Annotated in this window: 49 protein-coding genes and 5 pseudogenes (1 of these 54 cut by a window edge); 48 read left to right on the top strand and 6 right to left on the bottom strand. The window is 66.7% G+C overall.

The window, feature by feature from the left end; all coding sequences use genetic code 11:
• Positions 1-304: 304 nt before the first annotated feature.
• The 20 genes and pseudogenes from HHL28_RS06250 to HHL28_RS06345 all read left to right on the top strand — a co-directional run bounded on the left by HHL28_RS06250 (position 305) and on the right by HHL28_RS06345 (position 19,451).
• Positions 305-685: an NADH-quinone oxidoreductase subunit A gene (locus HHL28_RS06250; protein WP_075769383.1), complete on the top strand. Its 381-nt coding sequence runs from the start codon at positions 305-307 to the stop codon at positions 683-685.
• A 31-nt stretch (positions 686-716) separates the two neighbouring features.
• The gene (locus tag HHL28_RS06255; protein WP_075769384.1) at positions 717-1,265 is read left to right on the top strand and encodes a NuoB/complex I 20 kDa subunit family protein; all 549 of its coding nucleotides are present in this window, start codon (positions 717-719) and stop codon (positions 1,263-1,265) included.
• 34 nt (positions 1,266-1,299) lie between these two features.
• On the top strand, positions 1,300-2,004 hold the full coding sequence (locus HHL28_RS06260; RefSeq protein WP_075769385.1) for an NADH-quinone oxidoreductase subunit C: 705 nt from the start codon (positions 1,300-1,302) through the stop codon (positions 2,002-2,004).
• A gap of 103 nt (positions 2,005-2,107) precedes the next feature.
• The gene (locus HHL28_RS06265) at positions 2,108-3,262 is read left to right on the top strand and encodes an NADH-quinone oxidoreductase subunit D (protein WP_404326882.1); all 1,155 of its coding nucleotides are present in this window, start codon (positions 2,108-2,110) and stop codon (positions 3,260-3,262) included.
• Positions 3,259-3,894 carry an NADH-quinone oxidoreductase subunit NuoE gene (gene nuoE, locus HHL28_RS06270; RefSeq protein WP_075769387.1) on the top strand — a complete coding sequence of 212 codons (636 nt, stop codon included), beginning with the start codon at positions 3,259-3,261 and terminating at the stop codon, positions 3,892-3,894. The genes HHL28_RS06265 and nuoE overlap by 4 nt, the downstream gene beginning before the upstream one ends.
• Positions 3,895-3,906: 12 nt before the next feature.
• Entirely contained in the window at positions 3,907-5,211 is a 1,305-nt protein-coding gene (gene nuoF, locus HHL28_RS06275; RefSeq protein ID WP_075769388.1) for an NADH-quinone oxidoreductase subunit NuoF, read from the top strand.
• Positions 5,212-5,232: 21 nt separating this feature from the next.
• Positions 5,233-7,299: an NADH-quinone oxidoreductase subunit NuoG gene (gene nuoG / locus HHL28_RS06280; RefSeq protein WP_075769389.1), complete on the top strand. Its 2,067-nt coding sequence runs from the start codon at positions 5,233-5,235 to the stop codon at positions 7,297-7,299.
• A gap of 6 nt (positions 7,300-7,305) precedes the next feature.
• Positions 7,306-8,313 carry an NADH-quinone oxidoreductase subunit NuoH gene (gene nuoH, locus HHL28_RS06285; protein ID WP_075769390.1) on the top strand — a complete coding sequence of 336 codons (1,008 nt, stop codon included), beginning with the start codon at positions 7,306-7,308 and terminating at the stop codon, positions 8,311-8,313.
• Positions 8,314-8,373: 60 nt separating this feature from the next.
• Positions 8,374-8,861 (top strand): annotated as a pseudogene (nuoI, locus tag HHL28_RS06290) (NADH-quinone oxidoreductase subunit NuoI).
• Between the two features lie 122 nt (positions 8,862-8,983).
• Positions 8,984-9,592, top strand: coding sequence for an NADH-quinone oxidoreductase subunit J (locus HHL28_RS06295; protein ID WP_075769392.1), 609 nt, complete (start codon positions 8,984-8,986; stop codon positions 9,590-9,592).
• A gap of 1 nt (position 9,593) precedes the next feature.
• The gene (gene nuoK, locus HHL28_RS06300) at positions 9,594-9,902 is read left to right on the top strand and encodes an NADH-quinone oxidoreductase subunit NuoK (RefSeq protein ID WP_075769393.1); all 309 of its coding nucleotides are present in this window, start codon (positions 9,594-9,596) and stop codon (positions 9,900-9,902) included.
• A 10-nt stretch (positions 9,903-9,912) separates the two neighbouring features.
• Positions 9,913-11,847 carry an NADH-quinone oxidoreductase subunit L gene (gene nuoL / locus HHL28_RS06305; protein WP_075769394.1) on the top strand — a complete coding sequence of 645 codons (1,935 nt, stop codon included), beginning with the start codon at positions 9,913-9,915 and terminating at the stop codon, positions 11,845-11,847.
• A 20-nt stretch (positions 11,848-11,867) separates the two neighbouring features.
• Positions 11,868-13,442 (top strand): NADH-quinone oxidoreductase subunit M, encoded by a 1,575-nt coding sequence (locus HHL28_RS06310; protein WP_075769480.1) that lies wholly within the window; start codon positions 11,868-11,870, stop codon positions 13,440-13,442.
• Positions 13,443-13,445: 3 nt separating this feature from the next.
• Entirely contained in the window at positions 13,446-14,891 is a 1,446-nt protein-coding gene (gene nuoN, locus HHL28_RS06315; RefSeq protein ID WP_075769395.1) for an NADH-quinone oxidoreductase subunit NuoN, read from the top strand.
• A gap of 9 nt (positions 14,892-14,900) precedes the next feature.
• Entirely contained in the window at positions 14,901-15,683 is a 783-nt protein-coding gene (locus HHL28_RS06320) for a biotin--[acetyl-CoA-carboxylase] ligase (RefSeq protein ID WP_075769396.1), read from the top strand.
• Positions 15,684-15,701: 18 nt separating this feature from the next.
• Positions 15,702-16,505, top strand: coding sequence for a type III pantothenate kinase (locus HHL28_RS06325; protein WP_075769397.1), 804 nt, complete (start codon positions 15,702-15,704; stop codon positions 16,503-16,505).
• A pseudogene (locus HHL28_RS06330) lies at positions 16,502-18,177 on the top strand (ribonuclease J). Before HHL28_RS06325 ends, HHL28_RS06330 begins: the two are co-directional and overlap by 4 nt.
• A 35-nt stretch (positions 18,178-18,212) precedes the next feature.
• The gene (mce, locus tag HHL28_RS06335) at positions 18,213-18,617 is read left to right on the top strand and encodes a methylmalonyl-CoA epimerase (RefSeq protein WP_075769399.1); all 405 of its coding nucleotides are present in this window, start codon (positions 18,213-18,215) and stop codon (positions 18,615-18,617) included.
• A gap of 19 nt (positions 18,618-18,636) precedes the next feature.
• On the top strand, positions 18,637-18,885 hold the full coding sequence (locus HHL28_RS06340) for a DUF1467 family protein (RefSeq protein WP_075769400.1): 249 nt from the start codon (positions 18,637-18,639) through the stop codon (positions 18,883-18,885).
• Positions 18,882-19,451 carry a DNA-3-methyladenine glycosylase I gene (locus HHL28_RS06345; protein WP_075769401.1) on the top strand — a complete coding sequence of 190 codons (570 nt, stop codon included), beginning with the start codon at positions 18,882-18,884 and terminating at the stop codon, positions 19,449-19,451. Before HHL28_RS06340 ends, HHL28_RS06345 begins: the two co-directional genes overlap by 4 nt.
• A 416-nt stretch (positions 19,452-19,867) precedes the next feature.
• Here HHL28_RS06345 and HHL28_RS06350 read toward each other — a convergent pair whose 3' ends face one another.
• Complete coding sequence (locus tag HHL28_RS06350; RefSeq protein ID WP_075769402.1) at positions 19,868-21,166, bottom strand: NCS2 family permease; 1,299 nt, start codon at positions 21,164-21,166, stop codon at positions 19,868-19,870.
• Positions 21,167-21,241: 75 nt separating this feature from the next.
• Here HHL28_RS06350 and HHL28_RS06355 point away from each other — a divergent pair, with 75 nt between their 5' ends.
• The 9 genes from HHL28_RS06355 to HHL28_RS06390 all read left to right on the top strand — a co-directional run bounded on the left by HHL28_RS06355 (position 21,242) and on the right by HHL28_RS06390 (position 30,468).
• Complete coding sequence (locus tag HHL28_RS06355; RefSeq protein ID WP_083698832.1) at positions 21,242-21,703, top strand: hypothetical protein; 462 nt, start codon at positions 21,242-21,244, stop codon at positions 21,701-21,703.
• Between the two features lie 11 nt (positions 21,704-21,714).
• Entirely contained in the window at positions 21,715-23,430 is a 1,716-nt protein-coding gene (ade, locus tag HHL28_RS06360) for an adenine deaminase (RefSeq protein ID WP_075769404.1), read from the top strand.
• 428 nt (positions 23,431-23,858) lie between these two features.
• Positions 23,859-25,163, top strand: coding sequence for a proline--tRNA ligase (gene proS / locus HHL28_RS06365; RefSeq protein ID WP_075769406.1), 1,305 nt, complete (start codon positions 23,859-23,861; stop codon positions 25,161-25,163).
• A gap of 83 nt (positions 25,164-25,246) precedes the next feature.
• Positions 25,247-26,353, top strand: coding sequence for an MFS transporter (locus tag HHL28_RS06370; RefSeq protein WP_169654872.1), 1,107 nt, complete (start codon positions 25,247-25,249; stop codon positions 26,351-26,353).
• Positions 26,354-26,442: 89 nt separating this feature from the next.
• On the top strand, positions 26,443-27,678 hold the full coding sequence (locus tag HHL28_RS06375; protein ID WP_075769408.1) for a lipoprotein-releasing ABC transporter permease subunit: 1,236 nt from the start codon (positions 26,443-26,445) through the stop codon (positions 27,676-27,678).
• Positions 27,671-27,820: a hypothetical protein gene (locus tag HHL28_RS18400; RefSeq protein ID WP_404326652.1), complete on the top strand. Its 150-nt coding sequence runs from the start codon at positions 27,671-27,673 to the stop codon at positions 27,818-27,820. The genes HHL28_RS06375 and HHL28_RS18400 overlap by 8 nt, the downstream gene beginning before the upstream one ends.
• A complete protein-coding gene (locus HHL28_RS06380) occupies positions 27,808-28,926 on the top strand; it encodes an FtsX-like permease family protein (RefSeq protein ID WP_404326654.1) in 1,119 nt (372 codons plus the stop codon). Before HHL28_RS18400 ends, HHL28_RS06380 begins: the two co-directional genes overlap by 13 nt.
• The gene (locus tag HHL28_RS06385) at positions 28,919-29,599 is read left to right on the top strand and encodes an ABC transporter ATP-binding protein (protein ID WP_075769410.1); all 681 of its coding nucleotides are present in this window, start codon (positions 28,919-28,921) and stop codon (positions 29,597-29,599) included. The genes HHL28_RS06380 and HHL28_RS06385 overlap by 8 nt, the downstream gene beginning before the upstream one ends.
• Positions 29,596-30,468: a DNA-3-methyladenine glycosylase family protein gene (locus HHL28_RS06390; protein WP_075769411.1), complete on the top strand. Its 873-nt coding sequence runs from the start codon at positions 29,596-29,598 to the stop codon at positions 30,466-30,468. The genes HHL28_RS06385 and HHL28_RS06390 overlap by 4 nt, the downstream gene beginning before the upstream one ends.
• Positions 30,469-31,541: 1,073 nt before the next feature.
• On the opposite strand, the gene HHL28_RS06395 is transcribed toward HHL28_RS06390, so the two are convergent.
• Positions 31,542-32,954, bottom strand: coding sequence for a metallophosphoesterase (locus HHL28_RS06395; RefSeq protein ID WP_075769413.1), 1,413 nt, complete (start codon positions 32,952-32,954; stop codon positions 31,542-31,544).
• A gap of 191 nt (positions 32,955-33,145) precedes the next feature.
• On the opposite strand from HHL28_RS06395, the pseudogene dnaE reads away from it, so the two are divergent.
• Positions 33,146-36,645: pseudogene (gene dnaE, locus HHL28_RS06400) on the top strand (DNA polymerase III subunit alpha).
• A gap of 123 nt (positions 36,646-36,768) precedes the next feature.
• On the opposite strand, the gene HHL28_RS06405 reads toward dnaE, so the two are convergent.
• Positions 36,769-37,398, bottom strand: coding sequence for a hypothetical protein (locus HHL28_RS06405; RefSeq protein WP_075769415.1), 630 nt, complete (start codon positions 37,396-37,398; stop codon positions 36,769-36,771).
• A 199-nt stretch (positions 37,399-37,597) separates the two neighbouring features.
• Here HHL28_RS06405 and rpsB point away from each other — a divergent pair, with 199 nt between their 5' ends.
• The 16 genes and pseudogenes from rpsB to lpxB all read left to right on the top strand — a co-directional run bounded on the left by rpsB (position 37,598) and on the right by lpxB (position 52,074).
• Entirely contained in the window at positions 37,598-38,389 is a 792-nt protein-coding gene (gene rpsB / locus HHL28_RS06410) for a 30S ribosomal protein S2 (protein ID WP_075769416.1), read from the top strand.
• A 123-nt stretch (positions 38,390-38,512) separates the two neighbouring features.
• A complete protein-coding gene (gene tsf / locus HHL28_RS06415; protein WP_075769417.1) occupies positions 38,513-39,436 on the top strand; it encodes a translation elongation factor Ts in 924 nt (307 codons plus the stop codon).
• 67 nt (positions 39,437-39,503) lie between these two features.
• Entirely contained in the window at positions 39,504-40,223 is a 720-nt protein-coding gene (pyrH, locus tag HHL28_RS06420) for a UMP kinase (protein WP_075769418.1), read from the top strand.
• Position 40,224: 1 nt separating this feature from the next.
• Positions 40,225-40,782 (top strand): ribosome recycling factor, encoded by a 558-nt coding sequence (gene frr / locus HHL28_RS06425; RefSeq protein ID WP_075769419.1) that lies wholly within the window; start codon positions 40,225-40,227, stop codon positions 40,780-40,782.
• Positions 40,783-40,816: 34 nt separating this feature from the next.
• Positions 40,817-41,554: an isoprenyl transferase gene (locus HHL28_RS06430; RefSeq protein WP_075769420.1), complete on the top strand. Its 738-nt coding sequence runs from the start codon at positions 40,817-40,819 to the stop codon at positions 41,552-41,554.
• Positions 41,493-42,200, top strand: coding sequence for a phosphatidate cytidylyltransferase (locus tag HHL28_RS06435; RefSeq protein ID WP_404326659.1), 708 nt, complete (start codon positions 41,493-41,495; stop codon positions 42,198-42,200). The genes HHL28_RS06430 and HHL28_RS06435 overlap by 62 nt, the downstream gene beginning before the upstream one ends.
• Positions 42,104-42,379: a phosphatidate cytidylyltransferase gene (locus tag HHL28_RS18405; protein ID WP_404326662.1), complete on the top strand. Its 276-nt coding sequence runs from the start codon at positions 42,104-42,106 to the stop codon at positions 42,377-42,379. Before HHL28_RS06435 ends, HHL28_RS18405 begins: the two co-directional genes overlap by 97 nt.
• Positions 42,370-43,563 (top strand): 1-deoxy-D-xylulose-5-phosphate reductoisomerase, encoded by a 1,194-nt coding sequence (locus tag HHL28_RS06440; RefSeq protein ID WP_075769421.1) that lies wholly within the window; start codon positions 42,370-42,372, stop codon positions 43,561-43,563. The genes HHL28_RS18405 and HHL28_RS06440 overlap by 10 nt, the downstream gene beginning before the upstream one ends.
• Before the next feature lie 49 nt (positions 43,564-43,612).
• A complete protein-coding gene (gene rseP / locus HHL28_RS06445) occupies positions 43,613-44,746 on the top strand; it encodes an RIP metalloprotease RseP (RefSeq protein ID WP_075769422.1) in 1,134 nt (377 codons plus the stop codon).
• A gap of 16 nt (positions 44,747-44,762) precedes the next feature.
• Positions 44,763-47,111: an outer membrane protein assembly factor BamA gene (bamA, locus tag HHL28_RS06450; protein ID WP_075769423.1), complete on the top strand. Its 2,349-nt coding sequence runs from the start codon at positions 44,763-44,765 to the stop codon at positions 47,109-47,111.
• 134 nt (positions 47,112-47,245) lie between these two features.
• A complete protein-coding gene (locus HHL28_RS06455) occupies positions 47,246-47,707 on the top strand; it encodes an OmpH family outer membrane protein (RefSeq protein WP_169654874.1) in 462 nt (153 codons plus the stop codon).
• A 33-nt stretch (positions 47,708-47,740) separates the two neighbouring features.
• Positions 47,741-48,775, top strand: coding sequence for a UDP-3-O-(3-hydroxymyristoyl)glucosamine N-acyltransferase (gene lpxD, locus HHL28_RS06460; RefSeq protein WP_075769425.1), 1,035 nt, complete (start codon positions 47,741-47,743; stop codon positions 48,773-48,775).
• Positions 48,768-49,238, top strand: coding sequence for a 3-hydroxyacyl-ACP dehydratase FabZ (gene fabZ, locus HHL28_RS06465; protein ID WP_075769426.1), 471 nt, complete (start codon positions 48,768-48,770; stop codon positions 49,236-49,238). Before lpxD ends, fabZ begins: the two co-directional genes overlap by 8 nt.
• Positions 49,239-49,275: 37 nt before the next feature.
• Positions 49,276-50,063: pseudogene (gene lpxA / locus HHL28_RS06470) on the top strand (acyl-ACP--UDP-N-acetylglucosamine O-acyltransferase).
• A 3-nt stretch (positions 50,064-50,066) separates the two neighbouring features.
• On the top strand, positions 50,067-50,906 hold the full coding sequence (locus HHL28_RS06475) for an LpxI family protein (RefSeq protein WP_075769428.1): 840 nt from the start codon (positions 50,067-50,069) through the stop codon (positions 50,904-50,906).
• 65 nt (positions 50,907-50,971) lie between these two features.
• Positions 50,972-52,074: pseudogene (gene lpxB, locus HHL28_RS06480) on the top strand (lipid-A-disaccharide synthase).
• Between the two features lie 236 nt (positions 52,075-52,310).
• Here lpxB and gltA read toward each other — a convergent pair.
• Positions 52,311-53,627, bottom strand: coding sequence for a citrate synthase (gene gltA, locus HHL28_RS06485; protein ID WP_075769430.1), 1,317 nt, complete (start codon positions 53,625-53,627; stop codon positions 52,311-52,313).
• A 109-nt stretch (positions 53,628-53,736) separates the two neighbouring features.
• On the bottom strand, positions 53,737-55,143 hold the full coding sequence (gene gltX / locus HHL28_RS06490) for a glutamate--tRNA ligase (RefSeq protein ID WP_075769431.1): 1,407 nt from the start codon (positions 55,141-55,143) through the stop codon (positions 53,737-53,739).
• Positions 55,144-55,214: 71 nt separating this feature from the next.
• On the opposite strand from gltX, the gene HHL28_RS06495 reads away from it, so the two are divergent.
• Both HHL28_RS06495 and HHL28_RS06500 read left to right on the top strand, forming a co-directional pair.
• On the top strand, positions 55,215-56,120 hold the full coding sequence (locus HHL28_RS06495) for a DUF4131 domain-containing protein (RefSeq protein WP_169654876.1): 906 nt from the start codon (positions 55,215-55,217) through the stop codon (positions 56,118-56,120).
• Positions 56,042-57,349, top strand: coding sequence for a ComEC/Rec2 family competence protein (locus tag HHL28_RS06500; protein ID WP_169654878.1), 1,308 nt, complete (start codon positions 56,042-56,044; stop codon positions 57,347-57,349). The genes HHL28_RS06495 and HHL28_RS06500 overlap by 79 nt, the downstream gene beginning before the upstream one ends.
• Before the next feature lie 19 nt (positions 57,350-57,368).
• On the opposite strand, the gene lexA is transcribed toward HHL28_RS06500, so the two are convergent.
• Positions 57,369-57,671, bottom strand: the final stretch of a protein-coding gene (lexA, locus tag HHL28_RS06505; RefSeq protein ID WP_075769432.1) for a transcriptional repressor LexA. Its footprint extends 423 nt past the window's final position; 303 of the gene's 726 nt are visible here — the last part of the coding sequence; the start codon falls outside the window, past its right edge; its stop codon occupies positions 57,369-57,371.

Below are 57,671 nucleotides of genomic sequence, written 5' to 3' on the forward strand. Positions count from 1 at the left end.
CCTGGTGGCACTCTTCGCGACCGCGTCAAGATGTCCCTCCCGCGCCTGCGTAGGCGGATAAGGGAACGAACCTTCCCACCTTCATTAAACCTCGGAAAGCCCTGCGGAATTCGCCGCGCGGCTATCCTCCTGCACTGCCACGAATAGGGCGTAATTTGCTTTCCTTGGCCGGAGGCTGTGCCTATATTCGCCTCGGCCCCGAGTGGGGCTTTCCGTCCATGACCGCCATGCCGGGACGGGCGCGGGGATGCGGGGTTATACCCCACCCCGGGCGCGATGCCCGGCAGGCTGAAACGGTGTGACGATGTCAAACCCGCTGTCCAACCCGCTGCTGGTCGAATACCTGCCGATCCTGATCTTCCTCGGCATCGCCATCGTCATCGCCGGCGCCATGGTCGCGGCGTCGCTGGTGGTCGCCCGCCAGAAGCCGGACAGCGAGAAGCTGTCAGCCTATGAGTGCGGCTTCGAACCCTTCTCCGACGCGCGCAGCAAGTTCGACGTCCGATTCTACCTGGTCGCCATCCTGTTCATCATCTTCGACCTGGAAGTCGCCTTCCTGTTCCCCTGGGCCATCGCCCTGGGCGACATCGGGATGTTCGGATTCTGGTCCATGATGGTGTTCCTGGGCATCCTGACGATCGGCTTCATTTACGAGTGGAAGAAGGGCGCGCTGGAGTGGGAGTGATCCCCGCCGCCGGCCCTTCGGGAGCATCCCCATGACCGACCTCGTGACCACCAACACCCGCCCGCTGCCGCCCGGCCAGGCCCAGGACGCCTATCTCAAGGCCGTCACGACCGAGCTGAACGACAAGGGCTTCCTGGTCGCCAAGTTCGACGACCTGCTGGACTGGGCCCGCACCGGATCCCTGTGGCCCATGACCTTCGGGCTGGCCTGCTGCGCGGTGGAGATGATCCACGCCTATATGGCGCGCTATGACCTGGACCGCTTCGGCGTGATCCCGCGTCCCAGCCCGCGCCAGTCGGACGTGATGATCGTCGCCGGCACGCTGTGCAACAAGATGGCCCCGGCCCTGCGCAAGGTCTATGACCAGATGGCGGAGCCCCGGTGGGTCATCTCCATGGGCTCCTGCGCCAATGGCGGCGGCTACTACCATTACAGCTACAGTGTCGTCCGTGGCTGCGACCGGATCGTGCCGGTGGACATCTATGTCCCGGGCTGCCCGCCCACGGCCGAGGCGTTGGTGTACGGCATCCTGCAGCTCCAGAAGAAGATCAAGAACGGCAACCGCCTGGTCCGGGCCTGACCGCCCGCCGCCCCGGTGACCGAAGGACGTTGAGATGAGCGACCAAGCCCTCCAGGAACTCGGCGACCACATCGCCGCCGCCCTAGGCGACGCGGTGCTGAAGACGGAGGTCCGCTTCGGCGAGCTGGCCGTCACCGTGCGGCGTGAGTCGGTGGCCCGGGTGCTGCAGTTCCTCCGCGACGACAGCACCACCCACTGCGAGATGTTGGCGGACATCGCCGGCGTGGACTATCCCGGGCGCGCCGAGCGGTTCGAGGTGGTCTATAACCTGCTGTCCGTGAAGCACAATCACCGCGTCCGGGTGAAGTGCAGCACGGATGAGGACACGCCCGTCCCCTCCGTCACCGGCATCTATCCAGTGGCCGGCTGGTTCGAGCGCGAGGCCTGGGACCTGTACGGCATCTTCTTCGCCGACCACCCGGATCTGCGCCGCATCCTGACCGATTACGGCTTCGAGGGGCACCCGCTGCGCAAGGATTTCCCGCTCACGGGCTATGTGGAGATGCGCTACGACGAGGAGCAGAAGCGCGTCGTCTATGAGCCGGTGCGGCTGACGCAGGATTTCCGCACCTTCGAGTTCCTGTCCCCTTGGGAGGGCATGACCGATGTCCAGCTCCCTGGCGACGAGAAGGCGGTGATCCCGCTTGGCGCCGTGAACCCGACCATGCGGGAGATGGCCAACAATCCCGCCGCCAAGCCGCTGGCCACGCCGACCGGCGCCGACCCGGTAAAGGGCTGAGGGGGAGAGCAAGACCATGGCACAGACCCTTGTCCCGACGACGGCCAACGGCCAGCTCACCGGCGTGAACGCCGGCGGCGAGGTCCAGATCAAGCCGTTCACCATGAACTTCGGCCCCCAGCACCCGGCCGCGCACGGCGTGCTGCGCCTGGTGCTGGAGATGGACGGCGAGGTGGTGGAGCGGGCAGATCCGCATATCGGCCTGCTGCACCGCGGCACCGAGAAGTTCATCGAGTACAAGACCTATCTGCAGGCGAACCCGTACTTCGACCGGCTGGACTATGTGTCGCCCATGTGCATGGAGCACACCTTCGTCCTGGCGCAGGAAAAGCTGCTGGGCATCGCCCCGCCGAAGCGCGGCCAGTACATCCGGGTCATGTTCGCCGAGCTGACCCGCATCCTGAACCACCTGCTGAATATCACGACCTTTGCCCTGGACGTTGGCGCCATCACGCCGGCCCTGTGGGGCTTCGAGGAGCGTGAGAAGCTGATGGAGTTCTATGAGCGCGTCTCCGGCGCCCGGCTCCATGCCAACTATTTCCGCGCCGGTGGCGTGCACCTGGACCTGCCGGCGGGCCTCGCCGACGACATCTGGGAGTACACGGAGCGTTTCCCGAAGTTCGTGGAAGACCTGGACAACCTGCTGACCGAGAACCGGGTGTTCAAGCAGCGCACCGTGGACATCGGCGTGGTGAGCCCGGAGGACGCGCTGGCCTGGGGCTTCAGTGGCCCGATGCTGCGCGGCTCCAACGTGGCCTGGGACCTGCGCAAGTCGCAGCCCTATGACAGCTATGAGGAGTTCGACTTCGACGTCCCCGTGGGCCTGACCGGCGACTGCTATGCCCGGTACCTGGTCCGCATGGAGGAGATGCGCGAGTCGAACAAGATCGTCCGGCAAGCTCTGCAGAAGCTGGCCAACACGCCGGGCCCGGTGAAGGTGAACGACCGCAAGGTCGCGCCGCCGCCGCGGGGTGAGATGAAGCGGAACATGGAGTCCCTCATCCACCACTTCAAGCTCTACACCGAGGGCTACCACGTGCCCGCGGGGGAGACCTACACCGCCACCGAGTCGCCCAAGGGCGAGTTCGGCGTGTACCTGGTCTCCGACGGCACCAACAAGCCTTACCGGTGCAAGATCCGCCCCACCGGCTTCTCGCACCTGCAGGCCATGGATTTCATGTCCAAGGGCCACATGCTCGCCGACAGTGTCGCGATCATCGGCTCCATGGACATCGTGTTCGGAGAGATCGACCGATGAGCGCCGCCACCGTCCCGGGCACCGCCCCCGGCAGCTTCCAGTTCACGCCCGAGAACATGGAGCTGGCGCAACGGATCATCGCCAAGTACCCGCCGGGGCGGCAGCAGAGCGCTGTCATGCCCTTGCTCGACCTCGCCCAGCGCCAGAATGACAACTGGCTGCCGGAGGCCGCGATCAACTACGTGGCCGACCTGCTGGAGATGCCGCGCATCCGGGCGAAGGAAGTCGCGACCTTCTACACGATGTACAACCTGAAGCCGGTCGGGAAGCACTTCGTCCAGGTCTGCACCACCACCCCGTGCTGGCTGCGCGGGTCGGACGACGTGCTGCATGCCTGCGAGAAGAAGCTGGGCATCAAGCCGGGGGAGACCACGGCCGACGGCCAGTTCACCGTCATCGAGGTGGAGTGCCTTGGCGCCTGCGTCAACGCGCCCATGATGCAGGTGAACGACGATTTCTACGAGGACCTGACGGCGGAAACGACCGAGGCCATCCTCGACAAGCTTGCCCGCGGCGAGAAGCCCGTGCCGGGCCCGCAGAGCGGCCGCAAGGGGTCCTATCCCATCGGCGGCCCGACCACCCTGGTCGAGCAGGCCATCCGTGCCGGCGTGAAGCCGGCCGGGCAGAAGTGAGGGGAGCCAGCCATGCTGCGCGATGAAGACCGTATCTTCACGAACCTCTACGGCTTCGAGCCCTTCGGCCTGGAGTCCGCCCGCCAACGGGGCGACTGGGACGGGACGAAGGAGATCCTTGACCTCGGCCGCGACAAGATCATCGAGCTGGTGAAGGAGTCCGGCCTGCGCGGCCGCGGCGGTGCCGGCTTCTCCACCGGCATGAAGTGGTCCTTCATGCCGAAGAAGACGGACGGCGGCCCGGTCTACCTGGTCATCAACGCCGACGAGGGCGAGCCCGGGACCTGCAAGGACCGGGAGATCATGCGCCATGACCCGCACAAGCTGCTGGAAGGCTGCCTGATCGCCGGCTTCGCCATCGGCGCCACCGCTTGTTACATCTACATCCGCGGCGAGTTCTACGACGAGGGCAGCCACGTCCAGCAGGCCATCGACGAGGCCTATGCGGCGGGCCTGCTGGGCAAGAACGCCTGCGGCTCCGGCTACGACTACGACATCTACCTGCACCGCGGCGCCGGCGCCTACATCTGCGGCGAGGAGACGGCGCTGATCGAGTCGCTGGAAGGCAAGAAGGGCCAGCCACGCAACAAGCCGCCGTTCCCGGCCATGGCCGGCCTCTACAGCCGCCCCACCACGGTGAACAACGTCGAGTCCATCGCCGTCGTCCCCACCATCCTGCGCCGCGGCCCCTCCTGGTTCGCCAACCTCGGCCGGCCGAAGAACAGCGGCACCAAGCTGTTCAACATCTCCGGCCACGTGAACCAGCCCTGCACGGTCGAGGAGGAGATGGGCATTCCGCTGAAAGAGCTCATCGAGAAGCATGCCGGCGGCGTGCGCGGCGGCTGGGACAACCTGCTGGCCATCATCCCCGGCGGCTCGTCCGTGCCGATGCTGCCGAAGGACATCTGCGACACCGTGCTGATGGACTTCGACAGCCTGCGTGAGGTGAAGTCCGGCCTGGGCACCGCGGCGGTCATCGTCATGGACAAGAGCACGGACGTGGTGAAGGCCATCGCCCGGCTCGCCAAGTTCTACATGCATGAGAGCTGCGGCCAGTGCACCCCCTGCCGGGAGGGCACGGGCTGGATGTGGCGCGTGATGGAACGCATGGTGAAGGGCCAGGCCCGTGTCGAGGAGATCGACATGCTGCTGGACGTCACCAAGGAGATCGAGGGCCACACGATCTGCGCCCTGGGCGACGCGGCCGCTTGGCCGATCCAGGGCCTGATCCGCCATTTCCGGCCGGAGATGGAGCGCCGTATCCTGGCCTACCGGTCCAGCGCCGAGCGTGGCGCGGCCCGCATGGCCGCCGAATAAGGCAGGGCGAAGAGGAACATCATGCCCAAGCTGACCATCGACGGGGTCGAGATCGAGGTGGCGCCTGGCACGTCCGTGCTGCAGGCCTGCGAGCAGCTCGGCATCGAGGTGCCGCGCTTCTGCTACCATGAGCGCCTGTCCGTCCCCGCCAACTGCCGCATGTGCCTCGTCGAGGTGGAGCGTTCGCCCAAGCCGGTGGCGAGCTGCGCCATGCCCTGCGGCGAAGGCATGGTGGTGAAGACCAACACGGAAACCGTCCACAAGGCCCGCAAGGGCGTTATGGAGTTCCTGCTGATCAACCACCCGCTTGACTGCCCGATCTGCGACCAGGGCGGCGAGTGCGACCTGCAGGACCAAGCGGTGGCCTACGGTTTCGACCGGGGCCGGTTCTCCGAGAACAAGCGGTCCATCAAGGACAAGAACCTCGGGCCGCTGATCAAGACCTACATGACCCGGTGCATCCACTGCACCCGCTGCATCCGCTTCATGGACGAGATCGCCGGCGTGTCCGCCCTGGGCGCGCTGAACCGCGGCGAGCACATGGAGATCACCCCGGCCCTGGAGGCCGGCGTGGCGTCGGAGCTGTCGGGCAACCTGGTGGACGTCTGCCCGGTGGGCGCGCTGACCAGCAAGCCCTACGCCTACACGGCCCGCCCGTGGGAGCTGCGCAAGACCGAGACCATCGACGTGATGGACGCCGTCGGCGCCAACATCCGCGTCGACACCCGCGGTCCCGAGGTGATGCGCGTCAACCCGCGCCTGCACGAGGACGTGAACGAGGAGTGGATCAGCGACAAGACCCGCTACAGCCATGACGGGCTGAAGCGGCAGCGCCTGGACCGCCCCTATGTGCGCGGCGACGACGGCAAGCTGCGCCAGGCCTCCTGGGCGGAGGCCTTCGCGGCCATCCGCGCCAAACTGTCCGGCCTGAACGGGAGCCAGATCGCCGCCATCGCCGGTGACCTGGTGGATGCCGAGTCGGCCCTGGCGCTGAAGGAGCTGATGCTCGGCCTCGGCTCCCCGAACCTGGAGTGCCGCCAGGACGGGGCGAAGTTCGACGTGTCCCAGCGGTCCGGCTACGTGATGAACACCACCATCGCGGGGCTGGAGCAGGCGGACGTGGTCCTGCTGGTGGGGACCAACCCCCGCTGGGAGGCGCCGCTGGTCAATGCCCGCATCCGCAAGGGCTACTTGGCGGGCAAGGTGAAGAAGGTGGCCGTCATCGGCCAGAACTTCGACCTGACCTACCCGACGGAGTATCTGGGCATCGGGGGCGAGGTGCTGTCCGCCCTGGCTGCCGGGACGCACCCGTTCGCGGAGACCCTGCGTACTGCCAAGAACCCGGTCATCATCGTCGGCATGGGCGCCTTCCGCCGCGCCGACGGCGCCGCGGTGCAGGCCGCGGCCCGCGCCCTGGCCGTGTCGGTCGGGGCCGTGCGCGAGGACTGGAACGGCTTCAACGTGCTGCACACGGCCGCCGGCCGCGTCGGCGCGCTGGACGTGGGCTTCGTCCCGCACCAGGGCGGCCGCGACCTGGACGGCATCCTGGAGGGCTGCCGCACCGGGGAGATCCAGGCGGTCTACCTGCTGGGCGCCGACGAGATCCCGGGCGAGGCCTTCGGCAACGCCTTCGTGGTCTACCAGGGCCACCATGGCGACCGCGGCGCCCACCGGGCCGACGTGATCCTGCCGGGCGCCGCCTTCACGGAGAAGGCTGCCACCTACGTGAATACCGAGGGGCGCGTGCAGCAGACCCGGCTGGCCGTGTTCCCCCTGGGCGAGGCGCGGGAGGACTGGAAGATCGTTCGCGCCCTGTCGGCCGAGCTGGGCCAGACGCTGCCCTACGACACGCTGGGTCAGGTCCGCGCGCGCTTGGTGCAGGTAAACCCGGTGTTCGGCGCCGTGGACCGGCTGGTTCCGTCCGTGTGGGCGGAGTTCGGCCAGTCCGGCGCCATCGGCGGCGGCCATTTCGTCTCGCCCATCGAGAACTTCTACATGACGGACCCGATCAGCCGGGCCTCCGTCACCATGGCCAAGTGCACCGAGGCCTTCATCAAGCCGGCCCTGCCGGCGGTCGCGGCGGAGTGACGGGACATGCTTGAACTCTGGAACCAGGTCCCGCCTGTCCTGCAGACGGTGGTCTACATCCTGGTGATCATCGTGCCGTTGCTGGTGGGCATGGCCATGCTCACCTACTTCGAGCGCAAGGTGATGGCGTCCATGCAGCTCCGCCAGGGCCCGGCCCTGGTGGGGCCGTTCGGCCTCCTGCAGCCTTTCGCCGACGGGATCAAGCTGCTGGGCAAGGAAACCGTCATCCCCGCCGGCGCCAACCGTGTGGTGTTTGTGGCGGCGCCGATGCTGACCTTCTTCCTGGCGCTGGTCGCCTGGGCGGTGATTCCCTTCGGGGAAGGCATGGTGCTGGCCGATATCAACGTCGGCATCCTGTACCTGTTCGCCATCAGCAGCCTTGGCGTCTACGGCATCATCATGGCCGGCTGGGCGAGCAATTCCAAATACGCCTTCCTGGGCGGCCTGCGCTCCGCCGCGCAGATGGTGAGCTACGAGGTCTCCATCGGCCTTGTCATCATCACCGTGCTGCTCTGCGTCGGGTCTTTGAACCTGAGCGACGTGGTTGAGGCGCAGCGGACCGTGTGGTTCTGCATCCCGCTGTTCCCCATGTTCATCGTCTTCTTCATCTCCGCCCTGGCGGAAACCAACCGCGCGCCCTTCGACCTGCCCGAGGGCGAGTCGGAGTTGGTGGGCGGCTACAACGTCGAATACTCCTCCATGACCTTCGCCCTGTTCTTCCTGGGCGAATACATCAACATGATCCTGATGAGCGGCATGACCACCGTGCTGTTCCTCGGCGGCTGGCTGCCACCGGTGGACGTGGCGCCGCTGAACTGGATCCCCGGTCCCATCTGGTTCGTCCTGAAGATCATCTTCTGCCTGTTCGTCTTCGTGTGGGTGCGCGCCACTCTGCCGCGCTACCGCTACGACCAGCTGATGCGGCTGGGGTGGAAGGTGTTCCTGCCGTTCTCGCTGATCTGGGTGGTCCTGACCGCCGGGGTCCTGGTCGCCTTCGACTGGCTGCCGAAGTAAGCAAGTTTTCGGGGCAGGGGGCTGCGGTCCCCTGCCGCCTAAGGGATGTGGAGGTACGACATGGCCCTGCTCGACCGTACGGCGCGCGGCCTGTTCCTGACCGAGCTGGTGAAGGGCATGGCCCTGACCTTCAGCTATATGTTCAAACCGCGGGTGACCATCAACTATCCCTATGAACGCGGGCCTATCAGCCCCCGTTTCCGGGGGAGCACGCGCTGCGCCGCTATCCCAACGGGGAAGAGCGCTGCATCGCCTGCAAGCTGTGCGAGGCGGTCTGCCCGGCGCTGGCCATCACCATCGAGGCCGAGCCGCGCGAGGACGGGAGCCGCCGCACTACCCGCTACGACATCGACATGACGAAGTGCATTTACTGTGGCCTGTGCCAGGAGGCCTGCCCCGTGGATGCCATCGTGGAGGGGCCGAACCTGGAATTCGCCACCGAGACCCGCGAGGAGCTTTTCTACAACAAGGAGAAGCTGCTGGCGAACGGTGACCGATGGGAAGCCCAGCTTGCCGCCAACATTGCGGCGGACGCCCCTTACCGGTAAATAAGTCCCGCCTGAAAGACCACCGGCCGCCTGTGACAATCCGCAGGCGGCCCTTGCCCCGCACCCGGAGTATCCTCCGTGACACCGTCCTGCCCACGATCCGCGCCGGAGGCGGCGTAACCATGGCCTTGACCGCAATCGCCTTCTACGCGTTCGCCGCGATCCTCCTGGCTTCGGCCGTGATGGTCATCTCGGCCAAGAACCCCGTGCACTCCGTCCTGTTCCTGATCCTCGCCTTCTTCAACGCGGCGGGCCTGTTCGTCCTGATCGGGGCGGAGTTCGTGGCGATGATCCTGGTCATCGTCTATGTCGGCGCGGTGGCGGTGTTGTTCCTGTTCGTCGTCATGATGCTGGACATCAACTTCCAGGAACTCCGGCACGGCTTCCTCCAGTATCTGCCCATCGGCGGCATCGTCGGGCTGGTCCTGGCGGTGGAGCTGGTGTTGCTGGTGGGGGTGAGGTTCTCCGCGCCCGGCGCGGCCAGCCAGGGTGTCACGCCCACGCCGGAGGCCGTGACGAACACCGAGGCGCTGGGCCGCATCATGTACACGGATTACGTCTACGCCTTCCAGGCGTCGGGCCTGATCCTGCTTGTCGCCATGATCGGCGCCATCGTGCTGACGCTGCGGCACCGGACCGGTGTGCGCCGCCAGTCCATTTCACAGCAGCTTGACCGCAAGCGCGGCGACGTGCTGGCCGTCCGCAAGGTCCCCAGCCGGGGAGGGGTGTGACATGGAAGTCGGGCTCGCCCATTACCTCACCGTCGCGGCAATCCTGTTCACGCTGGGCGTGTTCGGGATCTTTCTGAACCGCCGGAACGTGATCATCATCCTGATGTCCGTGGAGCTGATCCTGCTCTCCGTGAACATCAACCTCGTCGCCTTCTCCGTCTTCATGGGCGACCTGGTGGGCCAGGTCTTCACTATGTTCATCCTGACGGTGGCGGCGGCCGAAGCGGCGATCGGCCTCGCGATCCTGGTGGTCTACTTCCGCAACCGCGGCTCCATCGCCGTGGAAGACATCAACCTGATGAAGGGCTGAGGCAGGCATCATGGAAATCGCTGCCATCTTCCTGCCCCTCTTGGGCGCCTTCATCGCCGGCTTTTTCGGCCGGCAGATCGGGGACCGCGGCGCCCAGATCGTCACCTGCGCCGGCGTGCTGGTCGCCGCCGTGCTGTCCTGCATCCTGTTCGCCCAGATCGGCTTCGGCGGGCCAGAAGCGGCCCGCACGGTGGAGCTGTTCACCTGGATCGACAGTGGCAGCTTCGAGGTGAGCTGGGCCCTGCGCATGGACACCCTGACCGCCGTTATGCTTGTGGTGGTCAATGTGGTGTCGGCCATGGTGCATGTCTACTCGGTCGGCTACATGAGCCACGACCCGGGCAAGGCGCGCTTCATGGCCTACCTGTCACTGTTCACCTTCATGATGCTCATGCTGGTGACGGCGGACAACCTGCTGCAGATGTTCTTCGGCTGGGAGGGCGTCGGCCTTGCCTCCTACCTCCTGATCAATTTCTGGTACGAGAAAACCAGTGCCAACAATGCCTCGATGAAGGCGTTCCTGGTGAACCGGGTGGGCGACTTCGGCTTCGCGCTCGGCATCATGGCGGTGTTCGTCATCTTCGGTACCGTGCAGTTCGACGAGATCTTCGCCCAGGCCGCCTCCAAGGCGGACGCGAGCTTCAACTTCCTGGGCTTCCAGGTGCACGCCCTGACCTGCGCCTGCCTGTTGCTGTTCATCGGCGCCATGGGCAAGTCGGCGCAGCTCGGCCTGCATACTTGGCTGCCGGACGCCATGGAGGGCCCGACCCCCGTGTCGGCGCTGATCCACGCGGCCACCATGGTGACCGCCGGCGTATTCATGCTGTCCCGCATGAGCCCCGTGTTCGAGTATGCGCCGGACGCGCTGGCGGTGGTGACTGTGGTGGGCGGCCTGACCGCCTTCCTGGCGGCGACCATCGGCATGACCCAGTTCGACATCAAGCGGGTCATCGCCTTCTCCACCATGAGCCAGCTCGGCTACATGTTCTTCGCCATCGGCGTGGGCGCCTACCCGGCGGCCATCTTCCACCTGATGACCCACGCCTTCTTCAAGGCGCTGCTGTTCCTGGGCGCCGGCTCGGTGATCCACGCCATGTCCGACGAGCAGGACATGCGGAACATGGGCGGCATCTGGCGGATGATCCCCTTCACCTACGCCATGATGTGGATCGGCAACCTGGCGCTGGCCGGCATCATCCCCTTCGCCGGCTACTACTCCAAGGACATGATCCTCGAGGTCGCCTATGCCGACCATAGCTGGTACGGCACCTTGGCCTTCTGGCTCGGCATGGCGGCAGCCCTGATGACCGCCTTCTACTCCTGGCGCCTGCTGCTGCTGACCTTCCACGGCCAGCCCCGCGCCAACGAGAAGGTGATGGCCCACGTGCATGAGTCCCCGCTGGTCATGACGGCGCCCCTGGCGGTGCTGGCCGTGGGGGCCGTGTTCTCAGGCCTGGTGGCGTACGAGTGGTTCGTCGGCCATGACATGGCCCACTTCTGGTCCGGCAGCATCACCATGCTTGCAGGGGAGCACGGCACCATCATTGATGCCGCCCACCACGTTCCCGGCTGGGTGCCGCTGGCGCCGCTAGCCATGGGCATCCTGGGCATCGCCCTGGCCTATGTGTTCTACATGTTCAAGCCGGACCTGCCGGGCAAGTTCGTGAACAGCTTCCGGCTGCTGCACGGCATCGTCTTCCGCAAATACTACTTCGACGAGCTGTATGACGCGCTGTTCGTCCGCCCCTCCATGAAGCTGGGCTACGGCTTGTGGAAGGGCGGTGACCAGGCGGTGATCGACGGCTTCGGCCCCGATGGTGCGGCGAGCGTGACCCGCGGCCTGTCCGCCGTCACCAGCCGACTGCAGACGGGCTATGTCTACCATTATGCCTTCGTCATGGTGATCGGCGTGGTCGCGCTGGTCGGCTGGTTCTACCTGCGTTGAGGAGTGAGTAGTCGATCATGATGGCGGACTGGCCGATCCTGACGCTGACGACGTTCCTGCCGCTGGTGGGCGCGTTCTTCATCCTGCTGATCCGGGGCGAACCGGACATGGTGGCCCGCAACGCCCGCAGCGTGGCGCTGTGGACGTCGCTCATCACCTTCGTCATCTCGCTCTTCATCCTGGCGAACTTCGACCCCTCCAACCCCGGCTTCCAGCTGGTGGAGGAGTACAAGTGGATCCCTGCCTTCAACATTGCCTACATCAAGGGCATTGACGGCATCTCCATCTGGTTCGTCCTGGCTTCCACCTTCCTCACGCCCATCTGCGTGATGGCGTCCTGGCAGTCCATCGAGACCCGGGTGAAGGAATTCATGATCGCCCTCCTGGTCCTGGAGACCATGATGGTGGGCATGTTTACCGCCCTGGATTTCGTCCTCTTCTACCTGTTCTTCGAGGGCGTGCTGCTGCCGATGTTCCTGCTCATCGGCGTGTGGGGCGGGCCGCAGCGGGTCTACGCGGCATACAAGTTCTTCCTCTACACCTTCATCGGCTCCGTGCTGATGCTGCTGGCCATCCTGACCATGTACCTGACCGCAGGGACCATGGACATGCGGGTCATGCTGGACTACGGCTTCGCCCAGGCCCTGCCGAGCCTGCACAAGTGGCTGTGGGTGGCCTTCTTCATCGCCTTCGCGGTGAAGACCCCAATCTGGCCGATGCACACTTGGCTGCCCTTCGCCCACGTGGAGGCGCCCACCGCCGGCTCCGTCATGCTGGCCGGCGTGATGCTGAAGATGGGCGGTTACGGCCTGATCCGGGCCAACGTGCAGATGCTGCCGGAGGCGACCTTCTGGGCGACGGAGTTCGTGTTCGTCCTCTCGGTCGTCGCCATCATCTACACCTCGCTGGTCGCGCTGGCCCAGACCGACATGAAGAAGATGATTGCCTACAGTTCCGTGGCCCACATGGGCTACGTGACCATGGGCATCTTCACCATGAATCAGCAGGGTTTCGACGGTGCCGTCTACCAGATGCTGAGCCACACCATCGTGTCGGCGGCACTCTTCCTCTGCATCGGCGTGGCCTACAACCGGCTGCACACCCGTGACATGAACGCCTATGGCGGCTTGGCGAAGAACATGCCGCGCTACGCTTTCGTCTTCATGGTGTTCATGCTGGCCTCCGTGGGGCTGCCGGGCACCAGCGGCTTCGTGGGCGAGTTCCTGTCCATGCTGGGCGCGTTCCAGGCCAACACCTGGGTGGCCCTGTTCGCCGCGACGGGCTTGGTCCTGGGCGCAGCCTACATGTTGCTGCTCTACCGCAAGCTCTTCTTCGGCAAGCTGGACAAGCCGGAGGTCAAGGCCATGCGTGACTTGTCCTGGCAGGAGGTGAGCTACTTCGCACCCCTGGTGGCCATCGTCATGATCATGGGCGTCTACCCGGCCAGCTTCAAAGACGTCTACTCCCCGACGGTGGAGAAGATCATTTCTGACCACCAGGCCTCGCTGAAGGCGGCCGGCCTTTTGGACGACGGCACCCCGACGCAGACCGCATCCGACACCGCGCCGGTGAAGTCCGTCGCGAGCGAGAACTGAGCCATGGCGACCCTACCCGACCTGATGCCGGCCCTGCCGGAACTGTTCCTGGCCTGCGCCGGCTTGGCCCTGCTGATGATCGGCGTCTTCCGCGGGGAGGGCAGCCTGCGGCTGGTCTCCTGGCTGGCAGTGGCGTCCCTGGTGGTGACGGCGGTGCTGCTGGCCACCGGCCCCACGGAGCGCGTGGTCACCTTCAACGGCCTGTTCGTCACGGACAGCTTCGCCGTGTTCATGAAGTTGCTGGTGCTGACGGCCTCCGCCCTCAGCATCATCGTCTCCATGAACTACCTGGAGAAGGAGCAGATCGCGCGGTTCGAGTATCCGGTGCTGATTGTCTTCGCCACACTCGGCATGCTGGGGATGGTCTCCGCCAACAACCTGATTTCCCTCTATGTCGGGTTGGAGTTGCAGAGCCTGTCGCTCTACGTCATCGCCGCCTTCCGCCGCGACTTCGCCAAGTCGTCCGAGGCGGGGCTGAAGTACTTTGTGCTGGGCGCCTTGTCCTCCGGCCTGCTGCTCTACGGTGCCAGCCTGATCTACGGATTTGCGGGCACGACCGACTTCACCCGCCTGGCAGAGGTGTTCCGCGGGGCGGGCACGCCGTCCCTGGGCGTGATCGTCGGTATGGTATTCGTGGCTGCTGGCCTCGCCTTCAAGATTTCCGCGGTGCCCTTCCACATGTGGACCCCGGACGTCTATGAGGGAGCGCCCACCAGCGTCACCGCCTTCTTCGCCGTGGCGCCCAAGGTGGCGGCGATGGCCCTGTTCGTCCGCGTGCTGGTGGAGCCGTTCGGCGAGTTGCTCCCCCAATGGCAGCAGGTGATTTGGTTCTGCTCCGTCGCTTCCATGATCCTGGGCTCGCTGGCCGCCATCCAGCAGAGCAACATCAAGCGGCTGATGGCCTACAGCTCCATCGGCCACATCGGCTACGCCCTGGTCGGCCTTGCCGCCGGGACGGAAGAGGGTGTGCGGGGCGTGCTGGTGTACATGGCCATCTACCTGGCCATGAATGTGGGCACCTTCGCCATCATCCTGACCATGCGCCAGAACGGCCGGGCCGTTGAGTCGATCAGCGACCTGTCCGGCTTCTCCAAGACGCACCCAGTCCTGGCCTTCGCCATGGCCGTGTTCATGTGGTCCATGGCGGGCGTGCCGCCGGCAGCCGGCTTCTTCGGCAAGTTCTATGTCTTCATGGCGGCGGTGGAGGCAAAGCTTTACGTGCTGGCCATCATCGGCGTGCTGACCAGCGTGGTGAGCTGCTATTACTACCTGCGGATCATCAAGGTCATGTACTTCGATGACCTGTCGGAGCCGCTGGAGCGGCCGGGCCGGGCCCTGAGCCTCGTCGTTGCCGGGACCGCGCTGTTCGTCTTCCCCGTCTACCTGCTGGCGCTGAACCCCATCCTGCTGGGTGCCAGCCAAGCCGCGGCGGCCCTGTTCGGCCGCTGAGGGCCGGCCATGGCGACGGACGGACCATCCCTGTCTGACCTGGAAACGCGGGCGGCCACGCTGCCCGCGTTTTTCCATCTGATGGCCTTGGAGGCCTGCGGCAGCACGAATGACGAGGCCAAGCGCCTGGCCCAGGCGGGTGCGCCGGAAGGCACCCTGGTCTGGGCCCAACGCCAGACGGCGGGCAAGGGGCGACGGGGCAGGGCCTGGACATCCCCGCCGGGAAACCTTTTCTGCTCCCTGGTCCTGCGGCCCGACATGCCGCCGGCGCAGGCGGCCCTGGTCTCCTTCGTTGCCGCCGTGGCGGTGGGGGAAGCGGTAGCGGGTCTGGTACCCGGCCGGCCGGAGCTGAAATGGCCAAACGACGTTCTGTTGGACGGGGCGAAGCTGTCCGGCATCTTGCTGGAGTCGGAGCCCGGTCCGGGCCGGGCTTTGGACTGGCTGGTTCTGGGCGTAGGCGTGAATGTCCGACACTGCCCGGATGACGTGCCCTATGCCGCGACCTCACTGGTCAGGGCGGGTGCGGCAAACGACCTTACGGCGGGGCTTGTCCTGGAGCGTTATGCCGTGAGCTTCTCGGCATGGTACGCCCGCTTTCGGACCCAGGGCTTCGCGCCCGTGCGGGCCGCCTGGCTGAACGCAGCCAGGGGCTTGGGGCAGGCGGTCACGGTACGGCTGGCCGAGGGCAGCTTCACCGGCCGCTTCGCCGACCTGGATGAAACTGGCGGCCTGCTGGTGGAAACTGCGACGGGCCTGCAGCGGGTCACCGCCGGCGACGTGTTCTTCGGCTGACAGGGAAGGGGTACGGCCATGCTCCTGGCCATTGACGCCGGCAACACCAACGTGGTCTTCGCCATCTTCGACGGGGAGGAGAAGCGCGGGCATTGGCGCATCTCCACCGAGGGGCGGCGGACTTCCGACGAGTATGCCGTCTGGCTGAACAGCCTGATGGAGATGAAGGGCCTCAAGCCCGGGGACATCGACGCGGCCATCCTGTCCAGCGTGGTCCCCACCCAGACCCACACCCTGGCCAAGCTGTGCGAGGACCATTTCGGCTGCACGCCCATGCGCGTGGGAGCGCCCGACGTGGATCTGGGCCTGGAGATCCGCATCGACAACCCGCGGGAGGCCGGTGCCGACCGCGTCGCCAATGCCGTTGCGGCCGTTGCCAGCTATGCCCCGCCCCTGGTGGTGATCGACATCGGCACCGGCACGACATTCGATGTGGTGGACGCGGACGGGGCCTTCGCGGGGGGCGTCATCGCCCCGGGCCCGGCCCTGTCCCTGGACGCCTTGCACCGGGTGGCCGCCCAGTTGCCCAAGGTGGATATCGCCAAGCCCGCCAGCGCCATCGGCAAGGGCACTGTCGGTGCCATGCAATCCGGCATGTTCTGGGGTTATACCGGCATGATCGAGGGCATCCTGCGCCGCATCCGGGAGGAGCTGTCGCCCACCGGCACGCCGAAAGTGACGGTTGTCGGGACCGGCGGCCTTGTCCGCGTGTTCGCAGAGGGGACGGACCTCGTGGACCACATCGACGGGGACCTGACGCTCAGGGGATTGTTGCTCATCCACCAACGCAACCAAGCCCGGAAGGGCAGAACCGGACAATGACGGACGCGCGCGACACCGACGAATTCGACCCCGCCGCCCTGTACTTCGTCCCCCTCGGCGGGTCAGGGGAAATCGGGTTGAACCTGAACCTCTATGGCCATGCCGGCAAATGGCTGATGGTTGATCTTGGGGTCAGCTTCGGGGATGAAACGACGCCGGGCGTGGACATCATCCTGCCGGATACGGCCTTCATCGAGGAACGGGTGGAGGATCTGGCGGGCCTGGTCCTGACCCACGCCCATGAGGACCATTTGGGCGCAGTGCCGTACCTGTGGGAAGATTTGCGCTGTCCCGTCTACGCCACCGCCTTCACGGCCACCTTCCTGCGTCACAAGCTGCGGGAGAAAGGGCTCGAGAAGAAGGTACAGATCATTGAGGTGCCCCTGTCCGGGCGCTTCAAGATCGGGCCTTTCGACCTGGAATTCATCACCGTCACCCACTCTATCCCGAGCCCAACGCCCTGGTGATCCGCACCCCGGCCGGCACCGTCCTGCACAGCGGCGACTGGAAGCTGGACCCGGACCCGGTGATCGGGCCGACCTCGGACGAGGCCACGCTGAAGGCCCTGGGCGAGCAGGGCGTGGATGTCATGGTCTGCGACAGCACCAACGCCCTGGTGCCCGGTGTCTCCGGGTCGGAGGCCGCGGTGCGGGACAGCCTGCGCCAGCTGTTCAGCCGTTATGACCAGCGTATCGCCGTCACCTGCTTTGCCAGCAACGTGGCGCGTCTGCACTCAATCGCCCTGGCCGCCCAGGCCAATGACCGGCATGTCGCCCTGGTGGGCCGTTCCTTGTGGCGGATGGATGAGGTTGCCCGTGCCAACGGCTATCTGACCGACCTGCCGCCCTTCGTGACGGAAAGAGACGCCGGTTTCCTGCCGCGGGAGAAAGTGGTCCTGGTCTGCACCGGCAGCCAGGGGGAGCCGCGGGCCGCCCTGGCCCGCATCGCCGGCGGTGACCATCCGGAGGTGGTGCTGGACAGCGGCGATGTGGTGATCTTCTCCGCCCGGGAGATCCCCGGCAACGAGAAGGGCATCGCCAAGATCCAGAACGCCCTGATCCGCAAGGGTGTGGAGGTGGTGACGGCGGACGACGCCTTCGTCCATGTCTCCGGCCACCCGGCGCGGGACGAGCTGGTCCGCATGTACCAATGGGTCCGTCCGCGCCTCGCCATCCCCGTGCACGGGGAGCAGCGGCACCTGCGCGCCCATGCCCAGCTCGCCCAGGAATGCCAAGTGCCCAACACGCTGGTGCCAGAGGACGGCATGGTCATCCGCCTTGCCCCCGGCCCGGCGCAGGAGGTGGGGCGCGTGCCGGCCGGCCGGCTGATCATCGACGGCAAGCGCATCGTCCCCTTCAACGGCGGTGCCTTGAAGATGAGGCAGCGCATGGCGGCCAGCGGCGCCTGCGTCGTTACCCTGGTCATGGATGGCCGTGGCGCCCTGCTGGCGGCACCCAAGGTCACTGCCATGGGTCTGCTGGAGGAAGACGAGCTGGAGGAGGAGTTGGACGATTTGTCCCAGCGCGTCCGCACCGCCGTCGAGTCACTCTCCCGCGGCGACCGCCAGGATGACGCGTCGGTTAAGGAAGCGGCACGCCTCGCTGTGCGCAGGGCTTTCGGCAGCAGCCAGGGCCGGAAACCCATGACGGACGTGCACCTGGTTCGTGTATAGGTCGCGCGGATCAACGACGGAGCGGGTGAGGGGACATGATCGGGCGTCTCAACCATGTGGCCATCGTGGTGCCGGACCTGGAGGCCGCCTCGGCCACCTACCGGGCGACCCTGGGCGCCAACGTCAGCGCGGCGGTGGACCTGCCGGAGCATGGCGTGACCACCGTGTTCGTGGAGTTGCCCAACACCAAGATCGAGCTGCTGCACCCGCTGGGGGAGGGCAGCCCCATCGCCAAGTTCCTGTCCCAGAACGCCAGCGGCGGCATCCACCACATCTGCTATGAGGTGGACGACATCCTGGCCGCCCGCGACAAGCTGAAGGCGGAAGGCTTGCGAGTGCTGGGCGATGGGGAGCCGAAGATTGGCGCCCATGGCAAGCCGGTGCTGTTCCTGCACCCCAAGGACCTGTTCGGCACCCTGGTCGAGCTGGAACAGGCCTGAGCGGGAAGGGGCTTTCAGCATGGGTTGGGTCACCTGGGCCGCCATCTATTTCACCGTCTGGTGGACGGTGCTGTTCGCCATCCTGCCCATCGGGGTGCAACGGGCGGAGGACCGAGCGGCCGGCCATGACCCGGGCGCGCCCGCGCGGCCGATGATGCTGAAGAAGGTGGCGATCACCTCCGTCGTCTCCGCCATCCTGTGCCTTGCCGGCTGGGCCGTGTTCCATTTCGGCCTGCTGGACTGGCGGGAGCTGATGGCCCCGGCATGACCCTGACCTATTGCGACGTGGCGCCCGGCCACGAATGGCATGGCCCCTACCATGACCATGAATATGGCCTGCCCCTGACGGGGGACGATGAGCTGTTCGAGCGGCTGGTGCTGGAGATCAACCAGGCCGGCTTGTCCTGGCTGACCGTGCTGAAGAAGCGCGCCGCCTTCCGTGCAGCCTATTCGAACTTCAGCGTGGACGTCGTCGCAGCCTATGGCCCCGACGACGTGGCCCGCCTGATGGCAGACCCGGGCATCATCCGCAACCGGCTGAAGGTGGAGGCGGCCATCGCCAACGCCCGCACGATCCAAGGCATGCGGGCCAGCCATGGCGGCTTCCATGCGTGGCTGCTGGCCCACCACCCGCGTGGCAAGGCGGAGTGGGTGAAGCTGTTCGGCAAGACCTTCCGCTTCACCGGTGGGGAGATCGTGGGCGAGTTCCTGATGAGCATCGGCTTCCTGCCGGGGGCGCACCGGCCCGGCTGCCCGGCGCAACAGCGGCTCGACTCGCTGGAACAACCCTGGCAGCAGGCGGTGGCGGCCGGTTACGCCGGATACGGCGCCTAAGGATTGTGCATGTTCCTGCGCGAGGCCTGCGCATCTGCATGGAACTTGTGCAGAAAGCACGAAAAACGCACAAATGAAAAAGGCAAGGGCGTTTTTGCCCTTGCCTTCGTCAGGTGACGATATCAGACTTCTTCTTATCAGGAGGGTTGATCCCCTCTTGATTGACGCCTGGTGGCGATTCCTCCCTAAACTCAGGCCGCGCTCCGATGAGCGCGGTCTTTCTTTTTGTGCGGGGAGTATATGCACTCAATGCAGGGCCGTCACGCCTAAAATTGCACATTTCGCAGCCATGACGGACATTTGTTGGGCCCAATCCATAGGCTGCGTGAAACTGGGCCCGTAAATCGGCTACTTGCGACACCTTTATCCCGACGAACCTGTGGAACGCTGGCCGGCTGAGGAATTGTCCAGCGGTGTCAATGCCCTAGCCACGCAAACTTGATGACGAACAGCACAGCAAGCACCAGCACCGTCGGCCCGGCGTCGCGCCAGCGACCCGACAGCACCTTCAGCCCGGCATAGGTGATGAAGCCGAAGGCAATCCCGTGGGCGATGGAGTAGGTCAGCGGCATCCCCAGCGCGGTGACCACGGCCGGCGCATATTCCGTCACGTCGTCCCAATCCACCTCTGTCAGTCCCCGGGCCATCAGGCAGGCGACATAAAGCAGGGCCGGGGCGGTGGCATAGGCGGGGATGTTGGCCGCCAGCGGCGCCAGGAACAGGCAAGCCAGGAACAGCAGCGCCACGACGACGGCCGTCAAGCCTGTCCGCCCGCCCACGTTGGTGCCGGCCGCGCTCTCGATATAGCTGGTGACAGTGGAGGTGCCGAGGGCGGCGCCCGCCATGGTGGCCGTGCTGTCGGCGAACAGGGCCTTGCCCAGGCGGGGGAACTTGCCGTCCGGCCCCATCAGCCCCGCCCGGTGCGCCACGCCCACCAGGGTGCCGGCCGTGTCGAACAGGTCCACGAACAGGAAGGCGAAGACCACGCTGACCAAGCCGACGCTCAGCGCCCCGCCGATGTCCATGGCCAGGAAGGTGGGGCTGGGGTCGGGTGGCAGGCTGACGATGCGCCCGTCGAAGGGGGAGACGCCCAGGGCCATCCCGACCACCGCCGTCGCCAGAATGGCGATCACCACCGCCCCGGTCACCGCCCGCGCGGCCAAGGCGCAGAGCAGTACGAAGCCGAGCGCGGCCAGCACCGTCTTGGGCTGGCTGACGTCGCCCAGGGTGACCAGCGTCACCGGGTGGTCGGCCACGACGCCCGCGTTCTGCAGGGCGATGATGCCCAGGAAAAGGCCAATGCCGGCGCTGATGGCCATCTTCAGGCTGTGCGGGATGGCATTCACCACCGCCTCGCGCACCGGCAGGACAGTGAGGACGAAGAAGATCAGGCCCGACAGGAAAACGGCCCCCAGCGCCACCTGCCAGGAATAGCCCATCTGCCCGACCACGGTGAACGCGAAATAGGCGTTCAGCCCCATACCGGGCGCCAGCGCGATGGGGTAGTTGGCCACCAGCCCCATGACCAGCGTGCCCACCGCCGCCGCGACGCAGGTGGCGACGAACACCGCGCCCTGGTCCATGCCCGTGCTGGACAGGATCTGCGGGTTCACGAAGACGATGTAGGCCATCGTTAAAAAGGTGGTGAAACCGGCAAGGGTCTCGGTCCGCACGGTGGTGCCGTGCTCCCTCAGCTTGAAGTATGATTCGAGCACGGTCGCGAACCCCGAGGGCGGGAAGGGAAGGGACAGATGCGAGTATCCCCCGGAAAAGTCTTGTGCGCCATAGGCTTGCTGAGCGTCCTTGCCGTGGCGGGTCTCGCCGCCGCCCAGGACGCGACCCGGCCGGCGGCAGCGCCGTCCTGGCAGGTGCCGCCCCAGCGCCCGCCAAGCACTACCGTGTCCCGCGCTCCCACCATCACAGTGGACCCCGCCGCCTGCCGCTGGGTGCAACGGCATGAGCCGGCGGCGGACGTGGAGTACAGGCCGGGCGTGGACGTGAACGGCCAGCCGGTCGCCCCCGCCGACCTGCCCGGCTCCCCCGCTGTCCGCCTGCCGGAGCGGCTGGAGATCGGCATCACCGCGGACCTGGCCGACCGCTTCGGCATCCCGCGCTCAGCGCTCTACGGCGCGGAGGCCTATGTCGGCACGGTGACGGTGGAGGGGAACCGGGTGCTGTTCAACGGCCAGCCGATTACGTCGCTGGCCGAACAAGAGCTTGTGGTACTCTGTGGGAAACAGCGGCAGCGTTAGGGAATTAGGCAATGGAGCGGGCAGCGGCGAAGGCCATCCTGAAGCGGCGGATCGACCAGGCCTCGGGCCGGAGCCGGGCCGACCTGGTGATCAAGAACGCCCGCCTGTTGAACGTCGCCACCGGCACCATCGAGCAGACCGACATCGCTATTTGCGGCGACACCATCGTCGGGACCTATGACCGCTATGACGGGGTGGTGGAGATCGACGCGAAGGGCCGCTTCGCCGTGCCCGGCTTCATCGACACCCATGTGCATTGCGAGAGCACCTGCGTCACCCCGGCGGAGTTCGACCGCTGCGTCCTGCCCCGCGGCACCACCACGGCCATCTGCGACCCGCATGAGATCTGCAACGTGCTGGGGGAACAGGGCCTGCAATACTTCCTGGACAGCGCCGGCGGCCTCGCCATGGATCTGCGGGTGCAACTCAGCTCCTGCGTGCCCGCCACGCACCTGGAAACGGCGGGTGCCCGGCTGACCGCCGACGATCTGGTCCGCCACCGCCACCACCCCAAGGTGGTCGGGCTGGCGGAGTTCATGAACTTCCCCGGTGTGTTGCACAAGGATGAGGAGACGCTGGACAAGCTGGCCGCCTTCTACGGCGCCCACATCGACGGCCACTCCCCCCTGGTCACCGGCAAGGACCTGAACGCCTATCTCTCCTGCGGCATCCGCAACTGCCATGAAAGCACCAGCGTGCCGGAGGCGCGGGAGAAGCTGGCCAAGGGCATGCAGGTGCTGGTGCGCGACGGCAGCGTGTCCAAGGACGTGGACGAGTTGGCGCCGATCATCGACATGGTCACCAGCCCCTTCGTCGCCTTCTGCACCGACGACCGCAACCCGTTGGACATCGCGGAGGAAGGCCATTTGGACCACCTGGTCCGCCGCGCCATCGCCCGCGGCGCCGACATGGTCGCCGTCTACCGCGCCGCCACTTGGTCCGCCGCGCGGGGGTTCGGGCTGACTGACCGCGGGCTGGTCGCCCCGGGCTACCGGGCGGACATCGTGCTGCTGGACGACCTCGCCACCTGCGCCGTCTCCCAGGTCATCTCCGCCGGCCGGGTGGTCACGCCGGACCTGTTCGCCGACCGCCCCATGCCGGCCCCGGTGGGTCTGGACAGCATGAAGCGGTCTCCGGTCACGGCGGCCGACTTTGCCATCCCGGCGGGCGGCCCCGGCACCCCCGTCATCGGCGTGCTGCCCGGCAAGATCCTGACCAGTGCCCTGAGCGCCACGGTGCCCTTCCGCGCCGGCTTGCGCCACGCCGACCCGGCCAACGACATCCTGAAGGTCTGCGTGGTGGAGCGGCACGGCAAGACCCGCAACATCGGCAAGGGCTTCGTCCGCGGCTTCGGGCTACGGGAAGGGGCCCTCGCCAGCTCCGTCGGCCATGACAGCCACAACATCTGCGTGGTGGGCAGCGACGACGCCCAGATGGCCCTGGCCGTGAACCGCCTGCTGGAGATCGGCGGCGGCTTCGTCGCCGTGCGCGGCGACACGGTGGCGGGGGAGGTGCCCTTGCCCCTGGCCGGGCTGATGAGCCTGAAGGACTACGTGACGGTGGAGCACGAGCTGTCCGCCATCCGGGCCGTGGTCCGCGCCATGGGCTGCCCCCTCGCGGAGCCGTTCCTGCAACTGGCGTTCCTCCCGCTGCCGGTGATCCCACACCTGAAGATCACCGACATGGGGCTGGTGGACGTGGACAGGTTCGAGTTGGTGGCGGCTTGAAGGGAGAAAGCCTGAGGCCGTGGAGCCTATAGTTGTTTCTCTGCCGCCCGGCGTTCAGCGATCAGTTCGTCTGCCAGACTGCGACTTGGGTTTCCATATCGCCGCGCCAATGCCTGTGCCCGAGCCACCGCGGCATCGACCATCTCTAGGATCATTCGTCCGTGTTCCGCCCGGACCAGGACCTTTCCGCCTGTCTCCAAGCCGGCTGATTTTCGGGTTTCCAGAGGGATCACGAGACTGCCGTCTGGGGAGATGACTGCGGTGAATATCTGCTGAGGCATTATCGCGCCTGTCAGTCATAGCAATGTGTTCACGGTAGTTGCCCGGTAGGTTGCCACAAGCCGCATCGCGCCGCACCCCCATTGCCACCCGCTGTCCCACCCCCTAAAGTCCGCCCCCTGTCCCACGGCCGTTTGTGAGCCCGTCCCATGCGCATGTCCCAGTTCTTCCTGCCCACGCTGAAGGAGACCCCGGCGGAGGCGCAGGTGGTCAGCCACCAGTTGATGCTGCGCGCCGGCATGATCCGGCAGACCTCCGCCGGCATCTACGCCTGGCTGCCGCTGGGCTGGAAGGTGCTGCAGAAGGTGGCGCAGATCGTGCGGGAAGAGCAGGACCGCGCCGGGGCCCAGGAAATGCTGATGCCCACCATCCAGTCGGCGGAGCTGTGGCGCCAGTCCGGCCGGTACGAGGCCTATGGCAAGGAGATGCTGCGCATCAAGGACCGGCACGACCGGGAGATGCTGTACGGCCCCACGAACGAGGAGATGATCACGGACATCTTCAAGACGTTCGTGCGCTCGTACAAGGACCTGCCGAAGAACCTGTACCACATCCAGTGGAAGTTCCGGGACGAGATCCGGCCCCGCTTCGGCCTGATGCGGGGCCGCGAGTTCCTGATGAAGGACAACTACTCCTTCGACCTGGACGTGGAGGGGGCCAAGCTCTCCTACCGCAAGATGTTCCTGGCCTACCTGCGCACCTTCGCCCGCATGGGCATCAAGGCCATCCCCATGCGCGCCGACACCGGCCCCATCGGCGGCGACCTGTCCCACGAGTTCATCATCCTGGCGGAGACGGGCGAGTCCCAGGTGTTCTGCGAAAAGCGCTGGCTGGACCTGGACGTGCTGGCCGATGACCCCGGCTATGACAGCGACCTCAAGGACTTCTTCGCCAAGTACACCAGCCTGTACGCCGCGACGGAGGAGATGCACGACGCCGCCACCGCACCCGCCGAGCTGGAAACGGCCCGGGGCATCGAGGTGGGCCACATCTTCTATTTCGGCACCAAGTATTCCGCCCCCATGGGTGCCGTGGTCACCGGGCCGGACGGCAACCCCGTGACGGTGGAGATGGGCAGCTACGGCATCGGCGTGTCCCGTGTCGTCGCTGCCATCATCGAGGCGAGCCACGATTCCAACGGCATCATCTGGCCGGACCCTGTCGCCCCCTTCCACGTAGCCGTGGTCAACCTGAAGGCTGACGACGCGGAGTGCGCCCGGGTGTCGGAGGAGGTCTACGCCAAGCTCCAGGCGGCCGGCGTTGACGTGCTGCTGGACGACCGCAATGAGCGTCCGGGCGCCAAGTTCGCCGACATGGACCTGATCGGCATCCCCTGGCAGCTCACCATCGGCCCACGCGGCCTGAAGAACGGCGTGGTGGAGCTGAAGCGCCGCGCCACGGGGGAGAAGCAGGAGCTGCCGGTCGAGGCGGCGCTGGCCAAGGTCACGGGCTGAGCCGGATTGAGCCTGCTGTCGCGCTGGACCCAGGAGCTGCGGGCCTATCCGCGCGGGGTCTGGACCCTGTTGGGCGGGTGCTGGTGCTGCGCACCGGGGCCATGGTGTCGCCCTTCATGACCCTGTTCCTGACGGAGGGCAGGGGCCTGACACCCGCCTTCGCCGGGCTGGTGGTAGCCGCCTATGGGGCGGGGGCGGTGTTGGGCAGCATCCTCGGCGGGCTGCTGGCTGACCGGATCGGTCGGCGGCCCACCATGCTGCTGGCCCTGTTCGGGGCCGGGCTGGTGTTCCCGCTGGGGTCCCTGCCGCAGGACATCGGCCTGCTGGCGCTGCTGCTGTTCCTGGCCGGGCTGCTGATGGACTGCTACCGCCCCGCCGCCATGGCCGCCATGGCGGAGATGGTGCCGGAGGACCGGCGGGTCCGGGTCTATGCCCTGAACTACTGGGTCGCCAACATCGGCTCCGCCTTGGCGCCGGTGTTGGGCGGGGTGCTGGCGGCCCTGGGCTATGGCGCCCTGTTCCTGGCCAACGGACTGGCCATCCTGGCCTATGCGCTGGTGGTCCTGCTGCTGTTCCGGGAGCCCGCGCGGGCGGCCTTGTCCGCCGGCACGGCACGGGTCAGCGCCTGGGCCGCCGGCCGGGATCCGGTGGTCTGGACCGTGGCCGGCGGGTCCGCCCTGACCGCCATCCTGTTCGTCCAGTCCTATGCCATGCTGCCGCTCGCCATGCAGGCGGATGGGCTGGGTAAGACCCAGTACGGCATCGCTGTGGGCTTGAACGCCGTCACCGTCGTCGCCTTGTCCCTGCCGGTGGCCCGCTGGGTATCCCGGCTGGAGCCGCGCCTCGCCCTTGCCACTGGCGCCTTGCTCATGGGCGGAGGCATGGCCCTTACCGGCTTGGCGGAGACCATGCTGGTCTACTGCGCCACTGTCGTGGTCTGGAGCCTGGGGGAGATCGTCATCGCCCCCGTCGCCCCGGCTCTGCTGGCCGCCGCGGCGCCGGAGGGGCGCAAGGCCCTTTACCAGGGCACCCTCAGCGCCAGCTGGGGCTGGTCGTCCCTGCTCGGCCCAGTGTCGGGCGGGATGCTCTACACCCTGTCGCCCGCGTTGCTGTGGACCGCTTGCGGGGCGCTGGGCATCGTGGCAGCGGTAATCTTCGCCATTACGCCCCGTCACCCGAAGCGTTGCTGAAACGGGAAGCCACGGGCGGTGCTGGACGCCATGCTTTTGCCCACCTATAGGGTTACGACCCGACAGTCCCCGCCGGCCCAGGGCCCCGCATGATCTTCACCGCCTTCGAACGCATGGTCGCGCTGCGCTACCTCCGGGCCCGGCGGCAGGAGGGGACGGTGTCGGTCATCGCCGGCTTTTCCTTCATCGGCATCGCACTGGGCGTGGCGACGCTGATCGTTGTCATGTCCGTGATGAACGGCTTCCGTGCCGAGCTTGTGGCCCGAATCCAGGGCGTCAGCGCCCATGCCATCGTCTCGGCGCCCAAGGGACCGCTGACCGACTATGCCGCGGTGGCGGAGAAGCTGCGGGCCGTACCCGGCGTCACCCAGGTCCAGCCCGTGGTGGAGGCGCAGGCCTTGGCCATGGTCAACGGCCGCGCCACGGGGGTCAAGGTGCGCGGCTTGGCGGCGGAAGACTTCGCCCGCCGGCCCATCGTAGGCAGCAGCGTCATCATCGGCCTGCCGCAGTTGGGAGAGGATGGCGTGGCCCTGGGCCGCGGCCTTGCCCGCCTGTTGGGCACCGGGGTGGGCGCGGAGGTCACCCTGATCAGCCCCAAGGGCACGGCCACGCCCTTTGGCACGGTGCTGCGCCGAAAGGCCTTCCCGGTCTACGCCGTTGTGGACGTGCAGATGCCGGAGCATGACCAGAGCGCCCTGTACATGCCGCTGGCTGAGGCGCAGACCTTCTTCCGCCTGCCCGGGGCCGTTACCGGCATCGACGTCTTCGTCGCCAACCCGAACGACGTGCCCGCCATGCGCCGGGCGTTGGAAGCCGCGGCGCCCGGCCTGATCGTCACCGACTGGCGCCAGGCCAATGGCAGCCTGGTCACGGCCCTGGCGGTGGAACGGGTGGCCATGTTCGTGGTGCTGACCCTCATCATCCTGGTGGCCAGCTTCAACATCGTTTCCAGCATGGTGATGCTGGTTCGGGGCAAGTCCGCCGCCATCGCCATCCTGCGCACCATGGGTGCCAGCCGGGGCAGCATCCTGCGGGTGTTCCTGCTGGCCGGCGCCAGCATCGGCACGGTGGGCACCCTGGCCGGGTTCGGGCTGGGAATCCTGGTGACCGACAACATCCGGGAGATCGGGGCCGCCCTGGCCTCCGTCCCCGCCATGGCGGGCATGCCCCTGGTCAGCTTCCTGTCCTCCCTGCCGGCCATCGTGGACTGGCAGGAGGTGGGGGTGGTCCTGGCCATGGGCTTGGTCCTTTCCATTGGCGCCACGGTCTACCCGGCCTTGCGCGCTGCCCGTACCGACCCTGTGGAGGCCCTACGCCATGGCTGAGCAGCGCCGCGGCGCCGGCCCTTTCTCCGCCTTCGAGGGCTGGGTAGCCTTCCGCTATCTGCGGGCCCGCAAGCAGGAAGGCTTCGTTTCCGTCATCGCCGCCTTTTCCTTCCTGGGCATCCTGCTGGGGTGGCGACGCTGATTGTCACCCTGGCCGTGTTCAACGGATTCCGGGCGGACCTTCTGGGCCGGGTTCTGGGATTTCAAGGGCATCTGGTCGCCTTCGGCACCACCGGCCCCTTCACCGTGGCGGAGGCGGACCTTGCCCGCGCCCGCGCGCTGCCCGGGGTCCTGGCTGTGAACCCGCTGGTGGACGGCCAAGCCCTGCTGACCTACCGCGACCATGCTGGTGGTGTTGCCATCAAGGCCTTGCGGCCAGAGGACTTCGCCAAGCGAACCCTGTTCGCCCAAGCACTCAAGGAAGGCGCCTTCCCGGAGTCAGACGGCCTGTTGATCGGCAAGCGGCTGGCGGACAAGGCCGGCATCAGGGTTGGCGACCGGGTCACCCTGTTGAGCCCGAATGCCGCGCCGGAGGGTGGAATGCCCCGCTCCCGCGGTTTCCCGGTCACCGGCATCTTCGAGATGGGCGTGTCGGAGTTCGACCAGAACGTGGCGCTGATGCCCCTGGCCACCGCGCAGGGATTTTTCGAGTTGGGCGACGCGCTGACGACGCTGGAGGTGGTTCTGGCCGACCCGGAGCAGGCCCCGGCCCTCCAGCCCGCCCTTTCCGCGGCACTGCCTGCCGACCTTGCCGTTCGCACTTGGCAGCAGGTGAACGGCGCCTTCTTCGGCATCATCGAGACTCAGCGCAATGTCGTTTCCCTGATCCTGGGCATGATCGTGCTGGTGGCGGCCTTCAACGTGGTGTCTGGCCTGATCATGCTGGTGCAGGACAAGGGGCGGGAGATCGCCATCCTGCGCACCATGGGGGCGGGGCGGGGGGCCATCCTGCGCATCTTCCTGATCTCCGGCGCCAGCATCGGCATCTTCGGCACCCTGGCCGGTGTCGCCCTGGGCGTGCTGGTGGCGAGCGAGGTGGAGGCGATCCGCCAAGCCTTCCAGAGCCTGACCGGCACGGACCCCTTCAACGCCCAGATCTACTACCTGTCGGAACTGCCTTCCCGGATCGACGTGGGGCAGGTGTTGCAGGTGGCGCTGCTTTCCATCGGCCTGTCCTTCCTGGCCACCCTTTACCCGGCCTGGCGTGCGGCCCGGCTCGATCCTGTCGAGGCACTGCGGTATGAGTGACGAGGTCCTGGCCCTGGACGGCATCCGGCGCAGCTTCAAACAGGCGGGCGCTACCCTGGACGTGCTGCGCGGCGCCACCGCCACCGTGCGGGCGGGCGAGCTGGTGGCCCTGGTGGGACCCAGCGGGGCGGGCAAGTCCACCCTGCTGCACATCGCCGGCCTGCTGGAGCGGGCGGACGCGGGCGAGGTGCGCATCGCCGGCACGCCGGTCATGAAGCTCGGCGACGGGGACCGCACGGCCCTGCGCCGGGACAAGATCGGCTTCGTCTACCAGTTCCACCACCTGTTGCCGGAGTTCAGCGCGGAGGAGAACATCGTCCTGCCGCAGATGATCGCCGGCGTATCCCGCGGCCAGGCACGCCAACGGGCGCAGGAGCTGTTGGGCCTGGTCGGCCTTGCCCAGCGTGCCAGCCACCGGCCGGCGCAACTTTCGGGTGGCGAGCAGCAGCGCGTGGCCATAGCCAGGGCCCTGGCCAACCGGCCCAAGGTCCTGATCGCCGACGAACCCACCGGCAACCTGGACCTCCACACGGCAGAAAGCGTCTTCGCCATGTTCAAGGAGCTTGTCCGCGGCCAGGCCTTCGGCGCCCTGGTGGCCACCCACAACCTCGACCTCGCCCACCGCATGGACCGGGTCCTGGAGATGCGGGACGGCCTGCTGGTGGAACAATGACCGGTTTCACCGTCGCCCTGCCTTCGGGCTACCGGCCGGACTGGGTGCTGTCCTACCACGGCCGCGACCCGGACGGCCCGGCGGAGCGGGTGCAGGACAGCCGCATCACCAAGGCCCTGGACCTGCCCGGCGGGCCGGTGCTGCTGACCATCGACATCGGCACGGAGGTGGCGAGCTGTGCCGCCGACCGGGCCCTGTCGGATGCGGAGCTTTCCACGACCAGCCACATCGCCGCCCGCATGCTGGGCGTAGCGACGGACGTCTCCGGCCTGGAGCGGTGGGCGGCGGAAGACCCGCAGGTGGCCAAGCTGCTGGGCGACCGCATCGGCCTACGCCCCGCCCTGACCGCCACGGTGTGGGAGGGGCTGGTCTGGGCCATCGTGGGGCAGCAGGTGAATTTGCGATTCGCCGGCACCCTGCGCCGCACCCTGATCGAGCTGGCTGGCACCCCACACCCCAGCGGCCGCATTGCCCACCCCGGCCCGGCTGCCGTGGCACGGCTGGACCCGGAGGAGCTTGGCCAACGCAAGTTCAGCCGCGCCAAGGCCGCCTACCTGATCGGCGCCGCCCAAGCAGCGGTGGAGGGCAGGGTGGATTACGAGGCACTGCCAGGCATGACGCCGGAAGCGGCGGAAGCCCGCTTGACCGGCCTGAAGGGCATCGGTCCCTGGACCCGCCAATACCTGCTGCTCCGCGCCTGCGGCTTCCCCGACTGCGTGCCGGCGGGCGACGCCGGCCTCGCCGCCGGCCTGCAACGCTTCCACGGCCTGGAGCGGCGGCCCACGCCTGAGGAGCAGAAGCAACTCATGGCGCCCTATGCCCCATTCCGCAGCCTGGCCACGGCGCACATGTGGGCGGGGTTCGCGTAGGCTTGTTTGTGGAGGGGAAATCGGACCTTGCGCAGTCGCTTGGTGCAGCAGAGGCGTTCTTCAACTCAATGTGACGACCGCCTAGTGGTCGCACCAACAGAGATGCCAAAGTGTGTCGCTCGATTCGGTGGCGGTTCTGGGCCTTCCGCATATAGCTGTCGGCGGGATTGGCAGCTACTACATGTTGGGCAGTCGAGGCGGGCTGGAACGACTCGGTTCTTTCGGTTCTCGGCCCGAGTCGTGCAGCACGAAGCCGGGCTAGTCACGGAATGAGTTTGCGTGGAAGCGAAAAATCAGCAAAAAAAGACCCCGGAGAGTTAGCCGCTCTCCGGGGCACTCAGTGCTTCAGCAAGCTACCATTTCCGGCTGGCTAAGCCCGCAAAACTTACTTCAGCCGGAAATGGTGGTTGTTGAGGGAAGGGGGGAACGGATCGCCCGCATATACATAGCGATCATAGGACGTTCCAGCGTATTGACCGCTGGCGTCGCTCCACTGACCGTAGGTACCCGACTTGGGGCACTTTTCGCCGCTATAGTAGCGGCCGTCTTCTTTGGCGTCCCGAGTTTTGAGGCGCTCAGTCATTGCTCTCTCCTTAAGGGCCAGCACTCAGCCCGCACCCTTGCCAGCCCTATGTGTGGAATGGCGCGGGAACGCAATATGTAGGGTTGTGCAGATTGGACTGCAACAGGAAACGCGACGCTCAACATATTGCGCAAGGAAGTTGTACCTATGCAGACATAAAGATGTGTTTATAACCCAAGCTATTTCTGCCGCGCCTTCAATGGCAATCCTTCACAGAATAAGCGAAAGAAAACTCTTTAGGTTGTGCTGTCTTCAAAATAGGAACATTTTCCTAGAGCTTTGGTTGAGTTGCCCCTATGCACGAAACTTAGTCCGCTTTTTTTGTGTTTTGTTCGATGCCCACGCAAGGCCGGCGTTAGCGGAAATTTCGAATCGTTGATCGCAAGGGAACTCTTCTTCCTTGCTCAGCTTTCGACCCAAGCAGTCAAGTGAATGTAAAAAAGGATGTAGCGCGACATTCGAAGTAAGTCGCATCAAGATTGGCCGCGAATCAGTGCACCGCACACACGCTCCCATCCTTCACCGGCAGCGCGCAGGTGCCCAGAGCCTGTCCCTGGGTGCCCAGCAGGGTTCCGGACCAGTTGGCCGAGTCGGTCAGCTTGTCGATCCATAACCAACCGAAAGCGGCCGTGGTGTTGCCCGACATGGTCTGGCCCAACAGGGTGGTGGTGAAGGTCTGCGGGGTCGCCACGGTTTGCAGGATCACGCCGCTGTTGCCGATGACGATCTGCGGCGGCAGGGCTGGCTGGCTGGGCGTCACCGTGTGGAACAGGTGCATGTGGCTGCTGAAGGTGACGGCGGCGTTGGCGGGCAGGGTGGGGTTGCTGCCCAGGCCCGCTTGCAGGGTGGCCCCGCCGGTGCCCGTGGCGGTGACAGGCACGGTGCCGGTCCCGGTGCTGGGGTTGCTGCTGAACACGGCCAGGATGGGGCGGTGGGTCATGAACCAAGCCGGCCCGTCGGCGAAGAAGCCGGGAAGGGCCTGCATCACGGGGCCATAGGCAGCGGTCACCGCCGGGTCCATGGGCATGGTCGGCGGGTTGTTGCTGTCACAGGCGTTGGCACTGTCCAGCATCACCAGGGACAGGGACTTCAGGCTGATCTTATAGGTGGGCGTGATGTCCGGCACCGGGGTGGGGGCGGCGCAGGACTGCTCCCCCTGGCCGGGGCCCAGCAGGTTGGAACGGGCGTCCAGCAGGTAGAAGTAACCAGGGCCGGCGCGGCTGCAGAGCTCATGGTTCCCGCGCACGAACACCCAGGGCGCCTTGGCCAGCAAGGGCGCCGCCGGGTCGAAGAAGTCCGCCTTCCAGTCCGCCCAATTGTCGGGAAGGCTGCTGCCCGGCTGGTTCTGGGAAATGGGCGGCGTCTGCAAACAGCCGTCATAGGTCCACTGGGTCTGGCCGTTCACCTGGATCTGGTTCGGCGTGCCCCGGTAATTGTAGTCGCCGGCGTGGATCACCAAGTCCGGGTTCTTCGCCGCCGCGGCCTGGACCAGGGTCGGCCAAGGCCATTGGGCCGGGTCGGCGCAATCCTGCTTCTTGGCGGTGTTGCAGCCCGAGTCGCCCAGGACGGCCACGTTGCCCGGTTTCTGCTTCGGCACCGGCAACGGCACCGTCTGCCCGTTGACCAGCACGGCGGACGGTGCGTCCGCCGGTACCAGCACCTCACACACCGTGATGGGGAAGGTGGCGGGGTTGGGGTTCGTCCGTGCCGCCATCGCCGTGCCGCTGGCAAGGCTGGGGCAGGCCTGGCCTGTGCCGTCCAGCACGATCCGGCCGATGGCCTGCCCACCAGGACCCCACAAGACATAGCTGGACAGCAGGTCCCCAGGTGACGCCGCGGCGGGAGTTACCGCCAGGAAGGAAACACCTACCGCCGCGGCCAGCCCCGATCCGATGACCCGCATGATTTCGCCCCGCCCTTGGAAGCCTGCTCTGGCGGCACTATGCCTTACTCCCTTTTATGGGGAAAGGGCCGGTGCGGTATGCGCGTCTGTTGGGGACAACCTGCGCCACCCGGGACTGCGGGCGTGATTCCAGGTGGCGGCCTGCGGTAAGCTCAGTCGCCCAAGCCTCGCCCGTCATTCCGGACTTGCCCGTGCCCGATCCCGGCTTCATCCACCTGCGTGTCCACTCCGCCTACTCCCTGTCGGAAGGGGCCATCAAGACCAAGGAGCTGGTGAAGCTGTGCAAGAAGCACGGCTTCCCTGCGGTGGCGGTTACCGACACGGGCAACCTGTTCGGTTGCCTGGAATTCGCCATGGCCGCGGCGGATGAGGGAATACAGCCCATCATCGGCTGCCAGATGTGGGTCACGCCCTATGGCCCGGTGAAGAAGGTGCAGGGCCGGATGGCTGGCCCTGGTGCCGACCAGCTAATCCTGATCGTGCAGACGGAGCAGGGCTACCGCAACCTGATGTCCCTGGTCTCCAAAGCGTACCTGGAGACGGAGCCCGGCCTGCTGCCCCAGGTCAGCGTGGAGCAGCTCGAGGGCTGCACCGATGGCCTGATCTGCCTGACCGGCGGCCCTGGTGGCGGGGTGGGGCGGCTGTTGCTGGACGGGCAGAAACCGCATGCTGAGGAGCTGCTGCTGAAGCTCGCCGGACTGTTCCCCGGCCGGCTGTACGTGGAGCTGATGCGCCATGTGGAGGGCCCCATCGCCACGGCGGAGGACCGGATCGAGCCTGAGCTGATCGACCTTGCCTATCGGCACGAACTGCCCCTCGTCGCCACCAACGATGCCTATTTCGCCACCCCGACATGTTCGAGGCGCACGACGTGCTGCTCTGCATCGCGGAAGGCGCTTATGTGGTGCAGGAGGAGCGGCGGCGGGTGACCCCGCACCATTGCTTCAAATCCGCGGCGGAGATGAAGGAGCTGTTCGCCGACCTTCCGGAGGCGGTGGAGAACACTGTCGCCATCGCCCGGCGTTGCGCCTACATGCCGAAGAAGATCAACCCGATCCTGCCCGCCTTCGTCCAGGGCGTGGCCAAGCAGGACCAGGAGTCGGCGGAGGCCCAAGAACTGCGCAAACAGGCGCACGACGGGTTGACCTACCGCCTGAACAGATACGTCTTCACCCCTGAAATGACAGCGGAAAAAAGGGCTGAGACGGAGGCGGAATACCGCAAGCGTCTGGACTTCGAGCTGGACACCATCGTCAAGATGAAGTTCCCCGGCTACTTCCTGATCGTGTCGGACTTCATCAAGTGGGCGAAGGACCATGGCATCCCCGTGGGGCCGGGCCGCGGCTCCGGCGCCGGCAGCCTGGTGGCTTGGTCGCTGCTGATCACCGACCTGGACCCGATCCTTTACGGCCTGCTGTTCGAGCGGTTCCTGAACCCCGAGCGCGTGTCGATGCCCGACTTCGACATCGACTTCTGCCAGGACCGGCGCGAGGAGGTGATCAAGTACGTCCAGCAGCGCTACGGCTATGACCGGGTGGCGCAGATCATCACTTTCGGGAAGCTCCAGGCCCGCGCCGTGGTGCGCGACGTGGGGCGCACCCTGCAGATGCCCTATGGCCAAGTGGACCGCATCTGCAAGCTGATCCCCAACAACCCCGCCAACCCCGTCACCCTGCAACAGGCTATCGACGGGGAACCGCTGTTGCAGGAGATGCGCCGGTCGGATGAGACCATCGGCCGCCTGCTGGACATCGCCTTGAAGCTGGAAGGCCTGTACCGCCACGCCTCTACCCACGCGGCAGGCGTGGTGATCGGCGACCGGCCGCTGCATGAGCTGGTCCCCATGTACCGCGACCCGCGGTCCGACATGCCGGTCACCCAGTTCAACATGAAGTATGTGGAGCTGGCGGGCCTGGTGAAGTTCGACTTCCTGGGCCTGAAGACCCTGTCGGTCCTGAAGACCGCCGTGGACCATGTGCGGGAGCTGGGGCCGGAACTGGACCTGCTGGCCCTGCCGCTGAAAGACGACAAATCCTATTCCATCCTGGGGCGAGCCGAGAGCTCGGGCGTGTTCCAGCTGGAAAGCTCGGGCATGCGCGACGTGCTGCGCCGCATGAAGCCCAACCGCATCGAGGACATCATCGCCCTGGTGTCCCTCTACCGCCCCGGCCCCATGGACAACATCCCCAAGTACATCAAGGTGAAGTTCGGGGAGGAGCAGCCGGATTACATGCACCCGGCCCTGGAGCCGATCCTGAAGGAGACCTTCGGGATCATGGTGTACCAGGAACAGGTCATGCAGATCGCCCAGGTGCTGGCGGGCTACAGCTTGGGCGGCGCCGACCTGCTGCGCCGCGCCATGGGCAAGAAGATCAAGGAGGAGATGGAGAAGGAGCGCGCCAAGTTCATCAAGGGCGCCAAAGAGGTCATGGGCGTGGACGAGGAACAGTCCGGCCTGATCTTCGACCAGGTGAACAAGTTCGCGGGCTACGGCTTCAACAAGTCCCACGCGGCGGCCTATGCCCTGGTCGCCTACCAGACCGCCTTCCTGAAGGCCAACTACCCCGTCGAGTTCATGGCCGCCACCATGACCTACGATTTGGGCAACACCGACAAGCTGAACCTGTTCAAGGACGAGCTGGAACGCTTGCGGATCAAGCTGTTGCCGCCCGATATCAACAAGTCGGGTGAGGTGTTCGCGGTGGAGAGGCTGCCCGACGGCAGCCGGGCGGTGCGCTACGCGCTGGCGGCCATCAAGGGCGTGGGCCTGCCCGCCATGCAGTCCGTGGTGCGGGAGCGCAAGGCCAACGGCCCCTACATGGACATCTTCGACTTCGCCCGCCGGGTGGACCTGAACAGCCTGAACAAGCGGATGATGGAGAAGCTGGTCTGCGCCGGCGCCTTCGACGCGCTGGCGCCCAACCGGCAGCAGTTGCACACCGGGCTGGACATGGTGATGCGCTATGCCCAGGCGGAGGCGCAGCAGCGGGACAGCGGCATGGCCAGCCTGTTCGGCCCCACCGCCATGAAGACCCCGGACCTGCCCAAGGTGGCCGACTGGGACAAGCTGGAGAAGCTGCGCTATGAGGCGGACGCGATCGGCTTCTACCTCACCGCCCACCCGCTGGACACCTTCGGCCCGGCGCTGACCCGCATGGGCATCGTGCGCTATGCCGACCTTGCCCGGAAGGTCCGGGACGGCAAGTCCTCCCGGGTCAAGATGGCCGGCATCGTCATCGCCCGGCAGGAACGCACGGCCAAGAGCGGCAACCGCTTCGCCTTCGTCTCCTTATCCGACGCGTCCGGCGGATACGAGGTTACCCTGTTCTCGGAGACGCTGGCCACCTCACGGGAGATGCTGGAGGCCGGGAAGGCCGTCGTCCTGACCGTGGACGTGCAGCAGAACGGGGAGGAACTGCGCCTCACCGCCCAGCAGGTGGCCTTGCTGGAGGAGGAGGTGGCGAAGACCGCCCTGGGGCTGAAGGTGGTGCTGGGCGACACCCAGGCGGTGCCGGTGATCCAGACCACCCTGAAGCGCCTGCCGCCGGGCCGGGGCCGGGTCACCATCGTGGTGGAGACGGACGTGCTGCAAGAGACGCACATCGCCCTGCCGCAGGCCTACCAGATCAGCGCCGCTGGGCGACAGGCCATCAAGTCCATCCCCGGGGTGCTGGAGGTCCAGGATCTTTGACAAGGGCGTGTTTGCGCTCGCCGGAAACACGCTCCGCCGGTGACTGCCGCGGCGCCTGCCCATGCGGGCGTGAGCCAAACCGCGCATGCGGCGCCCGCGTTTGAGGAAGCGAATGACCGTACGTCAGCCCGGGCCGTGGCCGCTGAGGATCTCCACGGCCCGGGCAATGGCCGTGCCGTCGGCGAGGCGGAGCAGGGTCGCCCGGCCATAGAGTTCCTCACCCGGGCTCACGTCCAGGATGTCGGCCAGAACGCGGTTGGCGGTGACGGCCAGGAAGGCCTCCGGCCGGCTGCGGAAGGGCAGGGTGGCCTCCGCCAGCACAGTGCCGAAGGGGCGCAGGCCGGCGCGCACCGCGTCGCGTACCGGCGAAGGCAGGCGCTCCAGTTCGATCTCGATCAGGCCCAGTTCCGCGGGCATGCCCGACTCCGCGGCCGACAGCACCACCGCCCGGCGCAGGGTGCCTCCCGACTCAGTGGAGTCCAGCACCGACAGGCGCATGGCCTCACCCCAGAAGGACACCAGCGCCTGGGTCATGCCCCCGTCCTGCACGAGGATGCCGCGCGCCGCCTCGGGAAGGTCGGATACGGCAAGGAGGGCGACGCTGGGCGGCGCCATGCCGGCCTCCTGGGCGAAGCGGGCGAGCAGGTCCAGGTCTAGGCTGTCGGCGTCGGGCATGGGGGCTTGGCTGGGGTTGCGGCGGGCGGACCATACGCGGGCGGGCGGGCCCTGCCAAGGCATGTAGGGCCGGGACATGGCGGTGTCGCGCGCGGCGGGGGTATCTGGCCTGTTGCAATGGTGGCATCGGCGGAGTATCTAACCGCCCGTCGTCAAACCCGCACGCGGGCTTGCGGTGCGACCGCTCATCCTGGTCGCCCCGTCTCCGGTGTCCCTCGGCCATGCCGGCCCTGGGGCGTCGCCCGCGGAGGTCCAACCGGAAAAGGACTGACTTTTCATGGCTATGCCCACCTTTACCATGCGCCAGCTGCTCGAGGCCGGCGTGCACTTCGGTCACCACACCCGCCGCTGGAACCCGAAGATGGCTCCGTACATCTTCGGCGTGCGCAACGGCGTGCACATCATCGACCTGGAGCAGACGGTTCCGATGATGTACCGCTCCATGCAGGCGGTGCGTGACGTCGTCGCTGGCGGCGGCCGCGTCCTGTTCGTCGGCACCAAGCGCGCCGCCCAGGAAAAGGTCGCCGAGGCCGCCAAGCGCAGCGGCCAGTACTACGTGAACCATCGTTGGCTGGGCGGCATGCTCACCAACTGGAAGACCATCAGCCAGTCCATCCGCCGCCTGAAGGAGATGGATGAGCAGCTCGCCGCCGGTGACCAGTCCGGCCGCACCAAGAAGGAGCTGCTCAACATGACCCGCGACCGCGACAAGCTGGAGCGGGCCCTGGGCGGTATCCGTGACATGGGCGGCCTGCCGGACCTGCTGTTCATCATCGACACCAACAAGGAGTCGCTGGCGATCCAGGAAGCCAACAAGCTGGGCATCCCCGTGGTGGCCATCGTCGACAGCAACAGCGACCCGGACGGCGTGACCTTCCCGGTCCCTGGCAACGACGACGCGCTGCGCGCCATCGACACCTACTGCGAGCTGATCGCCGGCGCCGTGCTGGATGGCCTGCAGGCCGAGATGTCCGCCGCGGGCATCGACGTGGGCGCCGCTGAGGAGGCTCCCGCCGAGGTGCTGCCGGAGGAGCAGGCCCCCGCCGAGGCCACCGAGGCCCAGGCCTGATTTTTCCCGTGGACGGCCGGGCCGCCCCCGATCCGGGAGCGGGCCGGCCGTTCTGCTGTTTGACCACTGCCCCGGCCCCGTATGTGTGGGGGCCGCGGCCGATCCTGGACGGAGAGGGCTGACATGGCCGAGATCACCGCCGCGCTCGTGAAGGAGCTGCGTGAGAAGACCGGCGCCGGCATGATGGACTGCAAGAAGGCGCTGGGCGAGAGCCAGGGCGACCTGGAAGGCGCCATCGACTGGCTGCGCAAGAAGGGCCTCGCCGCCGCCGCCAAGAAGGCCGGCCGCGTCGCCGCCGAGGGCCTGGTGGGCGTGACCACCAACGGGCTGACCGGCGCCGCCGTCGAGGTCAACTCCGAGACCGACTTCGTCGCCCGCAACGAGGCCTTCCAGGGCTACGTGTCCAAGGTGACCGAGCTGGCGCTTAACAACACCTCCGAGCTGGAGGCGCTGAAGGCCGTCGCCTACCCGGGTACCGGCCGCAACGTCGGCGACGAGCTGACGCACCTGGTCGCCACCATCGGCGAGAACATGAACCTGCGCCGGGCCGCCCGCCTGACGGTGACCGACGGCGTGGTCGCCAGCTACATGCACAACGCCCTGGTCCCGGGCCTTGGCAAAATCGGCGTGTTGGTCGCCCTGGAGTCCACCGGCGACAAGGCCAAGCTGGCCGAGCTGGGCCGCCAGATCGCCATGCACATCGCCGCCGCCCGCCCGGAGGCGCTGGACGTCGCCGACGTGGACCCGTCCAACCTGGACCGTGAACGCGCCGTGCTGACCGAGCAGGCCCGCGCCTCCGGCAAGCCCGACAGCATCATCGAGAAGATGGTCGAGGGCCGTATCCGCAAGTACTACGAGGAAGTGGTGCTGCTGGAGCAGGTCTATGTCGTGGACGGTGAGACCAAGATCCGCAAGGTCGTGGAGAACGCCGCCAAGAACGTGGGCGCGCCCGTGACGCTGACCGGCTTCGCCCGCTTCGCCCTGGGCGAGGGCATCGAGAAGGAGACGTCGGACTTCGCGGCCGAGGTCGCCTCCATGGCCCGCTGAGGCCCTGGTCTCGACACAAAGGCAAGTACAGTATCCAAGGACCCCCGTATCGAAAAGGACCTGGCCCATGGCCGCACGCTACAAACGCGTCCTGCTGAAGTTGTCCGGCGAGGCGCTGATGGGCGACAGGGGCTACGGCCTCGACCCCAAGGTCGTCGACCGCATGGCGCTTGAGGTCAAGTCGGTCGTCGACATGGGGGTCCAGGTCTGCTGCGTGATCGGTGGCGGCAACATCTTCCGGGGTATTTCCGGGGCCGCCACCGGCATGGAGCGGGCAACCGCCGACTATATGGGCATGCTGGCCACCGTGATGAACGCGCTGGCCGTGCAGAACGCCCTGGAGAAGGCGGGCGTGCAGACCCGGGTGCAGTCGGCCATCCCTATGGCCAGCGTCTGTGAGCCCTATATCCGCCGCCGGGCCGCCCGGCACATGGAGAAGGGGCGGGTGGTGATCTTCGCCGCCGGCACCGGCAACCCCTTCTTCACCACCGATACCGCCGCCGCACTGCGGGCTTCCGAGATGGGCTGCGACGCCCTGCTCAAGGCCACGGGCGTGGACGGCGTCTACTCAGCCGACCCGAAGAAGGTAAAGGACGCGGTCCGCTATGACCGGCTGACCTACCTGCAGGTCCTGTCCCAGGATTTGCAGGTGATGGATGCGTCCGCGATCTCCCTTGCGCGGGAAAACAAGATTCCTATCCTTGTCTTCTCCATCCACACCGACGGCGAGTTCGCCGAGGTGATGGCGGGACGTGGCAAGTTCACCATCATCACCGAAGAGGTCTAAGGTGGCCGCCCCAGACATCAAGGACATCGAGCGCCGGATGGACGGCGCGGTGGAGACCCTCCGCAAGGAGTTCGGCGGCTTGCGCACCGGCCGCGCCTCCGCCAGCCTGCTGGACCCGGTTCATGTGGACGCCTATGGCAGCTCCGTGCCCCTGAATCAGGTGGCCAACGTCAGCGTGCCCGAACCCCGCCTGATCACCGTGTCCGTTTGGGACCGGACCACGGTCAAGGCGGTGGAGAAGGCCATCCGTGAGGCTGGCCTGGGCCTGAACCCCCAGACCGAGGGCCAGACCATCCGCGTGCCCATCCCGGAGCTGAACCAGGAGCGCCGCAAGGAGCTTTCCAAGGTCGCCGCCAAGTATTCCGAGGAGGCCCGCGTCGCGGTCCGCAATGTCCGTCGTGACGGCATGGACCGTCTGAAGAAGATGCAGAAGGACGGCGACTTGTCCGAGGACGAGTTGAAGGTGTGGTCGGACAAGGTGCAGGCCATGACCGACGCGCACATCAAGAAAATCGACGAGGCCCTGGCGGCCAAGGAAAAGGAGATCATGCAGGTCTGACCCAGGCCTGCTGATCCCGAGGACAACGCCCCGAATGCATTCCGCCTCCCAGCCTTTGCCGCAGAGCGCGCCGACTCACGTCGCCATCATCATGGACGGCAACGGCCGCTGGGCGAAGGCGCGCGGGCTGCCGCGGACGGCCGGCCACAAGAAGGGGGTCGAGTCGGTCCGGCGGGCGTTGGAGGCGGCGCAGGAGCTGGGTATCCGCTACCTGACGCTCTACAGTTTCTCCACGGAGAACTGGAGCCGGCCGGAGGACGAGGTCTCGGCCTTGATGCAGCTTCTCCGCTTCTACCTGCGGGGGGAGATCGCGACGCTGCACAAGAACAACGTCCGAATCCGCATGATCGGGGAGCGATACCGCCTGTCCCCGGACCTGCAGGCCATGATCAGCAACGCCGAGGAGCTGACCGCCTCCAATACCGGGCTGACCCTGGTGCTGGCGCTCAGCTACGGCGGCCGGCAGGAGATCATCGAGGCGGCTCGGCTGCTGGCGCAGGCGGCGCGGGACGGCAGGCTGAACCCCGAGGACATCGATGAGGCTGCCTTGTCCGGTGGCCTGTTCACGGCCGGCATACCGGACCCGGACCTCGTCATCCGCACCAGCGGCGAAAAGCGCATCAGCAACTTCCTGCTTTGGCAAATGGCCTATGCGGAGCTGGTGTTCGTGGATACGCTGTGGCCGGACTTCACCAAGCGCGACCTGGAAGATGCCATCCAAGAATTCTACCGGCGGGACCGCCGGTTCGGGGCATCGGTCGGCACCCGCTGATCCGGCTTCTGCGCCGTCGCGCGGCGGCGACCTGAAGACCCGCATCATCTCCGCCCTCCTGCTCGGCCCTCCGATCCTGGCTGCCGTCTGGGTCGGCGGCTGGCTGTTCCAGGCCGTAGTCCTGCTGGCCGCCGCCCTGTCCGTGCGGGAGTGGGTGCGGCTGGTGGAACCGGGGTCGAGGCAACTGCCCTTCGTCCTTTCCCTGTTCTGCGTCGTCGCCGTCGTGGCCGCGGGCATCGCCTGGGGCGGTATAACGGCTCTTTGGATGGCCGCTGGGGCAACCCTCGTGCTCTATCTGGCCGTCACTGCCATAAAGGCCGAGCACTGCAAGAGCCTCGCCTTCGCCGTACCCTATATCGGCGTGGCCTGTGTCGCCCTGAACTGGGTGCGGACGGAGACGGCGGAGCATGGCCTTGCCCTGTTCCTGTTCCTGCTGCTGGCCATCTGGGCAACGGACATCGGCGCCTATGCCGCCGGCCGCTCCATCGGGGGCCGAAGCTCGCCCCGCGGATCAGCCCGAAGAAGACCTGGGCCGGCCTGTTCGGCGGGATGGCGGCGGCGGCCCTGTTCGGCTATTTCGTTCCTTACTTCGATGGGGCTGCGAAGCCCTGGGTGGGCGCGGTCATCGCCGCCATCCTCGCGGTAGCGGGGCAGGTGGGTGACCTGTTCGAGTCGTACGTGAAGCGTCGCAGCGACGTGAAGGACAGTGGTTCCCTGATCCCGGGCCATGGCGGCCTGCTTGACCGCATCGACGGGCTGATCGTGGCCGCCCCCGTCTTTGCCCTGTTCCATGGGTTGGCCGGAGAGTGGTTGCAATGGTGGTGAGCCCCCCGGCCCCAGGCCGGCCGAGAAGCGTGACCGTGTTGGGCAGCACCGGCTCTGTCGGCTGCAACACGGTGGAGCTCCTGGGCCTCTCGCCGGACCTGTTCACGGTGGAGGCGCTGGTCGCCAACCGGAACATCCCCAAGCTGGCGGAACAGGCCCGTGCCCTGAAGGCCAAGCTGGCCGTCACCGCCGACCCTGCCTGCTATCAGGACCTGAAGGATGCCTTGTCCGGCAGCGGGATTGAGGTCGCCGCCGGCGCGGAGGCGGTCGTGGAAGCTTCCACCAGGCCGGCAGACTGGGTCATGGCTGCCATCGTCGGTGCCGCCGGGCTGGAGCCCACCCTCGCCGCCGTGCGTCGCGGGGCCATCGTCGCCTTCGCCAACAAGGAATGCCTGGTCTGCGCCGGGTCCCTGATGATGGCCGAGGTCCGGAAGAGCGGTGCGACCCTTCTGCCGGTGGACAGTGAGCATAGCGCCATCTTCCAGGTGTTCGAGACCTCTCGGCGCGACGCCATCAAGCGGCTGATCCTCACCGCCTCTGGCGGTCCCTTCCGGACTTGGCAGCGCGACGCCATGGAGGGCGTGACCCCGGCCCAGGCCTGCAAGCACCCCAACTGGTCCATGGGCGCCAAGATCTCCGTCGACAGTGCCACCATGATGAACAAGGGGTTGGAACTGATCGAGGCCCACCATCTGTTCGCCATCCCGGAAGACCGGATCGACATCCTGGTCCACCCGCAATCGGTGGTGCACAGCCTTGTCGAGTATGTGGACGGCTCGGTCCTTGCCCAGTTGGGCACCCCCGACATGCGTACGCCCATCGCCGTGGCGCTCGGCTGGCCGGACCGGATCCCCACGCCCGGCGACCGGCTGGACCTGGTCAAGGCCGGCAACCTGACCTTCGAGCCGCCCGATCCAGAGCGTTTCCCAGCTCTGGCCCTGGCGCGGCAAGCCTTGCAAAGCGGGGGGGCGGCCCCTACAGTGCTCAACGCCGCGAATGAGGTGGCAGTGCAGGGTTTCCTGGACGGCCGTATCGGCTTCCTGGACATCGAGCGGGTGGTGGAGGGGACCTTGTCCTCCCTGCCGGGCCGCGGGCTCGGGACCCTGGACGACGTGCGGGATGCGGATGGGGACGCACGCCGCCACGCCGATGCCCTAATCACGCGTCTAAGGTCACGCCCCTGAACGGGGCACGTTCGCTGGCCGCTCCTGACCGGAGCTGGGAGGCAGGTCCATGGAAGTACTCAGCCTCATCTGGAACTACGGCGTCATGTTCCTGGTGGTGCTGACCGTGCTGGTGTTCGTGCACGAGCTCGGCCACTACTGGGTCGCCCGCCGCAACGGCGTGCGGGTCGAAACCTTCAGCATCGGCTTCGGGCCGGAGATCTTCGGCCTGACCGATCGGGCCGGTACCCGCTGGAAGTTCAGCGCCATCCCGCTGGGCGGCTATGTGAAGATGTTCGGCGACGCCGATGCCACCAGTCGCCCTGGCGCGCAGGTCTCCGCCATGTCGGAGGAGGAGCGGTCCGTCTCCTTCTACCACAAGCGCGTTTCCCAGCGGGCGGCCATCGTCGCCGCGGGCCCCATCGCCAATTTCCTGTTCGCCATCGTCACGCTGGCGCTGCTGTTCACCCTGTATGGACAGCCCTACACCCCACCCGTGGTGCAGGAGGTGCAGCCGGACGGCGCCGCCGCAGAGGCTGGCATGCAGAATGGCGACCGCATCCTCAGCATCGACGGGGAATCCATCGATCGTTTCCAGGATGTGCTCCAGGCCATCCTGCTCCGCCCCGGTCAGCCACTGGAGATGGTGGTGGAGCGGAACGGTCAGCAGGTCCCGATCACCGTCACGCCGCGGGTCGTCCAGGTCACCGACCGGTTCGGGTCCACCCACACCATCGGGCGCCTGGGCGTGTTGCGCGGGCCGGACGAGTATCGCAAACACCCCTTGCTGCCCGCTATCTGGGCAGCGGGCAAGGAGACGGTCAGCCTGACCACCGGCATCCTGGACACGCTGTGGCAGATGGTCACCGGCAAGCGCTCGACGGATGAACTGGGCGGCCCGCTCACCATCGCGCAGGTGTCCGGCCAGGTGGCGCAGACCGGCCTCGCGGCCCTGCTCTGGTTCATGGCGATCCTGTCGGTGAATCTGGGCCTGATCAACCTGTTCCCCGTGCCCATGCTGGACGGGGGGCATCTTCTGTATTACGGGATTGAGGCTGTCCGGGGACGCCCGCTCGGTGAGCGGGCCCAGGAATATGGTTTCCGGATCGGTCTCGCTTTGGTATTGACCTTGATGATCTTCGCTACCGGCAACGACCTAGTCCGTCTGGGTGTGGTGAAGTTCTTCAAGGATCTCCTGTCCTAGCCTTTCGGGGGAACGCTTGGGTTCGGTTTCCAGGTTCGCGGCGCTGTGCCTGCTGCTCGGCAGCACCACCGCAACGTCCGTCATTGCGCTTTCCACGGGCGCCATGGCCCAAGAGGCCTTCGACGGCGGCACCATCCGTGACATCCGGGTTGAGGGAACCCAGCGCATCGAGGGCGCGACCGTACGGTCGTACCTTGTCGTCGCGCCTGGCGACCCGTTCAACCCGGATCGCATCGACCAGTCGCTGAAGTCCCTGTTCGCCACGGGCCTGTTCGCCGACGTCAGCCTTCGTCGCGAAGGCGGGACCCTGGTGGTCAATGTCGTGGAGAACCCCATCATCAACCGCATCTCCTTCGAGGGGAACAAGCGGGTGAAGCTGGAGGATCTGGGGGCCGAGGTGCAGTTGCGGCCCCGCGTGGTGTATACCCGCAGCCGCGTGCAGGCAGACGTCCAGCGCATCTTGGAGATTTACCGCCGCAGCGGCCGCTTCGCCGCGCGGGTGGAACCCAAGATCATCCAGCTGGAACAGAACCGCGTCGACCTGGTGTTCGAGATCGACGAGGGCGCCCTCACCGGCGTGCAGCAGATCAACTTCATCAACAACAACGTGTTCGATGACGGTGAACTGCGGGAGATTATGCTGACCAAGGAGTCGCGCTGGTGGCGGTTCCTGTCCAGCAACGACACCTATGACCCGGATCGCCTGCGTTACGACCAGGAGCAGATCAGGCGCTTTTACCTGCGCAACGGCTATGCCGACTTCAAGGTCCTGTCGTCGCTTGCGGAGCTGACGCCGGACCGGGAAAACTTCTTCATCACGATGACGCTGGACGAGGGCAAGCGCTACAGGTTCGGCAATATCGAGATCAAGAGCGACATCCCCGACCTGAACCCCGAGACGCTGCGCACGGCGATCGATGCGCGGGCCGGGGAATGGTACAACGCCGACCTGATCGAGAGCAGCATCACCAAGCTGACCAATCGGCTGGGTGACCTGCAGTACGCCTTCATCAACATCGACCCTCTGCTGCAGCGGAACCCGGAGACCCAGACCGTCGACCTGGTTTTCGAGATCAACGAGAGCCCGCGGGTCTTCGTCGAGCGCATCGACATCGTCGGCAACACCCAGACCCTGGACAAGGTGATCCGCCGCGAGATGCTGCTGGCGGAGGGCGACGCCTTCAGCCTGTCCAAGGTCAAGCGGTCCGAGCAGCGCATCAAGGACCTGGGTTTCTTCGCCCAGGATGGCGGCGTGGAGGTGAAGACGGCGGAAGGCAGCAGCCGAGACCAGTCGGTCGTCACCGTGACGGTGCAGGAGGAGTCCACCGGTGAAATCCAGTTGGGCGCCGGCTACTCCACCAACGACGGCGCCCTGTTGGACTTCTCCATCCGTCAGCGGAACTTCCGCGGCAAGGGCCAGGACGTTCGCCTGTCCACGCTCCTCTCCAGCCGCACCTTCGAGGTGGACCTGAGCTTCACGGAGCCCTACTTCCTTGAGCGCGACCTCGCGGCGGGCATCGACGTCTTCCGCATCGTCCGTGACAACCGTGACACCATTTCCTACGACCTGAAGAGCACCGGCGTCTCCCTGCGCGCCGGTTACCCCCTCTCGGACCGGCTGCGTCAGCGCCTGACCTATACCCTGGCCGAGAACACGATCGAGAACGTGCGGTTCGGCTCATCCCGGTTCCTCATCGACCAGGAGGGGACGACGGTCACCTCGGCCATCGGCTCCGACCTTCTGTATGATGCCCGTGACAGCCGCCTGAACCCGACCGACGGCTATTACATCCTGCTGGCGAATGAGTTCGCCGGCATCGGCGGCAGCGTGCGTTACCTGCGCAACCGCATCACCGCCGCCACCTATTGGGGCTTCTTCGACGACTGGGTCTTGTCGCTGACGTCGGAGGCGGGCCTCCTGTTGGGGCTGGGCAAGCCGATCCGCATCAACGACCGCTTCTTCCTGGGCGGCGACACGCTGCGCGGCTTCGAGCCGGGTGGCATTGGGCCGCGGGCGTTCCAGTTGGACAGCAACGGCAACGTCATCGACGAGGAAGGCGATGCCCTGGGCGGCAAAATCTTCTCTCGCCTGAGCCTGGAGTTGACCCTGCCCATCGGCCTGCCGGACGAGCTGGGCGTGAAGGCCCACGCCTTTACCGATGCCGGTACCCTGACCAAGTCGGGCGAGGAAGCAGAAGCGGGCGACCTGTTCCGCGACAGCTCGTCCATCCGCTGGTCCGCGGGCGTGGGCCTCTCCTGGCGGTCACCCTTCGGACCGATCCGCCTTGATCTGGCTTACCCGATCAAGAAGGAAGAGTACGACCAGGACGAGGTCTTCCGCTTCAGCTTCGGTACCCGGTTCTGACGGGGCCGGGCATGCAGCGCCGGCCACGCCTCCTCGCGCTCGCCGCCGCCCTTCTCGGGGCGGCGGTTTGCGCTTCTCCGGCCTTTGCCCAGGGCAGCGGGGAGGGGGCGCGGCCTGTCGCTGCCCGGGACACCATGGTGGTGGTCGATGTGCAGCGGCTGCTCCAGCAGTCTCTGGCCAACCAAAGCATCCAGCGCCAGCTCGCCTCCCAGCGGGAAATCCTCCAGCGGGAGATGGCGGCCCAGTACGAGCAACAGCGCCAGGCGGAGCAGGAACTTGCCCGACTGCGCCCCTCGCTCCAGCCTGACGAGTTCGACCGGAAGCGGATCGAGTTCGGGAACGAGGTCACGGCCACCAGCCGCGTGACCCAGGAAAAGACCCGCAAGCTTGATGCGGCCTTCCTCCAGGCCCGGACGACCATGCTGGAAACCATCCGCGTGGTGATCGGGGAGATTGCCGCGGAACGGGGGGCCACCCTGGTCATTTCCAGCGAGTTCGTGTTCTACCAGGCCAATGACAGCTTGGACATCACGGACACGGCCCTGCAACGGCTGAACACCCGTTTGCCTGAGGTCAAGGTCAACCTTCCCCAGTGACCTTCCCATCCCAGATTCCCTGCCGGTGATGACATGGCCGACCCACGCTTCTTCCACCGCGCCGGGCCTTTCCGCCTGGCGGAACTTGCCCGGATCGCCGGGGCGGACCTGGCGCCCGGAGCGGACCCGGACCGCCTGCTCCATGACGTCGCCCCGCTGCAGGAAGCGGGATCGGACCAGCTCAGCTTCTTGGACAACCGCAAATACGTCGAAGCCTTCGCCGCAAGCCGGGCCGGTGCCTGCGTGGTGCATCCCGCTTTGGCGGATAAGGCGCCGGCCGGCATGGCCCTGCTGCTGACCAAGAAGCCCTACAAGGGTTACGCGCTCTGCGCCCAAGCCTTCTATCCCCTCCCGAAGCCGGAAAGCGGCGTCAACCCGGGGGCCCATGTCCATCCCACGGCGCAGGTCGGGGAGGGGACGGAGGTGGCCCCCGGCGCCGTCGTCGAAGCCGGTGCCCGGATCGGCGCCCGCTGCCGTATCGGCGCGAACGCCGTCGTGGGCCGGAGCGTGGAAATCGGGGACGACACAGTGGTCGGGCCCTGCGCCTCCCTCAGCCACTGCCTGGTCGGTTCCCGGGTCGTGATCTATCCCGGCGCCCGCATCGGCCAGGACGGGTTCGGCTTCGCCATGGACGCGGCCGGCCACGTCCGGGTGCCGCAGCTTGGTCGCGTCATCATCGAGGACGACGTGGAGGTGGGGGCGAACGTCACCATCGACCGCGGTGCCGGGCCGGACACGGTCATCGGCCGGGGCAGCATGATTGATAATCTCGTGCAGATCGGGCACAACGTCACCCTCGGTCCGGGCTGCGTTGTCGTCGCCCAGGCTGGGATTTCGGGGAGCACCAGGTTGGACCACCATGTGGTCCTCGCCGCCCAGGCGGGGGTCACTGGCCACCTGAAGATCGGGGCCGGGGCCCGCATCGCCGCCCAGAGCGGCGTGATGCGCGACGTGGCGCCGGGAGCCGAGGTGGGCGGGTCGCCCGCGGTTCCCATGCGCCAATGGCTCCGGCAGGTGGCGGCACTCGGCCGGTTGGTGCGGGGAAAAGGTGAACGGGACGATGGCTGATTCGGCTGAGACGAAGGTTCTGGGGACGCTGGATATCCAGCGCATCATGGAGATGATCCCCCACCGCTATCCGATGCTGCTGGTGGACAAGATCATCGACATCATCCCCGGCGAAAGCTGCACGGGCATCAAGAACGTCACCATCAACGAGCCGTTCTTTCCCGGCCACTTCCCGACCAAGCCGGTCATGCCTGGGGTGATGATCATCGAATCGATGGCGCAGACCAGCGCCGTGCTGGTGATGCACACGCTGGGTGATGTCGCGGAAGGCAAGCTGGTCTATTTCATGACCATCGAGGAAGCCCGTTTCCGCCGGCCCATCGGCCCGGGCGACCAGATCCACATCAAGGTCCAGAAGGTCCAGAATCGGCGCAATGTCTGGAAGTTCCGGGGGGAGGCCGTCGTGGACGGCCAAGTCTGCGCCGAGGCTACCTATGCAGCCATGATTGTCATGGACAGCTAGTACGATCAGGCCCTACCGCCAACCCAGGACAGGTTTCATGAGCGTGACCATCCACCCCTCCGCGGTCGTCGATCCGGCGGCCCGCCTCGGCACGGGCGTGGAGATCGGCCCCTTCTGCGTGGTCGGCCCCGACGTGGAACTTGGCGACGGGGTGCGCCTGCTGTCCCATGTGGCGGTGGCGGGACGGACCCGGATCGGTGCCGGTTCCGTGGTCTATCCTTTTGCCAGCCTGGGCCACGCCCCCAGGACCTGAAATACAAGGGGGAGCCGTCGGAACTGGTCATCGGTCGGAACAACCGGATCCGTGAGAACGTCACCATGAACCCCGGCACGGAAGGGGGCGGGATGGTCACGCGGGTCGGCGACAACGGCCTTTTCATGGTGGGCGTCCATGTCGGCCATGACTGCATCGTCGGCAACAATGTCATCCTCGCCAACAATGCCACCCTGGGCGGCCATGTGGAAGTCGGCGACTTTGCCGTGCTGGGCGGCCTGTCGGCGGTGCACCAGTTCGTACGCATCGGGCCCCATGCCATGATCGGCGGCATGACCGGCGTGGAGGCGGACGTGATTCCCTATGGCTTGGTGAAAGGGGAGCGCGGGTTCCTGGCAGGGCTGAACCTGGTGGGGCTGGAACGGCGCGGCTTCGCCAAGGAGGAGATCAACGGCCTCCGCGCCGCCTTCAAGCAGCTTTTCGCCGGGGAAGGGACCCTGGCTGAACGCAAGGTCCAGGTGGCCCAGTCCTTCGCGGACCGCCAGCTCGTAACGGAACTGCTTGCCTTCCTGACGGAGCGCGGCTCCCGCGCCCTGACACTCCCGCGCTGACCAATGGCCGGGAAGCTGGGCATCCTGGCGGGCGGGGGAGAACTTCCTGCCCGCCTTGCGGAAACCTGCCAACAGGACAACCGGCCCCACTTCGTCGTGGCCCTTGAGGGACATGCCCAGCCTGCCGGATTCCCACCCGGGACGCCCTTGGCCAGCTTCCGCATGGGGGCTGCCGGCGCCATCCTCGCGCGGTTGAAGGCGGAGGGGGTCACCGACATCGTCATGGCCGGCCCTGTCCGGCGACCGTCCCTGGCCGAGCTGCGGCCGGACTGGAAAGCCGCCCAGTTCTTCGCCCGGATCGGGGCCAAGGCCCTGGGTGATGACGGGCTGCTTCGCGGGGTCGTTTCAGTCCTTGAGGAAGAAGGTTTCCGGGTCGTCGGGGTGCAGGAACTGGTAGCCGACCTGCTCACGCCCTTGGAACAGCTCAGTGCCACCGGTCCGGATGCAACCGCGGTCGCCGACATCGCCCATGGGGTCAGGGTTGCCCGGGCCATTGGTGAGTTGGACGTGGGCCAGTCGGTCGTCGTGCAGCAGGGCTTGGTGCTGGGCGTGGAGGCTATCGAGGGCACGGATGCCCTGATCGCCCGCTGCGCCGGCCTGAAGCGGCAGGGCCCCGGGCCCGTCCTGGTCAAGGTGCGCAAGCCGCAGCAGGACCAGCGTCTGGACATGCCCACCATCGGTCCGGTGACCGTCCGGCAGGCGGCCGCGGCCGGATTTGCAGGCATCGCGGCGGAGGCGGGGAATACCCTGCTTCTCGGGCGTGATGAGGTGCGGCGGCTGGCCGACTCCATGGGCCTGTTCGTCGTCGGCGTGGCTGGTGACGCGGGGGATCCGAAACCGTGAGCGACACGCCCTTGGTCTTCCTGCTGGTCGGCGAGCCCTCCGGCGACGTGCTGGGTGCCCGTCTGATGGCCGCCCTGCGCGAGGCCACGGGCGGGCGGGTGCGATTCGCTGGCGTGGGCGGCGAACGGATGATGGCGGAAGGGCTAGAATCCCTGTTCCCCATGTCGGACCTGGCCCTGTTCGGCCTCGCCGAGCTGCTGCCCAAGCTGCCGAACCTGCTGCGCCGGCTGAACCAGACCACCAAGTCGGTGTTGTCGCTGAGGCCGGACGTGGTGGTGACCATCGACGCACCGGACTTCTGCTTCCGCATCGGCAAGCGGCTGCGGAAGGCAGGCAGCGGGGTTCCCCTGATCCATTATGTTGCGCCGACTGTCTGGGCGTGGCGGCCGAAGCGGGCGAGGAAGGTCGCCGCTTTCCTGGACCATCTGTTGGCCCTGCTGCCCTTCGAGCCCCCTATTTCGAGAAGGAGGGCCTGCCCTGCACCTTCGTCGGCCACCCAGTGGTGGAGGGCGGGGCGGACAAGGGGGATGGCGCCCGCTTCCGGGCCAAGCATGGCATCGGCCCAGATGAACCGCTGCTGACCATCCTGCCCGGCAGCCGACGGAGCGAGGTGACGACGTTGCTGCCCGACTTCGGGGCAACATTGCGCCTGCTTGTAGACGGCCATCCCGGCTTGCGGGTCGTGGTCCCCACCGTGCCGCAGGTTGCGGGGCTGGTGCGGGATGCGGTGAAGACCTGGCCGGTGCCGGTCATCCTCATCGAGGGCGACCAGGACAAGTACGACGCCTTTGCCGCCAGCACGGCTGCACTGGCAGCCTCCGGCACCGTGGCGCTGGAGTTAGCCCTAGCGCGGTTGCCGGCGGTGATCGCCTACCGCATCCACCCGCTGACTTACCGGCTGTACCGCCGGCTGATCACGGTCAAGTACGTGAACCTGGTCAACATCATGCTCGACCGACCGTTGGTGCCCGAGCTGTTGCAGGCCGATTGTACGCCGGAGAAGCTCGCGTCGGCCGTAGGCCGCCTGCTGTCCGACCCGGCTGCCCGCCAAGTGCAGATCGAGGGCGTGGAGGAAGTCTCCCGGTGGCTGGGGCAGGGTGACGTGCCGCCCAGTCATCGGGCGGCAGCTGTCGTTTTGGATGTGATGAAAGCCCGGCACCGGCTTTGATCAGCCCCGCTGGGGGCCTTGCCGCTCAGAGTGCCAGAACTGTGTAAGCCAGCATCCCGACCAGGGTCAGGATGATCCCCAATCGTATGACCCGGCGGACCTGCTTGGCCATCGGGACCGGGTTGTCATTGGCAACCTCGCCCGGGCGGCGCCAGAAAAGGGCAGACGCCGGGCCATAGGAAAGCGATGGGGCGGGCCCGTGCGGCCCGCCCCCTGTGTGGTTGGTATGCCTCTGCTCAGCCACGCTCGTTCAGCGGGCGATAGTCGCGCCGCGTCGCACCGGTATAGAGCTGGCGGGGACGACCGATCTTCTGGACCGGATCCTCGATCATCTCCTTCCACTGGCTGATCCAGCCCACGGTGCGGGCCAGGGCGAACAGCACGGTGAACATGCTGGTGGGGAAGCCGATGGCCTTCAGGATGATGCCCGAATAGAAGTCCACGTTCGGGTAGAGCTTCTTCTCGACGAAATACTCGTCCTGCAGGGCGATCCGCTCCAGCTCCACCGCGATGTCCAGCAGCGGGTCGTCCTTGATCCCCAACTCGGCCAGCACCTCGCTGCAGGTCTGGCGCATGACCTTCGCCCGCGGGTCGAAGTTCTTGTAGACCCGGTGGCCGAAGCCCATCAGGCGGAAGCTGTCGTTCTTGTCCTTGGCGCGCTTCACGAACTCCGGGATGCGGTCCTTGTGGCCGATCTCGGTCAGCATCTTCAGCACGGCCTCGTTGGCGCCGCCATGGGCGGGACCCCAGAGGGACGCGATACCGGCCGCGATGCAGGCGAACGGGTTGGCGCCGGAGGAGCCCGCCAGGCGCACCGTGGAGGTGGAGGCGTTCTGCTCATGGTCGGCATGCAGGATGAAGATCCGGTCCATCGCCTTGGCAATGACCGGGTTCACCTTGTAAGGCTCACACGGGACCGCGAAGGTCATGTGCAGGAAGTTCTCGGCGTAGCCCAGGTCGTTGCGCGGGTACACGAAGGGCTGGCCGACCGAGTACTTGTAGGCCATGGCGGCGATGGTCGGCACCTTGGCGATCAGCCGATGGGACGCCACCATCCGCTGGTGCGGGTCATTGATGTCCGTGCTGTCATGATAGAAGGCCGACAGGGCACCGACCACGCCGCACATGATGGCCATTGGGTGGGCGTCGCGGCGGAAACCGCGGAAGAAGTTCGCCAGCTGCTCATGCACCATGGTGTGGCGCGTGATGGTCTGCTCGAACTTGGCCTTCTCCGCGGGGCTGGGCAGCTCACCGTTCAGCAGCAGGTAGCAGACCTCCAGGAAGTCGCTCTGTTCGGCCAGCTGCTCGATGGGGTAGCCGCGATGCAGGAGGATGCCCTCGTCACCGTCGATATAGGTGATCTTCGACTCGCAGCTTGCCGTGGACGTGAAGCCCGGGTCGTAGGTGAAGCAGCCCGTCTCTGCATAGAGCTTGCGGATGTCCATGACGGCCGGCCCGGTGGAGCCGTGCTGGATCGGCAGGGTGAAGGTCTTGCCGGTTCGGTTGTCGGTCAGGGTCACCGTGTCAGCGGGGTTTGCCGTCGTCTGGCTCATGTCGGCACGTCCTCAAGCATCGGGTCGCGGGGCCGGGCCCCAGGGGGTTCTTCAAAAGCGGGCGGAGTGTAGTGCTGCGTCGCACCGTTGGCAACGCAGCTGCACCATTTTAAGGACCGTTCTTGACATCTTCCATGCGCGACAATGTCTCGTCCTTTCCAAGGATTTCCGCGACCTCGAAGATCGGCGGGGAGACTGTGCTGCCGGTAAGCGCCGCGCGAAGCGGCTGGGCCACCTTGCCCAGCTTCAACCCGCCCGCCTCGGCGAAGTCGCGCACCACCTGCTCCACGGCTGCGGCGGTCCAATCGTTCAGGCCAGCAAACTTCTCCGCCAGGGTGGCGAGCTGGCCCCGGGCCTCGGCGTTGAGCTGGGCGGCGGCCTTTTCGTCCAGCGGCAGGGGCCGGGCGCGGAACAGGAACAGGGCCCCGTCGGCCAGCTCCACCAGGGTCTTCACCCGCGGCTTGAAGCCAGGGATGGAGCGCAGGAACCGGTCCCTCTCCGCCTCAATCAGCGCGCGGCCCAGCTTCTGCTCCACAAAGGGCGTGGTCAGGGCCACCAGCCGGGTGTCCTCCGCCTCTCGGATATAGTGGGCGTTCAGGTTCTCCATCTTCGCGAAATCAAGTCGCGACGGCGAGCGGCCGATGCCCTCAAGGTTGAACCACTCGATGGCCTGGGCGGTGCTGATGATCTCGTCATCGCCATGTCCCCAGCCCAGCCGAAGCAGGTAGTTGCGCATGGTCTCCGGCAGGAAACCCATGTCGCGGTAGGCGTCGATCGCCAGTGCCCCGTGGCGCTTGGACAGCTTGGCCCCGTCCGGCCCGTGGATCAGGGGGACGTGCGCGAACTCCGGCGGGGTCCAGCCCATGGCGTGGTAGATCTGGAGCTGCCGGAAGGTGTTGGTCAAATGGTCGTCGCCGCGGATCACATGGGTCACACCCATGTCATGGTCGTCCACCACCACCGCCAGCAGATAGGTGGGCGTGCCGTCGGAGCGCAGCAGGATCATGTCGTCCAACTGGGTGTTCTGCACGGTCACGGTGCCCTGGACCTTGTCATGGACCACCGTCTCCCCCGCCTGGGGCGCTTTCAACCGGATCACCGGCTTGGTCCCTGCCGGAGCCTCGGATGGGTGGCGGTCGCGCCAGCGGCCGTCATAGCGGGTGGGCAAGCCCTTCGCCTTCTGCTCCTCGCGTAGCGCCTCCAGCTCTTCCGGCGTCGCGTAGCAGTAATAGGCGTGGCCGTTGGCCAGCATCTCCCGCGCCACCTCGGCATGGCGGTCCTTGCGTTCGAACTGGCTGACGGCCTCGCCGTCCCAGTTCAGCTCCAGCCAGCTCAAGCCGTCCAGCAGGGCGTCCACCGCGGCCTGGGTGGAGCGGGCGCGGTCCGTGTCCTCAATCCGCAACAGGAACTTGCCGCCATGGCGCTTGGCGAACAGCCAGTTGAACAAGGCCGTTCGGCCACCGCCGATATGGAGATAGCCGGTGGGCGAGGGCGCGAAGCGGGTGACCACGGTCATGGCTGACACAATCTTGTCGTTAGGTGATAGCGTGTGCGGAGGCTGGTTTAGCACAGCGGAAGCCCTCGTGCATGACCCAGGTGACGCGCTCGCACGCCCATAGGCCCCGCCTCCCGGACTGGGCGGACCCGATTCTGTTCCGGCTGCGTGATACCGGCGCCCGACTGGCGGACACACTGGCGCGGGAGCGTCAGCGCTGGGCCCTGTGGTTGCCGGTCATGCTCGGGGTCGGGATCGGCGCCTATTTCAGCCTGCCGGTAGAGCCGCCAGCCTGGTCAGGCCTTGTCCTATTGGTTGCGGCGATCGGGGCGGCATGGGCGGCCGATGGTTGGGGTCGGTTGGCCGCCGGGGCCCTGCTGGCCTGCGCCCTCGGCTTCACCAGTGCCCAGGTGCGGAGTTGGTCGGTGGCGGCACCGGTGCTCAAGGGGCAATTGGAAGCTTCCGGCATCGAAGGCCGCGTGGTGGATGTGGAGCGCCTGGACGAGGGGGCGCGTGTCCTCCTGGATGAGCTTTCCGTCCCTGGACTGGCACGGGAAGCGACACCGGGCCGGGCCCGCGTCCGGCTTCGGGCGGGTGACGTGTTGCCGAGCCCGGGCCAGCGCATCCGGGTCTTCGCCGTCCTGCAACCGCCGCCGGCGCCGGTTGAGCCCGGCGGCTACGATTTCCGTCGGCACGCATATTTCTTGGGGATCGGTGCCGTCGGCTTCGCCCTGGGCCATGTGGAGCCCCGGCCCGGCCCGCAGCTGACCTGGACCGGGCGGTTCGGCGCCTTTCTGGAGGGGGCGCGCCTGGGTATTGCCGACCGGGTGGGGATGCGGCTGGAGGGGGCGGAAGCCGCGGTGACGACGGCCCTGTTGACGGGTGAACAAGGGGCGATCCCCCCGACGATCTGGTCGCCATGCGCGAGTCGGGGCTTCAGCACCTTTTGTCCATCTCCGGCCTGCATATCGGGCTTGTGGCCGGCTTGGTGTTTCTAAGCCTTCGGGCGCTGCTGGCCCTGGCCGAGCCCGTCGCCCTCCGCTTCCCCATCAAGAAATGGGCGGCCGTGGCGGCGCTGTTGGCGGTGCTGGCCTACATGACCCTGGTGGGCGCGGCCGTGCCGACACTGCGCTCCGTCCTGATGACCGGCGTCATGTTGCTGGCCGTCTTGGCGGATCGAAACCCGTTCTCCATGCGGGTCGTGGCCTTGGCCGCGGCGGCAGTACTGCTTTTCCAGCCGGACGCCATGCTGGGGCCGAGTTTCCAGATGTCATTCGGGGCCGTTGTTGCCCTGATCGCCGCCTATGAATGGGCCCAGCCGCGCATGGCCGCATGGCGGATGGGCGCCGGCCCGCTGCGGAAGGCGATGCTCTATGTCTTCGGCGTGTGCCTGACGTCCTTGGTGGCAGGCACGGCAACCATGCCCTTCGCCCTTTACCATTTCCAGCAGGTGGCCAACTACGGCTTGCTGGCAAACCTTTTGGCGGTGCCGGTGACCAGCTTCTGGGTGATGCCCTGCGGCCTGCTGGCATATCTGCTCATGCCACTCGGGCTCGAGGGCTGGGCCGTGGAAGGGATGGGGTGGGGTATCCGCTTCATTCTCTGGACGGCCCATGCCGTGGCGGCCTTGCCGGGAGCGGTGCTGACGGTGCCTGCGGTGCCCGTCTGGGCCTTGGCATCGGTGACGTTCGGTGGGCTTTGGCTGATGATCTGGTTGCGTCCCTGGCGCATGGCGGGGTTGGCAGGGATCGCCCTGTTCGTCCTGGCGATCCCGCTCTCCCCAAAGCCGGACCTGCGCATCAACGACTCCGGAAGCCTCGTCGGGCTTCGGATGCCCGATGGTGGGCTGCTGCTCTCCAGTAGCCGCTCCGGCCGGTTCGAGGCGGCGGAGTGGCAGCAACGGGATGGCCTGGAGGGAGAGCCGAAGGCTTGGCCCAAGGCAGGGACATCAGACGGGGTCGTTCGTTGCGACAGCCTTGGATGCCAATATCGCCGGAACGGCAAAGTCATCGCGCTGGTGTGGCGTCCCGAGGCGCTGATGGAGGATTGCCGCCGCGCCGACCTTGTCATCGCGCCAAAGCTGGAAGCGCGGCAGTGTCCGGCCCCCCTTGTGATTGACGCCCTGGATCTCGCCCGGCGTGGCGCCCATGCTTTGTCCATCGGTGAGGACGGCCGGGTGACCCTGGAATCAGTACGGCCGCACCCGGGGGCGCGGCCGTGGAACTGAGGGAACGTGGGGCAGGGGATCAGTGGTAGCGGCGCAGCAGGCCCACCAGCTTGCCCTGGACGCGGACCCGGTCGGCGCCGAACACCCGCGTCTCATAGTTCGGGTTGCAGGGCTCCAGCGCGATGGAGTTGCCCTTGCGGCGCAGGCGCTTCAGGGTGACCTCCGCCTCATCCACCAGGGCGACGATGATGGTGCCGTTGTCGGCCCCGTCGCAGCGTTGGATGATTACGGTGTCGCCGTCCAGGATGCCGGCCTCCACCATGCTGTCGCCGGCCACTTCCAGGGCATAGTGCTCCCCGCCGCCCAGCATGCTGGCGGGAAT

Origin of the sequence: Aerophototrophica crusticola, assembly GCF_012913305.1 — a bacterium.
Lineage (GTDB): Bacteria > Pseudomonadota > Alphaproteobacteria > Azospirillales > Azospirillaceae > Niveispirillum > Niveispirillum crusticola.

Coding starts and splice junctions, on each gene's coding strand:
- HHL28_RS06440 (WP_075769421.1), top strand. CDS start 42,370: ATGGTGGTGAGCCCCCCGGCCCCAGGCCGGCCGAGAAGCGTGACCGTG.
- HHL28_RS06385 (WP_075769410.1), top strand. CDS start 28,919: ATGAGTGACGAGGTCCTGGCCCTGGACGGCATCCGGCGCAGCTTCAAA.
- HHL28_RS06310 (WP_075769480.1), top strand. CDS start 11,868: ATGGCGGACTGGCCGATCCTGACGCTGACGACGTTCCTGCCGCTGGTG.
- HHL28_RS06390 (WP_075769411.1), top strand. CDS start 29,596: ATGACCGGTTTCACCGTCGCCCTGCCTTCGGGCTACCGGCCGGACTGG.
- HHL28_RS06295 (WP_075769392.1), top strand. CDS start 8,984: ATGGCCTTGACCGCAATCGCCTTCTACGCGTTCGCCGCGATCCTCCTG.
- HHL28_RS06405 (WP_075769415.1), bottom strand. CDS start 37,398: ATGTCCCGGCCCTACATGCCTTGGCAGGGCCCGCCCGCCCGCGTATGG.
- nuoH (WP_075769390.1), top strand. CDS start 7,306: ATGCTTGAACTCTGGAACCAGGTCCCGCCTGTCCTGCAGACGGTGGTC.
- HHL28_RS06320 (WP_075769396.1), top strand. CDS start 14,901: ATGGCGACGGACGGACCATCCCTGTCTGACCTGGAAACGCGGGCGGCC.
- HHL28_RS06345 (WP_075769401.1), top strand. CDS start 18,882: ATGACCCTGACCTATTGCGACGTGGCGCCCGGCCACGAATGGCATGGC.
- HHL28_RS06455 (WP_169654874.1), top strand. CDS start 47,246: ATGGTGGTGGTCGATGTGCAGCGGCTGCTCCAGCAGTCTCTGGCCAAC.
- pyrH (WP_075769418.1), top strand. CDS start 39,504: ATGGCCGCACGCTACAAACGCGTCCTGCTGAAGTTGTCCGGCGAGGCG.
- HHL28_RS06435 (WP_404326659.1), top strand. CDS start 41,493: ATGCCATCCAAGAATTCTACCGGCGGGACCGCCGGTTCGGGGCATCGG.
- rseP (WP_075769422.1), top strand. CDS start 43,613: ATGGAAGTACTCAGCCTCATCTGGAACTACGGCGTCATGTTCCTGGTG.
- HHL28_RS06375 (WP_075769408.1), top strand. CDS start 26,443: ATGATCTTCACCGCCTTCGAACGCATGGTCGCGCTGCGCTACCTCCGG.
- nuoL (WP_075769394.1), top strand. CDS start 9,913: ATGGAAATCGCTGCCATCTTCCTGCCCCTCTTGGGCGCCTTCATCGCC.
- tsf (WP_075769417.1), top strand. CDS start 38,513: ATGGCCGAGATCACCGCCGCGCTCGTGAAGGAGCTGCGTGAGAAGACC.
- rpsB (WP_075769416.1), top strand. CDS start 37,598: ATGGCTATGCCCACCTTTACCATGCGCCAGCTGCTCGAGGCCGGCGTG.
- HHL28_RS06500 (WP_169654878.1), top strand. CDS start 56,042: ATGCGCGAGTCGGGGCTTCAGCACCTTTTGTCCATCTCCGGCCTGCAT.
- HHL28_RS06260 (WP_075769385.1), top strand. CDS start 1,300: ATGAGCGACCAAGCCCTCCAGGAACTCGGCGACCACATCGCCGCCGCC.
- gltX (WP_075769431.1), bottom strand. CDS start 55,143: ATGACCGTGGTCACCCGCTTCGCGCCCTCGCCCACCGGCTATCTCCAT.
- proS (WP_075769406.1), top strand. CDS start 23,859: ATGCGCATGTCCCAGTTCTTCCTGCCCACGCTGAAGGAGACCCCGGCG.
- nuoK (WP_075769393.1), top strand. CDS start 9,594: ATGGAAGTCGGGCTCGCCCATTACCTCACCGTCGCGGCAATCCTGTTC.
- HHL28_RS06495 (WP_169654876.1), top strand. CDS start 55,215: ATGACCCAGGTGACGCGCTCGCACGCCCATAGGCCCCGCCTCCCGGAC.
- HHL28_RS06395 (WP_075769413.1), bottom strand. CDS start 32,954: ATGCGGGTCATCGGATCGGGGCTGGCCGCGGCGGTAGGTGTTTCCTTC.
- gltA (WP_075769430.1), bottom strand. CDS start 53,627: ATGAGCCAGACGACGGCAAACCCCGCTGACACGGTGACCCTGACCGAC.
- ade (WP_075769404.1), top strand. CDS start 21,715: ATGGAGCGGGCAGCGGCGAAGGCCATCCTGAAGCGGCGGATCGACCAG.
- lpxD (WP_075769425.1), top strand. CDS start 47,741: ATGGCCGACCCACGCTTCTTCCACCGCGCCGGGCCTTTCCGCCTGGCG.
- mce (WP_075769399.1), top strand. CDS start 18,213: ATGATCGGGCGTCTCAACCATGTGGCCATCGTGGTGCCGGACCTGGAG.
- HHL28_RS18405 (WP_404326662.1), top strand. CDS start 42,104: ATGGCGGCGGCGGCCCTGTTCGGCTATTTCGTTCCTTACTTCGATGGG.
- nuoE (WP_075769387.1), top strand. CDS start 3,259: ATGAGCGCCGCCACCGTCCCGGGCACCGCCCCCGGCAGCTTCCAGTTC.
- HHL28_RS06340 (WP_075769400.1), top strand. CDS start 18,637: ATGGGTTGGGTCACCTGGGCCGCCATCTATTTCACCGTCTGGTGGACG.
- HHL28_RS06250 (WP_075769383.1), top strand. CDS start 305: ATGTCAAACCCGCTGTCCAACCCGCTGCTGGTCGAATACCTGCCGATC.
- HHL28_RS06325 (WP_075769397.1), top strand. CDS start 15,702: ATGCTCCTGGCCATTGACGCCGGCAACACCAACGTGGTCTTCGCCATC.
- nuoG (WP_075769389.1), top strand. CDS start 5,233: ATGCCCAAGCTGACCATCGACGGGGTCGAGATCGAGGTGGCGCCTGGC.
- HHL28_RS06255 (WP_075769384.1), top strand. CDS start 717: ATGACCGACCTCGTGACCACCAACACCCGCCCGCTGCCGCCCGGCCAG.
- HHL28_RS06430 (WP_075769420.1), top strand. CDS start 40,817: ATGCATTCCGCCTCCCAGCCTTTGCCGCAGAGCGCGCCGACTCACGTC.
- HHL28_RS06265 (WP_404326882.1), top strand. CDS start 2,108: ATGAACTTCGGCCCCCAGCACCCGGCCGCGCACGGCGTGCTGCGCCTG.
- HHL28_RS06475 (WP_075769428.1), top strand. CDS start 50,067: ATGGCCGGGAAGCTGGGCATCCTGGCGGGCGGGGGAGAACTTCCTGCC.
- HHL28_RS18400 (WP_404326652.1), top strand. CDS start 27,671: ATGGCTGAGCAGCGCCGCGGCGCCGGCCCTTTCTCCGCCTTCGAGGGC.
- fabZ (WP_075769426.1), top strand. CDS start 48,768: ATGGCTGATTCGGCTGAGACGAAGGTTCTGGGGACGCTGGATATCCAG.
- nuoF (WP_075769388.1), top strand. CDS start 3,907: ATGCTGCGCGATGAAGACCGTATCTTCACGAACCTCTACGGCTTCGAG.
- nuoN (WP_075769395.1), top strand. CDS start 13,446: ATGGCGACCCTACCCGACCTGATGCCGGCCCTGCCGGAACTGTTCCTG.